General features: G+C 58.2%; 48 protein-coding genes and 3 tRNA genes (2 of these 51 only partly in view). 12 read left to right on the plus strand and 39 right to left on the minus strand.

All coding sequences use genetic code 11. The features are described 5' to 3' along the window. Positions 1 to 1,465, plus strand: the 3' portion of a protein-coding gene (locus CBW65_RS03080; RefSeq protein ID WP_087455541.1) for a protein adenylyltransferase SelO. Its footprint begins 2 nt before the window's first position; 1,465 of the gene's 1,467 nt are visible here — the last part of the coding sequence; only part of the start codon is in view: it crosses the left edge, with 1 base visible at position 1; it ends in the stop codon at positions 1,463 to 1,465. A 92-nt stretch (positions 1,466 to 1,557) separates the two neighbouring features. Here CBW65_RS03080 and CBW65_RS03085 read toward each other — a convergent pair whose 3' ends face one another. Further along, positions 1,558 to 3,906: a sensor domain-containing protein gene (locus CBW65_RS03085; protein ID WP_087455542.1), complete on the minus strand. Its 2,349-nt coding sequence runs from the start codon at positions 3,904 to 3,906 to the stop codon at positions 1,558 to 1,560. Between the two features lie 246 nt (positions 3,907 to 4,152). On the opposite strand from CBW65_RS03085, the gene CBW65_RS03090 reads away from it, so the two are divergent. Together CBW65_RS03090 and CBW65_RS03095 are read left to right on the plus strand one after the other, a co-directional pair. After that, complete coding sequence (locus CBW65_RS03090) at positions 4,153 to 5,688, plus strand: methyl-accepting chemotaxis protein (RefSeq protein WP_087455543.1); 1,536 nt, start codon at positions 4,153 to 4,155, stop codon at positions 5,686 to 5,688. A gap of 73 nt (positions 5,689 to 5,761) precedes the next feature. After that, positions 5,762 to 6,565, plus strand: a complete 804-nt coding sequence (locus tag CBW65_RS03095) for an ion transporter (RefSeq protein ID WP_087455544.1) — start codon at positions 5,762 to 5,764, stop codon at positions 6,563 to 6,565. Positions 6,566 to 6,637: 72 nt separating this feature from the next. Here CBW65_RS03095 and CBW65_RS03100 read toward each other — a convergent pair whose 3' ends face one another. From CBW65_RS03100 to CBW65_RS03115, 4 genes are all read right to left on the minus strand, one after another. Continuing rightward, positions 6,638 to 7,273 carry an FMN-dependent NADH-azoreductase gene (locus CBW65_RS03100; RefSeq protein ID WP_087455545.1) on the minus strand — a complete coding sequence of 212 codons (636 nt, stop codon included), beginning with the start codon at positions 7,271 to 7,273 and terminating at the stop codon, positions 6,638 to 6,640. Between the two features lie 178 nt (positions 7,274 to 7,451). Further along, on the minus strand, positions 7,452 to 8,531 hold the full coding sequence (locus CBW65_RS03105; protein WP_087455546.1) for an NAD(P)H-dependent flavin oxidoreductase: 1,080 nt from the start codon (positions 8,529 to 8,531) through the stop codon (positions 7,452 to 7,454). A 202-nt stretch (positions 8,532 to 8,733) separates the two neighbouring features. Then, on the minus strand, positions 8,734 to 9,048 hold the full coding sequence (locus CBW65_RS03110) for a YbjQ family protein (RefSeq protein WP_087455547.1): 315 nt from the start codon (positions 9,046 to 9,048) through the stop codon (positions 8,734 to 8,736). A gap of 131 nt (positions 9,049 to 9,179) precedes the next feature. Next, positions 9,180 to 10,169 (minus strand): MraY family glycosyltransferase, encoded by a 990-nt coding sequence (locus CBW65_RS03115; protein ID WP_232463434.1) that lies wholly within the window; start codon positions 10,167 to 10,169, stop codon positions 9,180 to 9,182. Positions 10,170 to 10,513: 344 nt separating this feature from the next. Here CBW65_RS03115 and CBW65_RS24045 point away from each other — a divergent pair, with 344 nt between their 5' ends. Beyond that, complete coding sequence (locus CBW65_RS24045; RefSeq protein ID WP_157721745.1) at positions 10,514 to 10,654, plus strand: hypothetical protein; 141 nt, start codon at positions 10,514 to 10,516, stop codon at positions 10,652 to 10,654. Positions 10,655 to 10,711: 57 nt separating this feature from the next. On the opposite strand, the gene CBW65_RS03120 is transcribed toward CBW65_RS24045, so the two are convergent. From CBW65_RS03120 to CBW65_RS03150, 7 genes are all read right to left on the minus strand, one after another. Continuing rightward, a complete protein-coding gene (locus CBW65_RS03120; RefSeq protein ID WP_087455549.1) occupies positions 10,712 to 10,969 on the minus strand; it encodes an IreB family regulatory phosphoprotein in 258 nt (85 codons plus the stop codon). Between the two features lie 38 nt (positions 10,970 to 11,007). Next, on the minus strand, positions 11,008 to 12,288 hold the full coding sequence (gene murA / locus CBW65_RS03125) for a UDP-N-acetylglucosamine 1-carboxyvinyltransferase (RefSeq protein ID WP_087455550.1): 1,281 nt from the start codon (positions 12,286 to 12,288) through the stop codon (positions 11,008 to 11,010). Between the two features lie 84 nt (positions 12,289 to 12,372). After that, complete coding sequence (locus tag CBW65_RS03130) at positions 12,373 to 12,885, minus strand: TlpA family protein disulfide reductase (RefSeq protein ID WP_087455551.1); 513 nt, start codon at positions 12,883 to 12,885, stop codon at positions 12,373 to 12,375. After that, positions 12,882 to 14,927, minus strand: a complete 2,046-nt coding sequence (ligA, locus tag CBW65_RS03135) for an NAD-dependent DNA ligase LigA (RefSeq protein ID WP_232463435.1) — start codon at positions 14,925 to 14,927, stop codon at positions 12,882 to 12,884. Before ligA ends, CBW65_RS03130 begins: the two co-directional genes overlap by 4 nt. Before the next feature lie 12 nt (positions 14,928 to 14,939). Next, a complete protein-coding gene (locus CBW65_RS03140) occupies positions 14,940 to 16,139 on the minus strand; it encodes a bifunctional 3,4-dihydroxy-2-butanone-4-phosphate synthase/GTP cyclohydrolase II (RefSeq protein WP_087455552.1) in 1,200 nt (399 codons plus the stop codon). Between the two features lie 25 nt (positions 16,140 to 16,164). Then, the gene (gene pcrA / locus CBW65_RS03145) at positions 16,165 to 18,402 is read right to left on the minus strand and encodes a DNA helicase PcrA (RefSeq protein WP_087455553.1); all 2,238 of its coding nucleotides are present in this window, start codon (positions 18,400 to 18,402) and stop codon (positions 16,165 to 16,167) included. Between the two features lie 154 nt (positions 18,403 to 18,556). Continuing rightward, a complete protein-coding gene (locus CBW65_RS03150) occupies positions 18,557 to 19,699 on the minus strand; it encodes an ATP-binding protein (protein WP_087455554.1) in 1,143 nt (380 codons plus the stop codon). A gap of 166 nt (positions 19,700 to 19,865) precedes the next feature. Between CBW65_RS03150 and rseP the strand changes: the two genes are divergently transcribed. The 4 genes from rseP (at position 19,866) to CBW65_RS03170 (ending at position 21,341) form a co-directional block, all read left to right on the plus strand. Further along, positions 19,866 to 20,903 carry an RIP metalloprotease RseP gene (gene rseP / locus CBW65_RS03155; RefSeq protein ID WP_087455555.1) on the plus strand — a complete coding sequence of 346 codons (1,038 nt, stop codon included), beginning with the start codon at positions 19,866 to 19,868 and terminating at the stop codon, positions 20,901 to 20,903. 142 nt (positions 20,904 to 21,045) lie between these two features. Then, a tRNA-Pro gene (locus CBW65_RS03160) sits at positions 21,046 to 21,122 on the plus strand. A gap of 24 nt (positions 21,123 to 21,146) precedes the next feature. Continuing rightward, a tRNA-Pro gene (locus tag CBW65_RS03165) sits at positions 21,147 to 21,223 on the plus strand. A 41-nt stretch (positions 21,224 to 21,264) separates the two neighbouring features. Beyond that, a tRNA-Pro gene (locus tag CBW65_RS03170) sits at positions 21,265 to 21,341 on the plus strand. 36 nt (positions 21,342 to 21,377) lie between these two features. Here CBW65_RS03170 and CBW65_RS03175 read toward each other — a convergent pair. The 10 genes from CBW65_RS03175 to CBW65_RS03220 all read right to left on the minus strand — a co-directional run bounded on the left by CBW65_RS03175 (position 21,378) and on the right by CBW65_RS03220 (position 34,509). Further along, the gene (locus CBW65_RS03175; protein WP_087455556.1) at positions 21,378 to 22,091 is read right to left on the minus strand and encodes a geranylgeranylglyceryl/heptaprenylglyceryl phosphate synthase; all 714 of its coding nucleotides are present in this window, start codon (positions 22,089 to 22,091) and stop codon (positions 21,378 to 21,380) included. A 67-nt stretch (positions 22,092 to 22,158) separates the two neighbouring features. Beyond that, positions 22,159 to 22,452: a YerC/YecD family TrpR-related protein gene (locus CBW65_RS03180; RefSeq protein ID WP_087455557.1), complete on the minus strand. Its 294-nt coding sequence runs from the start codon at positions 22,450 to 22,452 to the stop codon at positions 22,159 to 22,161. Between the two features lie 167 nt (positions 22,453 to 22,619). Then, on the minus strand, positions 22,620 to 23,492 hold the full coding sequence (locus CBW65_RS03185; protein ID WP_087455558.1) for a DMT family transporter: 873 nt from the start codon (positions 23,490 to 23,492) through the stop codon (positions 22,620 to 22,622). Continuing rightward, on the minus strand, positions 23,462 to 25,651 hold the full coding sequence (locus CBW65_RS03190) for a DEAD/DEAH box helicase (RefSeq protein ID WP_087455559.1): 2,190 nt from the start codon (positions 25,649 to 25,651) through the stop codon (positions 23,462 to 23,464). The genes CBW65_RS03185 and CBW65_RS03190 overlap by 31 nt, the downstream gene beginning before the upstream one ends. Before the next feature lie 98 nt (positions 25,652 to 25,749). Next, a complete protein-coding gene (locus tag CBW65_RS03195; RefSeq protein WP_087455560.1) occupies positions 25,750 to 27,054 on the minus strand; it encodes an amidohydrolase in 1,305 nt (434 codons plus the stop codon). 155 nt (positions 27,055 to 27,209) lie between these two features. Beyond that, the gene (locus CBW65_RS03200) at positions 27,210 to 28,280 is read right to left on the minus strand and encodes a methyltransferase domain-containing protein (RefSeq protein WP_332457832.1); all 1,071 of its coding nucleotides are present in this window, start codon (positions 28,278 to 28,280) and stop codon (positions 27,210 to 27,212) included. An 82-nt stretch (positions 28,281 to 28,362) separates the two neighbouring features. After that, entirely contained in the window at positions 28,363 to 29,106 is a 744-nt protein-coding gene (gene pyrH, locus CBW65_RS03205; RefSeq protein WP_087455561.1) for a UMP kinase, read from the minus strand. A gap of 128 nt (positions 29,107 to 29,234) precedes the next feature. Next, positions 29,235 to 30,572 (minus strand): ATP-binding protein, encoded by a 1,338-nt coding sequence (locus CBW65_RS03210; RefSeq protein WP_087455562.1) that lies wholly within the window; start codon positions 30,570 to 30,572, stop codon positions 29,235 to 29,237. Further along, positions 30,565 to 31,938, minus strand: a complete 1,374-nt coding sequence (locus CBW65_RS03215; RefSeq protein WP_087455563.1) for a TerB N-terminal domain-containing protein — start codon at positions 31,936 to 31,938, stop codon at positions 30,565 to 30,567. Before CBW65_RS03215 ends, CBW65_RS03210 begins: the two co-directional genes overlap by 8 nt. 288 nt (positions 31,939 to 32,226) lie before the next feature. Further along, positions 32,227 to 34,509: a M20/M25/M40 family metallo-hydrolase gene (locus CBW65_RS03220; RefSeq protein WP_087455564.1), complete on the minus strand. Its 2,283-nt coding sequence runs from the start codon at positions 34,507 to 34,509 to the stop codon at positions 32,227 to 32,229. A 187-nt stretch (positions 34,510 to 34,696) separates the two neighbouring features. Here CBW65_RS03220 and CBW65_RS03225 point away from each other — a divergent pair, with 187 nt between their 5' ends. Next, positions 34,697 to 36,820 (plus strand): HelD family protein, encoded by a 2,124-nt coding sequence (locus CBW65_RS03225; protein ID WP_087455565.1) that lies wholly within the window; start codon positions 34,697 to 34,699, stop codon positions 36,818 to 36,820. A 48-nt stretch (positions 36,821 to 36,868) separates the two neighbouring features. On the opposite strand, the gene CBW65_RS03230 is transcribed toward CBW65_RS03225, so the two are convergent. The 7 genes from CBW65_RS03230 to CBW65_RS03260 all read right to left on the minus strand — a co-directional run bounded on the left by CBW65_RS03230 (position 36,869) and on the right by CBW65_RS03260 (position 41,678). Next, positions 36,869 to 37,684: a DUF2785 domain-containing protein gene (locus CBW65_RS03230; RefSeq protein WP_087455566.1), complete on the minus strand. Its 816-nt coding sequence runs from the start codon at positions 37,682 to 37,684 to the stop codon at positions 36,869 to 36,871. An 81-nt stretch (positions 37,685 to 37,765) separates the two neighbouring features. Continuing rightward, on the minus strand, positions 37,766 to 38,107 hold the full coding sequence (locus CBW65_RS03235; RefSeq protein ID WP_087455567.1) for a hypothetical protein: 342 nt from the start codon (positions 38,105 to 38,107) through the stop codon (positions 37,766 to 37,768). Between the two features lie 56 nt (positions 38,108 to 38,163). Beyond that, a complete protein-coding gene (locus CBW65_RS03240) occupies positions 38,164 to 38,646 on the minus strand; it encodes an SAM-dependent methyltransferase (RefSeq protein ID WP_087455568.1) in 483 nt (160 codons plus the stop codon). A 1-nt stretch (position 38,647) separates the two neighbouring features. Beyond that, a complete protein-coding gene (locus tag CBW65_RS03245; RefSeq protein WP_087455569.1) occupies positions 38,648 to 39,310 on the minus strand; it encodes an MOSC domain-containing protein in 663 nt (220 codons plus the stop codon). Beyond that, positions 39,307 to 39,687, minus strand: a complete 381-nt coding sequence (locus CBW65_RS03250) for a VOC family protein (RefSeq protein ID WP_087455570.1) — start codon at positions 39,685 to 39,687, stop codon at positions 39,307 to 39,309. Before CBW65_RS03250 ends, CBW65_RS03245 begins: the two co-directional genes overlap by 4 nt. A gap of 94 nt (positions 39,688 to 39,781) precedes the next feature. Then, positions 39,782 to 41,014, minus strand: coding sequence for an MFS transporter (locus tag CBW65_RS03255; protein WP_232463436.1), 1,233 nt, complete (start codon positions 41,012 to 41,014; stop codon positions 39,782 to 39,784). 76 nt (positions 41,015 to 41,090) lie between these two features. Continuing rightward, a complete protein-coding gene (locus tag CBW65_RS03260) occupies positions 41,091 to 41,678 on the minus strand; it encodes a GerMN domain-containing protein (RefSeq protein WP_087455571.1) in 588 nt (195 codons plus the stop codon). A gap of 114 nt (positions 41,679 to 41,792) precedes the next feature. On the opposite strand from CBW65_RS03260, the gene CBW65_RS03265 reads away from it, so the two are divergent. After that, positions 41,793 to 42,941 (plus strand): glycerate kinase, encoded by a 1,149-nt coding sequence (locus CBW65_RS03265; RefSeq protein WP_087455572.1) that lies wholly within the window; start codon positions 41,793 to 41,795, stop codon positions 42,939 to 42,941. On the opposite strand, the gene CBW65_RS03270 is transcribed toward CBW65_RS03265, so the two are convergent. Beyond that, a complete protein-coding gene (locus CBW65_RS03270) occupies positions 42,926 to 43,201 on the minus strand; it encodes a DUF1294 domain-containing protein (protein ID WP_087455573.1) in 276 nt (91 codons plus the stop codon). The genes CBW65_RS03265 and CBW65_RS03270 overlap by 16 nt on opposite strands. Before the next feature lie 86 nt (positions 43,202 to 43,287). On the opposite strand from CBW65_RS03270, the gene CBW65_RS03275 reads away from it, so the two are divergent. Next, positions 43,288 to 44,157: an SDR family oxidoreductase gene (locus CBW65_RS03275; RefSeq protein WP_087455574.1), complete on the plus strand. Its 870-nt coding sequence runs from the start codon at positions 43,288 to 43,290 to the stop codon at positions 44,155 to 44,157. Positions 44,158 to 44,292: 135 nt separating this feature from the next. Further along, positions 44,293 to 44,838, plus strand: coding sequence for a hypothetical protein (locus tag CBW65_RS24515; protein ID WP_198299740.1), 546 nt, complete (start codon positions 44,293 to 44,295; stop codon positions 44,836 to 44,838). Between the two features lie 91 nt (positions 44,839 to 44,929). On the opposite strand, the gene CBW65_RS03285 is transcribed toward CBW65_RS24515, so the two are convergent. The 9 genes from CBW65_RS03285 to CBW65_RS03320 all read right to left on the minus strand — a co-directional run. Further along, positions 44,930 to 46,165, minus strand: coding sequence for a nickel pincer cofactor-dependent isomerase, group 22 (locus CBW65_RS03285; protein ID WP_087459102.1), 1,236 nt, complete (start codon positions 46,163 to 46,165; stop codon positions 44,930 to 44,932). Positions 46,166 to 46,256: 91 nt separating this feature from the next. Further along, positions 46,257 to 47,417 (minus strand): ABC transporter permease, encoded by a 1,161-nt coding sequence (locus CBW65_RS03290; RefSeq protein ID WP_087455575.1) that lies wholly within the window; start codon positions 47,415 to 47,417, stop codon positions 46,257 to 46,259. 12 nt (positions 47,418 to 47,429) lie between these two features. Then, the gene (locus tag CBW65_RS03295) at positions 47,430 to 48,653 is read right to left on the minus strand and encodes an ABC transporter permease (RefSeq protein ID WP_087455576.1); all 1,224 of its coding nucleotides are present in this window, start codon (positions 48,651 to 48,653) and stop codon (positions 47,430 to 47,432) included. 12 nt (positions 48,654 to 48,665) lie between these two features. After that, a complete protein-coding gene (locus tag CBW65_RS03300; protein WP_087455577.1) occupies positions 48,666 to 49,595 on the minus strand; it encodes an ABC transporter ATP-binding protein in 930 nt (309 codons plus the stop codon). 151 nt (positions 49,596 to 49,746) lie between these two features. Continuing rightward, a complete protein-coding gene (locus tag CBW65_RS03305) occupies positions 49,747 to 50,427 on the minus strand; it encodes a response regulator (protein WP_087455578.1) in 681 nt (226 codons plus the stop codon). Further along, on the minus strand, positions 50,424 to 51,656 hold the full coding sequence (locus CBW65_RS03310; RefSeq protein ID WP_157721747.1) for a sensor histidine kinase: 1,233 nt from the start codon (positions 51,654 to 51,656) through the stop codon (positions 50,424 to 50,426). Before CBW65_RS03310 ends, CBW65_RS03305 begins: the two co-directional genes overlap by 4 nt. 100 nt (positions 51,657 to 51,756) lie before the next feature. Next, the gene (locus CBW65_RS03315; RefSeq protein WP_087455580.1) at positions 51,757 to 55,155 is read right to left on the minus strand and encodes a lantibiotic dehydratase; all 3,399 of its coding nucleotides are present in this window, start codon (positions 55,153 to 55,155) and stop codon (positions 51,757 to 51,759) included. A gap of 81 nt (positions 55,156 to 55,236) precedes the next feature. Then, complete coding sequence (locus tag CBW65_RS24050) at positions 55,237 to 55,401, minus strand: hypothetical protein (RefSeq protein WP_157721748.1); 165 nt, start codon at positions 55,399 to 55,401, stop codon at positions 55,237 to 55,239. Positions 55,402 to 55,536: 135 nt separating this feature from the next. Next, positions 55,537 to 57,671, minus strand: partial view of a DUF6359 domain-containing protein gene (locus CBW65_RS03320; protein WP_087455581.1) — the 3' portion only. Its footprint extends 1,699 nt past the window's final position; 2,135 of the gene's 3,834 nt are visible here — the last part of the coding sequence; its start codon lies off the right edge, out of view; the stop codon is at positions 55,537 to 55,539.

Below are 57,671 nucleotides of genomic sequence, written 5' to 3' on the forward strand. Positions count from 1 at the left end.
GGGCAATCCAAGCACACCAACAGGCTGGAACTTAGAGAACAGTTACGCAAGTCTGCCTGACGTGTTTTACACCAGCCAGCGACCCAACCCGGTACCTTCACCGAAGCTGGTGATTTTAAATCAAACATTAGCCGCCTCCCTCGGGCTGAACGCAGAGGCCCTGCAAAGCGAAGACGGGGTCAAAGTGCTGGCCGGCAACGAGGTTCCGGAAGGCGCCGCGCCGCTGGCACAAGCGTACGCCGGGCATCAGTTTGGGCACTTCACGCGGCTTGGCGACGGACGGGCGGTGCTGATTGGCGAACAGATCACGCCGGACGGGGAACGATTGGACATTCAGCTCAAAGGTCCGGGCCGAACCCCTTACTCCCGTGGCGGCGACGGGCGGGCAGCATTGGGGCCGATGCTGCGCGAATATATCATCAGTGAAGCGATGCAGGGTCTGGGCATTCCGACCACGCGCAGCCTCGCGGTCGTGGCGACCGGCGAGACGGTCTACCGCGAAACTCCCTTGCCCGGCGCGATTTTAACCCGGGTGGCGGCTAGTCACTTGCGCGTTGGCACCTTCCAATACGCGGCACAATGGGGCACGCCGGAAGATCTGCGCGCGCTGGCCGATTATGCGATCCAACGCCACTACCCGGATGCGGCCAACGCGGAGAACCCCTACCTTTCCCTGCTGCAAAAGGTGATCGGGCGTCAGGCGAGCCTGATCGCCAAATGGATGCTGGCAGGCTTCATTCACGGCGTGATGAACACCGACAACATGACGATCAGCGGGGAAACGATCGACTACGGCCCGTGCGCTTTTATGGATACATATAAACTGGCGACCGTGTTCAGCTCGATCGACGTCCAAGGCCGCTACGCTTATGGCAACCAGCCGTATATCGGCGGGTGGAACCTGGCGCGTTTCGCGGAAACGTTGATCCCGCTGCTTCATGAAAATGAAGAGCAGGCACTCCAACTTGCACAGGATGCCATCTCAGGATATACCGAAACCTATCGTTCGCACTGGCTGGCGGGCATGCGGGCGAAATTGGGCTTGTTCAACGAAGAAGCAGAAGACAAAGATCTGGTCGAAATCTTGCTCAGCCTGATGGAGCATCATCAAGCCGACTACACCAACACGTTCCGCGCCTTGACGTTTGATAAACTCGAGGAGTCGGAGCTGTTTGGCGTCACGGAATTTGCCGAGTGGATCAAACAATGGAATGCACGACGCGGCCGCCAGCAACAGTCGCAAGAAGCATCCCATCAACTGATGCGCCAAAGCAACCCGGCGGTCATCCCCCGCAACCACCGTGTGGAAGCAGCGTTGGAATTTGCAAACAAAGGCGACTTCAGCGTGCTGGAACGGCTGCTGGTCGTCTTGGCCGATCCGTACGCACACACCGCCGAACAAGCAGAATACGCCGCAGCGCCTTCCGCTTCGGCCGCTCCCTACCGGACTTTCTGCGGCACCTGATGCCATAAAATATAAAAGAGACAGTCATCCCCATGGATGCTGTCTCTTTTTCTCTATTTGTTCTCTCTATATGGCACGATGGCCTCCCCTATTTATAAAGCAAACGTCTTACCGCTCTGAAAAAGCGCCTCGATCTCCTGCGCCGGCAACGGGCGGCTAAAATGATAGCCTTGCATTTCCACACAGCCCCGCGCTGCGAGATAGCGCAGGTGCTCTTCCGTTTCCACGCCTTCCGCCACAACCTGCAGATTCAAGCTGTGCGCCAAGGCGATGACCGACGTGGCGATCGCGGCGTCGTCCGCATCGGTGGTGATGTCGCGGACGAAAGACTGGTCGATCTTCAGCGTATGGATCGGGAAATGCTTGAGATAGCTCAAAGACGAATATCCCGTGCCGAAGTCGTCCAGCGAAATGCGAATGCCCAGGTTTTTCAATTCATTTAAGATCACGATCGCCCGCTCCACGTTGTGCATGGTGACGCTCTCGGTGATCTCCAGTTCCAAGAACCGGGGTTCGACGCTCGTCTCTTCCAGCACGCGCTGGACCATCTCCACGAGGTCTTCCTGCTGGAACTGCCGGGCCGACAAGTTCACCGCGACCGTCAGATGCCCGTACCCGGCCGCATGCCAGCTTTTGATCTGCTCACAGGCGGTCCTCAGCACCCATTCGCCGATCGGCACGATCAGGCCGGTCTCTTCGGCGAGCGGAATGAACGAGGCCGGCGACACCATGCCAAGCGTCGGATGCTTCCAGCGCAGCAATGCTTCGACGCCAAAAATCTCGCCGCTTTGCACGTTGACTTGCGGCTGGTAGAACAGGACGAACTCGTCCAAGCCCAGCGCCTTGCGCAAGTAACGCTCCAACGACAGCTTCTGCATCGCATCTTCGTTCATCGAGGTGGTGTAGAGCTGATAGTTGTTCCGCCCGCGCTCTTTGGCGCGGTACATCGCCGACTCTGCATTTTTCATCAGCGTCGACAGGTCAGCACCGTCATCCGGGAAGAACGAGATCCCGATGCTGCACGTCGCAAACAGCTCGTTTTGCTCGATCACAAACGGCGCGGTCATGCGCTGCAGGATCATCCGCGCCACCGACACCGCATCTTGCGGCGACCTCAGGTCGGGCAGGATCAGCGTAAATTCGTCCCCGCCGATGCGCGACACCGTATCCCCTTCGCGCACGCAGGTCTGGAGCCGCTCGGCGACAGCGCGGATCAGTTCATCCCCGACCGCATGGCCCAGCGTGTCGTTGATGTATTTGAAGCGGTCGAGGTCGAGCAGCAACACAGCCAGCGTCTGCGATTGACGCCGCGAACGCGCCATCTCCAGGCTCAGGCGGTCTTCGAACAGCGTGCGGTTGGGCATGCTGGTCAGCACATCGAAGTACGCGATGTGCTGCAGGCGCTCCTCCGCCAGCTTGCGTGCGGTGATGTCGACCATGATGCCCCGGCAGCCGGTGACGACACCGTTTTCCTGCACCACCGTGACAAAGTCTTTGAGCCAGACGGTGCGCCCGTCCGCAGCGATCATCCGATATTCGATCGTATGGCTGCGTCCGGCGGCCACCTCTTGCTTGCAATAGGACATCATCATCTCGAAGTCATCCGGATGCACTTTGCTTTGCCAAAAGGCGTGATCGCTGATCAACTGCTCCGGCGTGTACCCGAGAATCCGCCTCGACTGCGGGGAAATGAACAGGTACTCAAACGTCTCGGGATTGCCTTCCCACACGACCGCCTCAATCGTTTCCAGCAGATCCTGATACTTTTGCGTGGTTAAGACCCGCTCGTGCTCCGCCGCCTTTTGCTCGGTGATATTTTTCGCGATGCCATAGATGCCAACCACGACCCCGTCCGCGTAGATCGGGACGTTGGTCACCTGCAGCGCCAACCGACGCCCGTCTTTGTGATAAACCAGCAGTTCATAAGTCTGAGGGTTGCCATTCACCGCTGCGGAAAAGTGCGTGCGGGCCTTCTCCAACTCCTCTTCCACGACAACTTCAAACACGGTGCGGTTCTTAAAATCATGCCCCTCATAGCCCAAGATGCTCAGGCAAGCCGGATTGGAGGCCAGCAAACGGCCTTCGAGGTCCAGCGTATACACAGCGTCCGGATTGTGCTCATAAAGCGACTTGAACGCCTGCTCTTCTTTGAACAGCCGGCTTCGCGTCATCCGATGCTCCGTCACGGCGCCGCCCAAAAAGATGAACGCCAAAAGCATCGTGCCGCTCGCAGCCAGCCAGTAGAAGTCGCCGCTTCCGTTTTCCAACACCCAGTCTGATGACCAGGCTCCAAACAGCGGAAATACCTGGATCCCCAAGATGACCGTCAGCATGATCGTGAGCAGTCCGATTCTCCAGTCCCTGATCCGCCTCAGCAGATTGACGGCCCATGCCAGAGTGAAAAGTCGCAGGATGATAGATAAAATGTAGGTCAAACTCATGCGAATCTCCCCTCAGCAGAGGTTTTTTTATGATCGGTTACGTCATTATTCGACACGATTCGTCACATTCCTGTTCGACAGTTTGGAATCGCATGGAGAATCGGAGAAGTTCTTGTCGAGAAACAGCGGAACTCGCTTCTTGAGAGATTTCGGGCTGGAACTTATAATGTGAAAGGGGTTCAATCAGAATCAAAACGGCAAGTAAATTCAGACAAAAGAAGATATGGGGACAGGGGTGCTTCATCGATGACAGGTATGAAAAATCGGCTGATGATCTTGCTGGCAGCAGGTGCGGCAGGACTGATGGTCCTGACGCATTTGCTCGGGCGCGTATGGCACGTGTTTGATCATCAAGCGATGGCAGGCGCGCATGGCGGCGACCCGGCGGCGATCCTTTCCGGGTTTAGCGTCACTCTCAATCTCTTATTGGCGGTGCCGCTTTTTTTACTCCTTTTTACTTTAGCGCTTTATCGAATGAAAAAGGACCACGAGGCGATTCCCTGGCTGGTGATGCTGGCGCTGGCGTTCTCCTCGATGTCGATCATCGCCGGTGGCGGCGGAACGGTCGAACTGCATTTCTCGATCTTTATGGTGGTCGCGGTGACGGCGTACTATGAAAATGTGCGCTTGCTGGCGGCGATGACCGGGCTGTTCGCAGCGCAGCATGTGCTTGGCTTCTTCCTGCTGCCGGAGCTGGTGTTTGGCGTACATAGCTACTCGTTTACCATGCTGGTCATGCATGCGCTGTTCCTGATTCTCACCTCAGGCGCCACGACCTTGCAGATCCGCTCCAAGCAAAAATTCACCTCGGCGCTGGAAGCGGCGAAAGCGCAGAAGCAAGCCGAACTGCTCGCCCTAGTCAGCAGCGTCAAAGGCTTGTCCGGCGAACTGGAACAGATGTCGAACGTAGTGTCCGCGAAATCGGACACGATCAACCGCTCCAATGAAGAAATGCTCGTCGCCTTTAAGGAAGCGTCCTTCGGTCTGGAAGACCAGAGCCACTCGGTGACGAAGATCGAGCAAGACCTCAGCGGCATCAACAAGATGATCGAGCAGACCGCTTCCGCCTCCACCCAGATCGAGGAGCAAGCGGTGTACACCGAGCAGATCATCCACGGCACGATCGGCAACGTTCACTCTTTGTATGATCAGATCGTGTTGGTCTCGCAGACGATCGAAACGTCTGCCCTCGCAATCAACGAGTTGAACCGGTCGTCCCAGAAAGTGGACGGCATCATCAATACGATTCAAGATGTGGCCGAACAGACCAACCTGCTGGCTTTAAACGCTTCGATCGAAGCGGCCAGAGCGGGTGAACACGGGCGCGGTTTTGCCGTGGTGGCACAGGAGATTCGCAAGCTGGCCGAGCAAAGCAAACGGGCGACCGATGAGATCAAGATGATCTTGACCAAGATCCTGCAGGATTCGGAAGCGTCCGTCCAGCAGATCGACACCGGCAAAAATGCGACCTCGCGCTCGGTGACCCAAGCCGAAAACTCGATGAACGGCCTGCAAAAGCTGACCGAAGTCACCACCTCCCTCGTGCAGGGCGTCAGCGCTTTAAACGGATCGATCCAGCAGATCGAAAAAGGTTCGCGCCAGATCAACCACGAGATGGGCAACATCTCGGCGGTGACGGAGCAGACGGTGGCTTCGCTGGAAGAGGTGTACGCGATCACCGAATCGCAAGTGTCGTCGAACCGCATGGTCAACACGGAGATTCACCGCTTGAAACAGCTGGCCGATTCGATCCAAGAGCAGTTCTCCTCAGAAAATAAATAGCGGTCCTAGCAAAAGGAGGGATGATATCCCTCCTTTTTTCATAGTATGCTAGTAGTATCTGAGGAGGGGTCTGATGTCTTTTTGGCGATTCTTTTATGAGATGATCATCCTGCTTGCGGTGATCACCTATGCAATTTTGATTTTTGCCGATCCGGCCGACCATCCCTATCTGACCGAAACATTGATCGCACGCGTAGATTTGGGTCTGATTCTCTTTTTTGGCATAGAGTATTTGATTCGGTTGTATCTGGCAAAGGAAAAGCAGAAGTTTGTGAAGGAGAACTGGTTTGACATCATCGCGATCATTCCGTTTGACCTCTTGTTCCCGCTGGCCCGCTTTATGCGGGTGCTCCGGGTCGTGCGGCTTTTGAAAGCCTCCCCCCTGTTGTGGAGCGTCTTGGGATCCAATCAGATGCGCAAGATCTTTGCGTTTCTGGCGGTGATTCTCGTGTGGAGTGCGTCGGCGGTGTATCTGCTGGAGAAAGGCAATAACGATTCGTTTCAAACGTGGGGCGATGCGCTGTGGTGGTCGGTGGTGACGACCACGACGGTCGGCTATGGGGACATTTCACCGGTCACAGAAGGCGGGCGGATCATCGCGGCGTTTCTGATGATTTCGGGGATCGGCTTGATCGGTACGTTTACGGCCAACCTCGCCAACCACTGGATGACGTTTTTTGAAACGCCGAGCGAAGAGGACAGCATGCTTGATCTGATCGAGGAAGAGCTGCTGCACGAAGACGACCGCCTGCAGCATCAGATGAAGCACAATGTGATGCAGTGGGTGCGCCGCATCGAGTCGCTGAGCGAAACGGAGTATCAGACGCTGCTGCGTACGCTGGAGATGCTGCGCGAGTATGACCGGCGTGATGATTGATGAGAAGCAGCACATGCAAAAAAGCGGCTTGGAGGCAGAACGCCTGCGAGCCGCTTTTGTTTTGCAGATGAATTAGAAGGATTTCGCGAGGTCTTTTGCTTTTGCGATCGCTTCTTCTTTGATGCGGTCCGCTTGATCCGGCTGTGCTGCATGGCCTTCGATCGCGAGGGTGTTCATATCGGTGATGCCGACAAAGCCCATGACGGTGCGCAGGAAACGGTCGCCCATTTCCACTTCTGCTGCCGGACCTTCGGAGTAGTTGCCGCCGCGCGCTTGGATGTGCAGCGCTTTTTTGCCGCCCAACAGGCCGACCGGGCCGTTCTCGGTGTACTTGAAGGTCTTGCCTGCCACGCAGATGGAGTCGATGTACGCTTTCATCAGCGGCGGGAAGGAGAAGTTCCACATCGGGGTTGCAAATACGTATTTGTCAGCCGCAACGAACTGGTCAACCAGTTCGCCCAGACGGCCTACTTTTGCTTGTTCATCTGCAGACAGCGCGTCAAATGCCGCGCCGGATTGCAGCTTGCCCCAGCCTGCAAATACATCCGGGTCGATGTGTGGGATGTTGGTTTTGTAGAGGTCGAGCTCGATCACTTCATCGTTCGGGTTCGCTTCGCGGTACGCGTTAACAAACGCGCGGCCAGCGGACAAGGAGAAAGACTGGTCTTCCGGTTTCGGGTTAACCGTGATGTACAGAACTGTTGCCATTCCTATCAATCCTCTCTGGTGTGTGATATCACAGAACTAGGGTGTGAAGCAAAGTGCGAAAACATGCGAGACGCTTGTTTTCTAATAGAGAACTTTGTTTTGTATTACGCTATTTTGAAGATACACCTCGCAGGAGGGCGCGTCAATCTTATTTTTTCACTTTGTAATCTAGGTCACTCTAAGGAATCCGCTTTACTTTATGAAGGGCGTTGTGGGTTTCTTCGATCAGGTTCGCCATCAGTTCAGCAGCCGTTTGCCTGCGGGTCAGTCGGGTGCCTTGTCCGGCCCAGAGCGACATGAAATCGGTGTTGTTCTGCCCGGCCGCCGCTTGGCGGATGTCGCGGGTGAGCGCGTTTTGGATCGGGTAGTCGGGAAGCTCTTGCTGGTGCGGCTCCATCTCGCGCAGGAAACGGTTTTGCAGTCCACGGGCGGGCTTGCCGGAGAAGGCGCTGGTCAGCGCGGTGCTCTCTTCGGTCGAACTGAGCAGCGCCGCTTGGTAATCCGGGTGAATCCCGCTCTCCGCGGTGGTCAGGAATGCTGTGCCAAGCTGCACCGCTTCCGCTCCGAGCATCAGGGAAGCGGCGATGCCGCGCCCGTCCATGATGCCTCCCGCTGCGATCACCGGGAGGGTCACATGGTCGACGATCTGCGGGACCAGCGCCATCGTGCCGACCAGCGCATCACCATGGCGGCCAAGAAATGTGCCGCGATGCCCGCCCGCTTCCCCGCCTTGCGCGTGGATCAGGTCGATGCCGCTCTGCTCCAGCAAGACCGCTTCCCGAACCGTCGTCGCCGTGCCGATCGTCTTGATGCCCTGCTCCCGCAACTGCTGCAGGATCTCCTCAGACGGGATGCCAAACGTAAAGGAGAAGACCGTCACCCGCTCTGCCAAAACCACTGCGATCTGCTCCGCAAACGGCTCGGCGTAGGCAGAAAGCTGCGGTTCGCCAGACAAACCCAACTCTTGACGATACGGCCGCAGCAGACGATGTGCCGCCGCCATGCGCTCCTCGTCTTCCTGCGGCGTTTCCGGGACAAACAGGTTCACCGCAAACGGGCGGTCGGTCAGCTCGCGGATGCGGCGAATCGCCCCGCGCATCGCGGCTGCAGACATGTACCCTGCACCAAGCGCTCCCAGCCCGCCCGCGTTCGAGACGGCGGCGACCAACTCGGGCGTCGTTGCCCCTCCCGCCATCGGCGCTTGCAGGATCGGGCAGCGGATGCCCAACAGACCCGTGACTCTGGTCTCAGTCCACACGACGATCAGCTCCTCTTTTTCCCGAATAAAAGATAAATACTATAAACAAAATGATACTTATCAACTATGTAAAATTAAACACTACTCCTGTATGATTAACACAGACAACTCTTAGTCCAGAATTTCTTTAGGAGAAGTCCCCCAGAATTGAAGGCCGCCTTCCGACACAAGGCGGCCTTTTTTATGTGGTGAAATCTAAGCTCTACTCAATGGTAACCGCGGTGCCGGAGACGGCAACCATCAGCATGCCTTCGCGGATGACTTCGTAGTCGATGTCGACACCAACGATCGCGTTGGCGCCTTGGCGCAGCGCCTGCTCTTTCATTTCGGCAAATGCGATTTCGCGGGCTTCTTTCAGCTTGGACTCATATGCGCCGCTGCGGCCGCCGACGATGTCGGTGATCGAAGCCAGAAAGTCGCGGACAACGTTGGCGCCCATGATCGCTTCGCCGGTGACGACCGAAAGGTATTTCGTAACTTCTTTGCCTTGCACAACTGCTGTGGTGGTGATAAGCATCTGTCTTTCGTCCTCCTCATAAGTACGTTCTGCTTAGTAGTACGCCAAACACTGGAAAAAGTTTCACTCAACAAAAAACTCCCTGCCCAAGGAAGCGGGCAAGGAGTTGGCCGTACAGATTCGTAACGTGTTTATTTGTAGTTGACGAGCAATACGACGATCGACAAGAGCGAGAAGCAAATACCAAGCAGATACATAACGGATACGGTCTGTACTTGGCTCATGCCGCTGCGCATCAAGCTGTGATGCGTGTGCGACTTGTCGGCTTGGTGCAGCGGACGGCGTTCTTTGATCCGCTTGAACAGAACGAACAAGGTATCGAAGATCGGTACGCCCAGCGCCAGCACCGGAACGATCAAGGAGACGAAGGTCGCCGATTTGAACGCGCCGTCGACCGCCAGAGCGGCCAGTGCAAAGCCAAGGAACGTCGCCCCCGCGTCGCCCATAAAGATGCGCGCCGGGTGGAAGTTGTGCTTGAGGAAGGCCAAGGATACGCCGATCAGCGCAACTGCGTAGAACGCGACCGGGCCGTTGCCGGAGAGGATCGCGATGAACAACAGGGTGATCGCCGAGATCGACGAGATGCCTGCTGCCAGGCCGTCCACGCCGTCCAGGAAGTTCAGCATGTTGGTCAGCGCCACCACCCAGAGCACGGTCGCCACGATCGACACCCAGCCCATCTGATGGTCGGCGAAGGAATAGTACGGCAGATCCAGCCACGGGATCGTGACCGCTTCAACCTTGACATCGAAGCCGACCAGCACAAACGCCGCTGCAATATGCGTCAACAGTTTCGGCCAAGCCGGGAAGTCCTTGCCGCGCGTCTTATAGTAGTCATCAAGTACGCCGATGACGAACAAGAGCAGGCCGCCGAGCGCGATGCCGTAAAACGTGTTGTCCACTTTTCCAAAAATCAACTGGATCAATAAGGTCGAGACGATAAATCCGAAATAAATCGCCGCCCCGCCGAGTACCGGAATCGGCTCCTTGTGCAGTTTCCGAGGGTTCGGCATGTCTACGAACCCTGTCTTCAATGCCACCTTGCGCAGGTACGGCACCATCATGTACACGAGCGCAAACGAGACAATCAAAGTCAAGGTCAGCATTTGTGGGGATTGCATCTTTGTTCGTAAGCCTCCCTCTGCGCCACATTTTGTTGCAGGTAGTGTGCGCAAAATTCCACTTTTATTTCCAAAAAGGTTGGATACTGTGCCAGAAGTTTCGAGCGCTGCTAGACAGGCGCCCGTGAAACGTACTTATTATACCAGAGATGTCCGCTAAAACGAAAGTTCTTATGATTTATTTCACAAACTCGTTAGATATGACGTGCAAGAAAGGCAAAATGTTACATCCGTGGGGACTGTTATAAAAAGTCGGGCGCTGCACTTTGTTTCTGTCCGTAGTTCTACTTGTCCCCTTCCGCTCATAGAATCTAGCAAAACGAACCATAGGAGGTAGTTGAAACATGAGCGGAATCTTGCTGTTCCATATCGTTGCAATCCCGGTGGTGTTCATGCTCGGGAGAATGTCCAACCGCATCGCATTCGTCCGCGTCAAGGCGGAGAACCGTTCCAGCGTGCCGGACTTCCTGCGCGGCAAAGAATAAGCCGGTTAGCAAAATAAGCAAAAGCGTCCCTCCGGTCGGAGGAACGCTTTTTTACGCTTACAGGCCTTTCAGCTTGAAATAGTCGTTGAGGATCTGTTCCACCGCCAGCAGACGGTCCGTCTTGGCCATCGTCGCCCGCGCGTTGTTCGCCGAGGTGATGTAGTTGCTCTCCCCCGTCACGATAAAGCCAGCCAGTTGGCGGGCTGCATCATAACCTTGTTCGCGCAGTGCAGGCACCACGCTGGTGATGATTTCGTCGAGCAGTTCTGATTCCTGGTCAGGTCGGAAAATCATGGTCTTGTCGAGGTTGGACACGGTCAAGCCCCTCCTGTTCTTGGTCAAGACTGTAGTCTCTACGCGCCGGTGTTGACGCGTTCGATCTGCGCTCCGATGGAAACAAGTTTTTCGACCGGGTTCTCATAACCGCGGTCCAGATACTGCAGCCCTTCGATCGTGGACATGCCGTCTGCGGCGAGCCCGCCGAGGATCATCGCGCCTGCCGCACGCAGGTCGGCGGCGATGACGCGCGCTCCGCTCAGGCTCTGCACGCCGCTGACGATCGCCGTATCGCCGGAGATCTTGATGTCGGCGCCCATGCGGGTCAGCTCCTGGGTAAAGCCAAAGCGTGCGTCAAAGACGGTCTCTTTGACATACGAAATGCCTTTTGCCGTCGTGAGCAGGGTCAGCATCGCCGGCTGCAGGTCGGTGGCAAAGCCCGGGTAAGCAAAGGTGATGACGTGTGTCGCGCGCAGTTCGCGGTCGCGGGCGTCGACGGTGATCGAGTCGCCTTCAAGCGTGATGTCACAGCCCATGTCGAACAGCAGGGACGGAAGCCCGGCCAGCGACTGCGGCGGAATGCCTTTGACGGTGACTTTGCCGCGGGTGATCGCGCCTGCGCACAGATAGGTGCCCGACTCGATGCGGTCGGTCATGCAGGTGTAGCGCACACCTTTCAGACTCTCGACACCTTCGATGGTGATGATGTCGGTGCCGACGCCGCGAATCTTCGCGCCGGCCTTGTTCAGGAACATCACGAGGTCGACGATCTCCGGCTCGCGGGCCGCGTTGTAGATGATCGTCGTGCCTTCCGCCAATGCTCCGGCCATGATCGCCGCGTTGGTGCCGCCGACGGTCGAGCCAAAGCGCGTGCCGAGGAACATCGCAGCACCCTTGAGGCGGCCGCCCTGGCCTTCCGCGTAGACGCTGCCGTCGAGCATCTTGATCTCAGCGCCCAGCGCGCTCATCGCTTTCAAATGCTGGTCGACCGGACGCGCCCCGATCACGCAGCCGCCCGGAAGCGGAATCTGCGCCTTGCCGGCTTTGGCCAGCAGCGGGCCGAAAATCGAGAAGGACGCGCGCATCTTGCGCACGAGATCTTCCGACACGGTCCAGGCGGTCAACCCGTTGTTGACGAAGCGCAAGGTGTTCGGTGCGATCCATTCCCCTTGCACGCCTGTCTCTTCCAAAATTTCCATCAACGTATTTACATCGCTCAAGTTCGGAACGTTTTCCAAAATCGTCTCGCCGTCACAGAGCAGAACGGCACACATGATTGCCAGGACGGAGTTCTTTGCCCCCGATGCCTGAATTTCGCCCATCAGCGGAGTTCCGCCTTTTACGCGAAGCACTTCCATTCGTTGTACACCCCATCCGTTAATACTGGCTGATAGACACATTTTACCACAGATACTGGGAACGTCAAAAGAAAGAAAAAGCCCTCACAAGAGGGCTTGAAACATGTGCTCCATCTGTTCTTGGGTCAGTTGGCCGAGGCGGTATTCGACGATCTTCCCCTGCTCGTCGATCGTGACGGAGATCGGGACGGTGATCGCGTTGTACGCCTTCTGCACCTTGCCTTCTCGGTCGAGCAACTGCGGGAAGGTCAGCTTCTGTTCGAGGATAAACATCTCTGCCCGCTCCAGCGTGTCATCTCCCGTGATGTTCACGCCGTAGAGCTTGACTTTGTCCTCGTATTTGCGGGACATCGCCTGCAGATCGGGCATCTCTTCTTTGCACGGCGGGCACCACGAAGCCCAGAAGTTCAGGAACACTTTCTGCCCGCGCAGGTCGGAGAGCTTGACGGTCTGCCCGCTCATCGTCTCCAGCGTAAAATCGGGCGCAGGCGTGCCTTTCGTCAGCGGCACCGCTTTCGGTTCGTCTGCAGTGCCGCACGCGGAGACGAACAAAGCCAGGGTCAGGACGAGCAGGAGCGAACGCCAGAATCTGCTCATGCTTCCCCGATCAGCGCGATGAACTCCTGCTCGGTCAGCACGGTGACGCCGAGGTCTTGCGCTTTGGTCAGTTTGGAGCCCGCTTCTTCGCCTGCGACCACGAAGTCGGTCTTCTTGGAGACGGAGCCGGTGACTTTTGCGCCAAACGCTTCCAGCTTGGCTTTCGCGTCATTGCGGCCCATCGTGGTCAGCGTGCCGGTCAGGACGACCGTCTTGCCGAAAAACGGGCTTTCTGCTGCCGCTTCTACGATCTGCGGCGCTTCGTGCGTTGGGGTGACGCCCGCATCCAGCATCCGCTGAATGCTCTGCTGGATGCGCTCCTGTCCAAAGAACGTCGTGATGCTCTCCGCGACGATGTCGCCAAATCCGGGGATGGCAACCAGCTCTTCAAACGCGGCGCTTTGCACGCGCTCCAGCGTTCCAAACGTCTCGGCCAGATCGCGGGCCATCCGCGCGCCGGTGTTCGGGATGCCTAGAGCGTTCAGGAAGGAAGTCAGGTCTTTGCTTTTGCTCTTCTCGATCGCTGCGAGCAGGTTTTGCGCTTTCTTCTCGCCAAAGCGCGGCAGAGAAAGCAACTTGTCCATGCTCAAGCTGTCATAGAGGTCGGCCGGGTCGCTAACGCCCAGTTCGTCAAAAAGCTGCTCGGCCGTCTTGATCGAAAATGTCTCGATGTCCATGCCGCCGCGGCTGGCGAAGTGGGAGATGCGGTTGACGACCTGTGTGCGGCAGCCGTCCGTGTTCTGGCAGAAGAGGTGTGCGCCTTTCTCGACCAGCTCGGAGCCGCAGCTCGGGCAGTGCTCCGGCTTGTCGATCGGCGTGGTCTGCAGTTCGTCATCTTCGAGCGCAAACAACACTTCCGGGATGACGTCATTGGAGCGGCGAATGGCGATGCGCGAACCGACCTGCACGCCTTTGCGCTGGATGTCACCCCAGTTGTTTAACGTCGCCCGCTGCACGGTGACGCCGCCGATGTCGACCGGCTCAAGCAGCGCGGTCGGCGTGATCTTGCCGGTGCGTCCGACGTCCCAGACCACACTTTGCAAGATCGTCGAGTACTCTTCCGCTTCGAACTTGAACGCGACCGCCCAGCGCGGGAACTTATCGGTAAAGCCCAGAGCAACACGCGTCGCAAGGTCGTTGATCTTGATGACCATCCCGTCGATCAGGTAGTCGAGGTGCGGGTGGTCTTCCTGGTCAAAGCGGGCGATCTCCTCGATCACCGCTTCGATGTCCGCATACACTTTCGAGTAGGACGAGGTCTTGATGCGGTTCTCGCGCAAGAAATCGAGGATCTGCTCATGCGTGTCAAAATCGATGCCTTCAAAATAGCCGATCCCGTAGAGATACGCGTCCAAGTTGCGCTTGGCGGTGCTCTCGACATTTTTCTGGCGCAGCGCGCCCGACGCGGCGTTGCGGGCGTTTTTCAAGAGCTCGGCGCCCGTCTCGGTCGCCTGTTCGTTGTATTTGGCCAGCACCGATAAAGGCATGATCGCTTCGCCTTGCACTTCGATCAGGCCGTCCCGGAACGGAATGCTCAACGGCACCGACTTGATCGTCTTCACCTGCGGCAGGATCGACTCGCCAACCACGCCGCGCCCGCGCGTTGCCGCTTGGACAAGCACGCCGTTTTCGTATGTCAGATTAATGGTCAGACCATCGAATTTCTGTTCCAGCACATACTGCGGTTCGGGAAGCGGCTGCCCGTCCGGGTTTTTCGTATTGTGATCGAGGATCAGTTTGCGGACGCGCTTGTCCCATTCGCGGAGCTCGTCGGCGCTTTGCGCCTTGTCGAGGCTCCACAGGCGGGCGAGATGCTTGTGCTCCGGGAACGTGTCGACGAGAATCCCGCTGCCGACGCGGTGGGTCGGCGAATTGGGCAGCGTGATGCCCGTCTCCGCCTCCAAACGCACGAGTTCGTCATACAGCCGGTCCCAGTCGGCATCGGTCACCTTCGGCTTGTCCAGCGTGTAGTAATGGTAGTCGTATTCGGTGATCAGCTCGATCAGTTCGCGGATGCGCTGCTCTTTGTCCTGTACCGTCACGGGAAGCCCCTCCTAAAACTTCAGCATGTGGCCGAGTTTGGCTTGTTTCGTTTTCAAATAGCTTTCGTTGTTTTCGTTGTGCTCCATCTGCAGCGCGACGCGCTCGACCACTTCGAGCCCGTGGCCGGACAAGCCTCTGATCTTGCGCGGGTTGTTGGTGAGCAGACGGATCTTCTGCACGCCGAGGTCGCGCAGGATCTGAGCGCCGATGCCGTATTCGCGCAGGTCAGCTTTGAAGCCGAGCTGTTCGTTCGCTTCCACGGTGTCGTAGCCTTTGTCTTGCAGTTGGTACGCTTTCAGCTTGTTGATCAGGCCGATGCCGCGCCCTTCTTGGCGCATATAGAGCAGGACGCCTTTGCCCGCTTCGTTGATCTGGCGCAGGGCCGCTTCCTTTTGCGGGCCGCAGTCGCAGCGGAAGGAATGGAAGATGTCGCCGGTCAGACACTCGGAGTGCACGCGCACCAGCACCGGTTCGTCGGGCGAAATGTCGCCTTTGACCATCGCAACATGCTCTTTGTCGTCGATCGAGTTGGTGTACGCGACCATCTGGAAGTCGCCAAACTCGGTCGGCATCCGCACTTCGGCCGCACGGTTGATCAGGATCTCGCTTTGCTTGCGGTAAGCGATCAGGTCGGCGATGGTGATCATCTTCAGATCATGGCGCTCGGCGATCTTCTCAAGGTCGGGAACGCGGGCCATCGTGCCGTCGGCGTTCAGGACTTCACAGATCACGCCCGACGGATATGATCCGGCGAGGCGGGCGAGGTCGATCGCCGCTTCGGTATGTCCGGCGCGGCGCAAGGTGCCCCCGTCTTTGGCGATCAACGGGAAGATGTGGCCCGGCTTTTTAAATTCATCCGGCTTGGTGCCGTCGGCGATCAAAGCGCGAATCGTCTCGGCGCGCTCGAAGGCGGAGATGCCCGTCGTGGTGTTTTTGCCGTCGACGGAAACGGTGAACGCCGTGCCGTGCGAATCGGTGTTGTCATCGACCATCGTGGTCAGGCCCAACTGCCGCGCCCGTTCTTCGGTGATCGGAACGCAGACGAGTCCGCGCCCTTCGGTGATCATGAAGTTGATCACTTCCGGCGTCGCATGCTCGGACAAGGCGATAAAATCCCCTTCGTTCTCCCGGTCTTCATCGTCGACGACGATAATTGCTTTGCCTTGGCGCAGGTCTTCCAGCGCTTCTTCTATCTTATGAAAGTGTGCCATCCGGCTTCTCTCCCTCCAAAAAACTCTAGTCTTCCGTTTTCACGATCGGCGCAAAGCGGGCGAGCAGCTTTTTCATGCCGATCGCGAGGTCTTCAAACTGGATGTACAGCTCCAGATTGTCGCCTGCCCCTTCGGTCTTGACGATTTCGCCAAGGCCCCATTTGCGGTGCGACACCCATTCGCCAACTTCCCAGGTCAGGTTGGGATCGGCGCCGAAATTGCTCGGCACGCGCGCGCCGTTTTGCATGCCCGGAATCTCACTGCGCACACGGTCTTGCGTCGGCTGGCGGCGGATGATGCCGACCTCGTCGATCAGGTTCGGCGGAATCTCGCGAATGAAGCGCGACTGCGCATTTGCTTTGATCTGGCCGTACATCATGCGCGACCCGGCATGCGACAGGAACAGCTTCTCTTCGGCGCGGGTGATCCCGACATACATCAGGCGGCGCTCTTCTTCCACGTCGCGCTCGTCCCCGCCAAGCAGCGTCCGGTTGCTCGGGAACATGCCTTCTTCGAGGCCGACGAGGAAGACGACCGGAAACTCCAGCCCTTTTGCGGCATGCAAGGTCATCAGCTTGATCGACTCCGGCCCCTCTTCTCCGTCCGTCTGTTCGCTGTCGGCGATCAGGGCAACTTCGGAGAGGAACTCGACGAGGCGGTTCTCTTCGCTCAGGTCATGCTTGTTGTCAAATTCAGCGGTGACCGACAGGAATTCGTCCAAGTTCTCCAGGCGCGCATCCGCTTCCAGCGTCTTCTCCAGTTCCAGCTCTTTGCGGTAGCCGGTCAGCTTCAGCACTTCGGAGGTCAAGTCGGTGACGGTCAGGTACGGCATCTGCGAGGCGAAGTTGCGCATGAGCAGCACAAACTCTTTGATCGCGCCGTTTGCTTTGCCGCGAATGCCGACGCTTTCGATCTCCATCAGGGCTTGGAACGCCGAGATCTCATGGATCGCCGCATAGTCGAGAACTTTGCCGACGGTGGTGTCGCCGACGCCGCGCTTTGGCACGTTGATCACGCGGGTCAGGGAGAGATCGTCGTTTAAGTTGGCGATCAGGCGCAGGTAGGCGATGATGTCCTTGATCTCTTTGCGCTCGTAGAACTTGATGCCGCCGTAGATCGTATACGGGACGGTCGATTTCAGCAGCGCTTCCTCGATCACGCGGGACTGGGCGTTGGTGCGGTAGAGCACAGCGATGTCGGAGTGCTTGCCCCCGCTCTTGATATGTTCGAGCGACTGCTGGATCACAAACTGCGCTTCGGAGTGCTCGTCATACGCTTTGTAGAGCTTGACGAGCTCGCCTTCCGGTTTCGTCGACCAGAGATTTTTCGCTTTGCGCTCGGCGTTGTTCTCGATGACTTTGTTCGCCGCCTGCAGGATGAGGCCGGTGGAGCGGTAGTTCTGCTCCAACTTGATCACGGTCGTCTCCGGGTAGTCTTTTTCAAAGTTGAGAATGTTGGTGATGTCAGCCCCGCGCCACGCGTAGATCGACTGGTCGGAATCGCCGACAACGCAGATGTTGCGCTTTTTCTGAGCGAGCAGTTGCACCAGTTTGTACTGCGCTTTGTTGGTGTCCTGGTACTCGTCGACGTGGATGTAGTGCAGACGGTTCTGGTAGAGGGACAACACGTCCTCGTGGTGCTGGAACAGGTAGACCGTCTTCATGATCAGGTCGTCAAAGTCCATCGCGTTGTTCGCTTTGAGTTTCTTTTGATAGGCGATGTAGACGTCTGCTGCGACCTTGCCAAACACATCGCCTTCGCGGACGGTATCGGCGAAACGCTCAGGGGTGAGCAGGTCGTTTTTCGCATTGGAGATCGAAGCTAACAGACCACGCGGGTCGAATTTTTTCGGGTCGATGTTGAGCTCTTTTAAGCATTGCTTGACGGCGGTCAGCTGGTCGCCCGCGTCAAGGATGGTGAACGAGTTGGTATAGCCGAGCTTGTCCGCATCGCGGCGCAGGACGCGCACGCACATCGAGTGGAACGTGGAAATCCAGATGTCCAGCGCGGTCGGGCCGATGATGTTCTCGACGCGTTCGCGCATTTCTTTGGCTGCTTTATTGGTAAAGGTGATCGCGAGGATCTGCCACGGCGCGACGCGGCGCTCGTTGATCAGGTACGCGATGCGCCGGGTCAGGACGCTCGTCTTGCCTGAGCCCGCCCCGGCGATGATCAAAAGCGGGCCTTGGCTATGCAGCACCGCTTCTTTTTGCTGCGGATTGAGACCTTCGAGCATCTTCTCTCCGCCTTGTATGGAAAACATGTGCAACACCTCATGTCTAGTACTCAATTCATATTGAAGCTAATTATAGCAAACATAAGTTCTCATATCTATTCTTACCGTCTAAAAGACATCTCAAGACAATAAAAACAGACGCAGCGGAAAAAGTCTATGAGCTGCGTCATCATTTTCAAGATTATTTGCCCCGCGTGTCGGCCAGCCGCACCATCATCAGCTCGGCGGCGTACGAACCGGTTTTGTCATAGAATTTGCGGATCTCGGAGAGCGAGGCCTCTTCAATCCCGCGCGGCATCAGCATGTGGAACTGGATCAGCGTCGCGACATGCAGCGCAAAATCGTGATCGTAGCCAAAGCGCGTCAAAATGCGGTACGACAACTGTGCCCCGAGGTTCTCATGGTCGTAAAAGTGACCGTTCAAGTTGGTCTGGATGTGCTCTTTGGGGATCTTCTCCCCCTGCACGACGTAAAATTCGCCCGAGTCGCGCCCGTCGCGGATGTCCGCCCCGTTTTCGATCTCCACGCGGTCTTTCGTTTTGAAGCGGCTGTACGGTGTTTTGACGACGCCGGTGAACTGCTTGATGCCGGGGTATGCTTTGCCGATGTCGTGGAGGAGCAGGGTCCAGACCATGTGCAGCGACGTGCCGGCGACCACTTCGGTGGCTTTGATGATGTGTTCAAAGACGGTGAAATGGTGGTGCGGGTTGTGCTGGTCGAGCGGGATAGCGCGGAACAGCTCGGGAAGCCATTTTTCTAAACGTCCGTCCGCTTCCAGTTCACGCACCACTTTCACAGGATGCTTGATGAACCGCGCTTCCTGCTCGTGGAAAAAATCGGCCGCTTCCCCATTCACTTTTTCGGTGGTGCGGACCTCGATGCGGTCAAACTCTTCCGCGTAGGTCGGAATCTGCAACAGCCGTTCATAGCGGCGGATCTGCGACTCGGAAACGGACGGTTCGCCTTCTGCCCGGCGCTTCTCGTTCATCGCGACCGCATCTTCGAGCGGAACGTTGAGAAAAATCGCCTCGGTCGTATAGCCGTGCTTGCGCGCCAGTTCAAGGTAAGGTCTTCTGTATTTCGGAACGCGGTGTTTGGCGTCGAGCACGATCCTTCGGCCCGCTTCCATCGCCTGGGTCAGGCGGTCTTTGACGGCTGCCAACACCGCGTCGTTGATGTCTTGGGTGATCGTCTGCTCGCCGAACAGCTCTTTTTTCACATCGTCGGCGTGAATCCAGACGCCTTGGTTCGCCGCGGTCAGTTCGCGCGCGACCGTCGTTTTGCCGCTGGCGGGGATGCCGACCAGCACCGTGAGGACAGACATTGGGAACGCTCCCTCCTTACATCACATTGCTTTTAGCATGCGCTGTTCTAGTGTTTCCTAATATATGTTATAATTGATGAATATTCGGTCTATCCGGCTCATAAGTATGTTCGGATGCTACTGCCTGCATATTAGAGAGTGAAATGAATGGGAGTGATGACTCGAAATGAACATCGTAATGGCCCTACTCGCACTTGGGTTCCTGATCTTCATCCACGAACTTGGGCATTTCTGGGCTGCGCGTGCCACCGGCGTCCGCGTTGATGAATTTGCCGTCGGTTTTGGCCCTTCGATCATCAAGCACCAGCGCAACGGTGTCTTGTATCGGTTGAACTGGATTCCGCTGGGCGGGTACGTGAAGATGTATGGAGAGGACAACCCGGAAGCGGCAGCCGCACCTGATAATTTTAACAATCGTCCTGTTGGCGCGCGAATTCTCGTCATCGTCGCAGGGGTGATCATGAACATCGTCGGCGCGTTCGTGATCTTGGCCTTGCTGTTTAATATGTACGGCGCTCCGACGGCGAACTTGTTCGTCGGCGAAGTTCAAGCTGACAAGCCGGGCGCAGCGGCAGGGTTCCTGTCCGGCGACCAGATCAAATGGGTCGAAGGCAAGGAAATGACGACTCCGCTCGAATTTAATGAAGCGGTGCAGAGCCACTCCGGCACGCCGCTCGACATCGGCGTTCTGCGCGACGGCAAGCGCGTCGATCTGACCGTCACCCCGCAGATGAACGCGGCAGAAGGCCGTCCGATGATCGGCATTGCCCTGCAGCAGCAGACAAGCTTCGTCAAAGCGGGCGGTTTTGGTGAGAACACCGCGCAGGCGCTGAAGAGCACCGGCCAGCTCACCGCGATGACGTTCGACGGATTTAAGCAATTGGTGACCGGCGCGGTCTCGTTCAAAGAGATCGGCGGCCCGGTAGAGATCATTCGCATCACCGGACAAGCGTCCGACAACGGTGTGCCGCATTACATGTACATCGTGGCCTTGCTGTCGGTCAACCTGGCTGTGCTGAACATCTTGCCGTTCCCGGCGCTCGACGGCGGACGACTGGTGTTCCTGCTCGTCGAATGGGTGCGTCGCGGCAAACGGATCTCCTTGGAACGGGAAGCGAGCATCAACTTTATCGGCATTCTGTTCCTGCTCACGCTGATGGTGGTCGTCACGTTTAAAGACGTCTTCAACATCTTCTCGAATTAGCCTGTGATCCCCTCTCCGGAGGGGATTTTTGTTTGACAATCTTTTTTTGAAAAAAACCATTGACTCTTCGAATCACCCTATGTTATTCTATATCTCGTTGACGGGTGAACAACTCCTCAACAACGACATGAATTTAATATGTCGGAATGTAGCGCAGCTTGGTAGCGCGCACGCTTCGGGAGCGTGAGGTCCAGGGTTCGAATCCCTGCATTCCGACCATCTTTGATCTTCTTTTTGTAGGATCGGAATGTAGCGCAGCTTGGTAGCGCGCACGCTTCGGGAGCGTGAGGTCCAGGGTTCGAATCCCTGCATTCCGACCATTTTTATTTTCTTCAGCTTTTCAGCTTTGGCAACTTCATATCGGAATGTAGCGCAGCTTGGTAGCGCGCTCGCCTTGGGAGCGAGAGGTCCAGGGTTCGAATCCCTGCATTCCGACCAACCGTAAAAACCACCGATCTTGGATCGGTGGTTTTTTTATTTCACAGCGCGGATGGTATCATGGAGCACCTGCTGCCAGTTGGCGGTGTAGAGGGCGTTGCCGATGATCAACGTATCGGCGTGCTGCGCCATCGTCGCTGCTTTTTCGTAGGAGTCGATGCCGCCGCCATAAAAGATATGAGCGCGGCGGGCGGTGCGGGCGACTTCGGCGAGCAGGGCCGGATCGCCAAACGTGCCGCTGTATTCGACGTAGAGCACAGGCATGGAAAAAAGCGCCTCGGCAGCGGCGGCGTACGAGGCGGCGGCCTGTGGAGTGAGCGCGGTGTTCGCTCCGGTCAGTTGGGCGACGGCGGCGTCCGGGTTGAGGACGAGGTAGCCTTCGACCAGCACTTTGCTCCAGTCGATCCACGGGCCGAATTTTTCGATCGCTTGGGCGTGTGCGCCGATCAGCCAGTGCGGGTCGGTGGTGTTGAGCACGATCGGGATGCAGTAGCCGTCCACTCCGTCGACGACGGCGTCGCTTGCGGAGACCTCCTGCCAGAGCGGAAGTTGCGGCGCATGGCGGCGCAGGCGGCCGAGCAGGGTGTTGGTGTTTTCGTAGGTGATGTCTTGCGTGCCGCCGAGGAAGACGGCGTCGGTGCCGGATGCGGCGATCGCTTGCACCACCTCGTCGGTGATCTGGCGGGCCGGGTCGAGTTTGACGACGTGCCGCCAGTGGCGCCAAGGTGGTGAGGTGTGGGCAGTCGTCAAGACATAGGCCTCCTCTCCGTTGTCATAACAAAACCCCTGCCGCTGGAGAAGCAAGGGTTTCTGTGCGCTATTTCTCTTCTAAGCGATCGAGCGCAACCTTGTAGCCGTCGGTGCCGTAGTTGAGGCAGCGTTTGACGCGGGAAATGGTCGCGGTACTCGCGCCGGTCTCCGCTTCGATCTGGTTGTACGTTTGACCTTTGCGCAGCATGCGGGCCACTTCGAGACGCTGGGCCAGTGATTGCACTTCGTTAACTGTGCATAAATCATCAAAAAACTTGTATGCTTCTTCGAGCGTGCGCAGTTGGAGGATCGCTTCGAAGAGCTGATCGACCGTTCTGTCACGGAGTTTATCCAGTTGCAAGGCTATCCCCTCCAAAACCCCCAAATATTTGCGGCGCACAGGCGGTACAGCAGTGACGCTTTAGTCCTGTGACGCTAACGTATTCGACAGTATAATTATGTATTCCTGCAAGTGCAGCATGGACTTGTTCTTACTCATTATTGACTATAAACGGCCACGATGCAAGGTTATCCCCAAATTCCAAGCAAAATCACTCCCGCCGTGATCAAAATGGAGGCGGCGATGCGCTTGGGCCCCTGTTCTTCCCGCAGCAGGAAGATGGCCAGAAACGTGCCAAACACGGTGCCGATCTCCCGCATCGGGGCCAGTTGCGAGACGGGCGCCATCCAGAGCGCGAACAAAAACAGGATGTAAGCGCCAGGGGCGAGCACCCCGCCGAGCAGGATGGTTTTCCAGTTTGCCTGCCATTCCTGTTTGATCATTCCGGAGCGTAAGGCGATGTAGGAAAGGGCGATCAGGTTGCCTACGTTGGTCGCTTCGTTGAGGGTAAGCGGCGGGACGTAGGCAAGCGTGATTTTGTCGTACACGGTGTAGGATGTGATGATGATGCCGACGGCGAGAGCGTAATAAACTGGCTTCTTCGAAGCCGCCTGAATACGCCATCCACCGAGGGATAGCACGCCTGCAACGATGAGAGCGACACCGAGCCAGCCGTAAAAAGTAAGCGATTCGCCTAGCAGCAGCACGCCCAACAACGGAACGAGCAACGGGCTCGTTCCACGCATGATGGGATAGACTTGGGACATGTCGCCAATGGTGTAGGTTTTGGCGAGCAGGATCACGTACAGGCCGTGCAGGGCCATCGTGCCGAGGAGCAGGAGATAGCCGGTCGGCTCAATGCTGTGGCTTTGCAGTTCGTAGATCACGGTAGGCAGATAGACGAGGATCGCCACCCACTGGGTCCACCAGAGGAAGACCGATTTGTTCAGGCTTAGTTTCGTAAACAGGTTCCAGACCGAATGGAACATGCCGGAGAGCAGCACGAGCGCGATTGGCAACAGGGTCTGGGTCATGAACTGCTGCCTCGAATTGATTTCCATTTCTGCTCCTGCACCCAGAAGCGCAGCCCTTCGACGTCGCGCTCGATCTCGTCTTCGATCCAGCGCTGGATGTTCAGGGGCAGGTATTCCGCAAACTTGGTGGGCGGCCCGCCTTCCGCTTCGGCGCTGCGGCCCATCATCAGGTATTTGAGTTCCGCTTTGCGGGTCAGGACTTCGACGAGGAAGGTGACCAGCTTTTTGGCAAATCCGTCCGGGATCTCCCCGCCCTCCAACGTGATCGAAAAGGCGGACTGCTTGACGGTCAGTCCCAGCTCCAACTCGCGCAGCCAACCGCGCAAAATCGTCGCCAAAGCATTTTGCCTCCGTGTTCCGGCAAAATCGTGCAAGGTCAAACTCCTCGCCCCTTCACGCAACACGCGCACGCCCGGTTCGAACCCTTGCTGTTTCGCCCCCATCCGGGCTTCCTGCAGGCGGTGCCAGGCGCGGGGGTGCAGGTAGTCGAAGTCTTCCGTTCCGGTATAGATCGCGTAAATCTTCTCGGCGATCTGCGGGTGCACCTGACGCCCGCCGGAGAGCCAGATCGGACGCTTGCCGTCAAAAGCCGGTGTGACATAGACGGTGGCGCGCTTGTCATCGATCTCGGTGATCTCCCACGTTGCCCCGCTGAGCAGCACCGTTTCACCCGGCATGACCAGCGGCGACGCTTCGATCGTGCCGACCAGACGGGTGCCGTGCATGACTTTGTACAGAGCGGGCGACTTGAAGACGGAGTAAAAATCCCGCGAGCGCACCAGACGCTCCCCTTGAATGCCGGGGATGCATTTGCCTTCGACCACTTCCAGCCAGTCCTCGCTGAACATCCACTCCAACAACTCACGAACGCGCGGCGAAGACAAACCCGCAAACGTCGGGTTGGCGGCGATTTCGTCGAGCAGTTCATCGCGGAAAACGCCTTGGCGTTCCGTGCAAAGGGCGAGGATCTGATGGAACAGCAGGTCGTACACATCGCGGCGCGGCTCGGGCGGCTCGATCCATTTGTCGAACAAGAGCTCCGTCACCGCCACCGCCTGCACCAAGTCCTCCTCTTCGGTCGCATACATCATCAGGTAGGAGTCGGCCCCTTCGCGGCGTCCTGAACGGCCGAGACGCTGCTTCAGCGATGAGACCGAATAGGTGGCGTCGAGCTGCACGACAAGGTCGAGCGAACCGATGTCGATGCCGAGCTCCAACGTGTTGGTGCTGACCACGGTGAGCGGCAGATGGGTCGAGCGCATCTGCCCTTCGATCCACTCGCGCTCCCCTTTGTCGATCGAGGAGTGGTGCGGGTAGTAGCGCTTGGTGTACAGGGGACCGCCGAGCTTGCTGCCCGTTTCATTCAGCTTGTGGGTCAATTCTTCGACCTGACCGCGCGAGTTGCAGAAGAGGATCGTTTTTTTGTCTTTGGTCAGGTCGTAGATGTCGCGCACCAAAGTTTGCGGGAGCGTAGCGTTTTCTTTGCCGAAGTAATCGGCTTGGAGGAAGATCTGGCGCTTGCCGTCGCCGGGATTAAGCACTTCGACCTCGTCCGGTGCATCGGCGTGCAGGTAGTGCTGGGCGATCTCCGGCGAGCCGATTGTGGCGGAGAGGCCAACCATGACCGGGGTCTGCTTTATATAGCGGCGCATGCGGTGCAGGAGCGACTGGACATGCAGGCCGCGGTCGCTTTCGAGGAAGGCGTGCAGTTCGTCGAGGATGATAAACTCCACGTCTTGGAGCAGTCGGGGCACTTTTTCCGTGTGGTTGACGAGCAAGGATTCGAGCGACTCCGGGGTGATCTGCAAGATGCCGCTCGGATTGTCGAGCCAGGTCATCTTTTTGCTGCGCGAGACGTCACTGTGCCATTTCAACAGCGGGATGTCGAGCGTGTCGGTCAGGCGTTCGATCCGTTCAAACTGGTCGTTGATCAAGGCGCGCAAGGGCGAGAGGTAGAGGACTTTCAGGCCCTGCAGCCCCCGTCCGGTCTGGCCGGCCTTTTCCAGTGCGCTCAAGATCGGCAAAAAAGCCGCCTCGGTCTTCCCCGAGGCGGTTCCTGCCATCAGCAGGCAGTGGCGCTTTTGCAAAAGCACCGGCACAGCCGCTTCCTGGATCGGCGTGAATTGCCGCCACTCCATGTCCCAGATTTTCTTTTGGATGGTCGGACTTAAAAGCTCAAAGGTCATCGAGGTTCCTCCCCCATGGCAAGACGGCCGTCTTCACTAGCAAGCTGTTCGTGTCACGTTCTTGTGTATCTTCTCATTCTATCCTTCTGCTCACGCTCTTAAATCCCTGCTGTGATCTGCTTTGCGCGTTCTTCGATTTCGGCGATCAGCGCTTGCTCGTCCAGTTTGGTCAACTTGCGGCCTTTCATCAGCACTTCGCCGTTGACGATGGTGGTGTGGACGTCTGCGCCGTTTGCGCTGTAAGCGAGCAGAGCGGTCAGGTCATGGTGCGGGCGGAGATGGGCGGCATGGGTGTCGACGAGGATCACGTCCGCCTTCTTGCCCGCTTCGAGGGTGCCGATCTGGCTGTCGAGGGCGAGGACTTTCGCGCCTTCGCGGGTCGCCATGTGCAGGACTTGCGACGCGTTCAGGGCGGTCGGGTCGAACGTCTGCACTTTTTGCAGCCACGCCGCCGCTTTGATCTCTTCGAACAGGTCGAGCGTCGTCGCTGAACCGGGGCCGTCGGTGCCAATGCCAACCGTGAGGCCGGCTTGCAGGTACGAGGTGACCGGCGCGATGCCGCAGCCGAGCTTGAGGTTGGAGACCGGGTTGTGCGCGATGCCGCCTCGGAGGTTGGCGCTGCGCAGGATCTCAATGTCCCCTGCCGTCAGATGCACGCTGTGCGCCAACACGACGTGGTGGTCGAACAGCCCGACCTCTTTTAAATACTCAGTCGGCGTCAGGCCGTACTCCCGGCGGATGATCTCCACTTCTTCGGTCGTCTCCGCCAAATGGATATGCAGCGGTGCGTTGAACTCTTCTGCCAGCTTGAAGATCTCTTGCAAAAAAGCGGGCGGGCAGGTATGCGGACCATGCGGGCCGGCCATGACGGAGATGCGCCCGTCTCCTGCCCCGTTCCATTTTTCAAAAAGCGCCCGGGCCTCGGCGAACCGCATCTCCTGTCCGTCCGGCGCGTCGATCATCCCCCGGGTCAGCGATGCGCGCATGCCGGAATCGATCACCGCCTGCGCCACGCTGTCGGTGAACACATACATATCGGCGAACGTCGTCGTGCCCGACTTGATCATCTCGGCCGCCGCCAGCAGCGTCCCGAGGTAGACGTCCTCTTGCGTCATCCGCGCTTCGGCCGGCCACATTTTCTGTGACAGCCACTCCATCAGGCGCAAGTCTTCCGAGAAGCCGCGCAGGATGCTCATCGCCGCGTGGTTGTGGCAGTTGACCAGACCGGGCAGTGCAGCCATCCCCTGCGCGTCGATCACTTCATCCGCCTGCGCTTTTTTCTCCGCAGGCACCTCGCCGACCGCTGTGATCAGATCCCCTTCGATCAGCAGATCCCCATGGATCGGCGTCACCGTCTCCCCTGTCATCGTCAAAATCATCGCGTTGGTAATCAAAAGGCTCATCTTCAAAAACCCCTTTCGGAAATTTGGTGATGAGCCCATCGTAAAGGCTGACGCTGCGTCAAGCGCAAGCCCTTTTTGCAAATGCACCGCGAAGGAATTTCCGGTAACCGTGACCGATTCCGGCAAGCTCAGAAACTGCGCAGTTCATCTTTTCTTTAGCGAATCGGCACAGCGAACAAGATATGCAGGAAGTCGTTGACCTGCTTGGCCTGAGCCACGTAACCTTTGTCTGCGAACCATTTCAGCAAAAGCGAGCGGTCGGCGTAATACTCGTCTGCGATCTGCTCCCAAAGGTCAGCTTTGCCTGCTGCCAGGAACTCGCCCTGCACCGCCGTGCGCTTCTCTTCATTTTCAAACATCAGGTCGGTGATGCAGATTCGCCCGTGCGGCTTGAGAACGCGGCGCATCTCTTCCAAGGCGAGCAGCTTCTGCTCGTCGGTCAAATGATGCAGCGCATACGATGTGACGACAAAATCAAACTGGTCATCCAGATACGGCACGGCGAGGAAATTCCCCAACTTCGTCTCAATCTGCGGGTATTTCGCGTGGCACTGGCGAAGCATTTCCCGCGACTGGTCGGTCCCGGCGATCTCAATGCCCTTCGCCAAAAAGCGCCCGGCCAAATTGCCTGTCCCGATGCCGATCTCCAAGCCTCGTTCGCCGACGCGGGGATTAACTAGCTGGCAGGTCAGGTCGAGCGCTTCGTTGTAGTTCTGGTGCGGGTTGAACTCCGGCTCGCGGAGCACCGCTTCGTCATACTGTGCCGCCTGGCGGTCAAATCCCCAGCGGTCATTCCACGTCTTGCGCAGGTCGCGGTAGCCTTTTGCGCTGTCGACGAGCTGGTGGATGTCCTCCCAGACCAGCTCTTGTTTTTCCTTGGCGTTGCCAATCATCCGATCCAACGTCTCAATCATTCCTTTCAGTTCAATCCACTGCGAAAACATCACGGCGCGCTGCAGTTCGAGGTAATACAGCACGTCCTGCTCATCTCCGGCGTCCAACTCGTCGAGCACCTGTTTGATCTCCGGGATGCCCATGCCAACTTCACGCAGCGAGATGATCGTCTGCAAGCGCCACGCCTCTTTTTCCGTAAACGAGCGATACCCGTTCTCTTCGTTTTTGTCCGGCGTGATCAGCCCCTTTTGCTCGTACCAGCGGATGGTGCGGGTCGTCACTTGCAGCTTGTCGGCGATCTCTTTGATCTGTACACGTCTCAGCGGTACCACCTCCTGACTTCGTTGCCTTTATTGTAAACGTTAACGTTACGTCAAGGTAAAGCACAAAAAAAAGCCCCTTTTTGCAAAGGGACTACTCCAGACTTCTTATGGTCGTGGGAGAGAGGTAGGTGCCGATGTTTTCGCCCAGGCAGATGCTGCGCATCGAATCGCGCTGGTCGAAGTCGAAGATATGCAGCGGGATGCCGAAGTCGCGGGCGAGGATCATCGCCGACTGGTCCATCACCTTGAGGTTCTCGCGCACCACATCATCATAGGAGATCGAGTTGTAGCGCTTCGCCTCGGGATCTTTTTTCGGATCGGCCGAGAAGATGCCGTTGACGCCGTTTTTCGCGACGAGGATCGCGTCACACTGCAGTTCCAGCGCACGCTGCACCGCCGGGTAGTCGGTGGTGACGTACGGCTGGCCTGTGCCGCCGGCGAGGATGACGATGTAGCCTTTGTCCAAGTGATGGGTCGCGCGCAGGCGAATGAACGGCTCCGCGATGAAGTTCATCTGATGCGCCGTCATGACGCGCACTTCGCGGTCGGAGCGCGCCTTCAGCACGCCGCGCAGCATCAGCGAGTTGATCACCGTGCCCAGCACGCCGATGTTGTCCGCCTCCGCCCGGTCGATGCCCCACGTTTCCGCCACGTTGCCGCGGAAGATGTTGCCGCCGCCGATGACGATCGCCACTTCGACGCCGAGGTCGATGACGGAAAGCACCTCGCGCGCAATATGCTCCAGCGAATCCGGGTCGAAGCCAAATTCGTCCTGGCCTGCCACCGCAGCTCCGCTCAATTTAATCAGCACTCGTTTGTATCTCGGTTCTGTCATCCAAGCTGTCCCTCCCCTTCAAGTTCCTGCAATATTATATCCAGAGCGCTCAGGATTTGCACGGTTTGGAAAACGGATGGCAACGCGTACCTACTGATTTTATTCAGCATGCTTGCCTTTTCTTCCACTTAGTCCAGCGTTCGTCCCACAAAGCGGCGCGATTCCTGGCCCGCCAGTTCGAGGCGTTCCATGAAAATGTCGCTTTTGCTCATCTCCGGATTCTGATGCAAGACGTTCAAGATCCCGATAAACTCGCGGATCAGTTCGCGCGGCGTGATAAACTGGACGCCGCCCGGGCGGGAGAGGGCTTTTTGCACGATCTCCAACATGTTGTTGTCGCTGACCAGCGCCGCGATGTTCTCCACCTGATACAAGGCAGCGTAGATATCGCGGATCTTCTGCAAGAGCACAAACAGCTCTTCGGCCGACAACGGCGCCAGTTTGATCACCGGCTGGCGCAGGTCGCGGTATTCGTGCGTCTCGTATTGGTTCGGCAACAGGCGCGACTTGAGCGCTTTGTAGGAAAAGAGGCCGCGGCGCTCGTCTTCCAGAAAATCGGTCGTGCCCATAAACAGCACCATCAGGTGTTCGGCGCGGCCTTGGGTGCATTCGTTGTAGAACTCCAGAATCCGCTCGTAGTTCTTGGAGCGCGCGCCGGCGTGGTCGATCTTGTACAGGTTGACCGCTTCGTCGAACAGGACGAGCAGGCCGCCGTAGCCGATCGACGCGATGAACTTGGTCATGACTTTCAGGTAGTCAAACCAATTGTCATCGTTGATCACATCGCGCACGCCAAGGTCCTTTTTCGCTTCCGTCTTGGTGCGGTATTCGCCGCGCAGCCACTTGATGCAGTGCTCCTGAATCGTTTCGTCGCCGCTGAGGTAGGCCTGGTAGTATTTCGTCAGCACGGTGGCAAAATCAAATCCACCGGACAGCTCCTGCACGTCGCGGACGACACCTTGCACCTCCTGGCTGACCAGCCGGGTGAAACGGGTGTCCGAAGCGTCAGGAATGCCGTCGAAGTCATGCTCGACGGCGACCTTTTGCTGCAGATCGGACAGCCAGCGCTCGATCAGGGAGCGCAGAGCGTTGCCGTTGGGCTTGGATTTGGTGGAGAGGTTCTGCATCAGGTCGGAGTAGGTCGCGACGCCTTTGCCGTCGTGGGCGTAGAGGCGGCGGTTGGCGGTCAGGTCGGTGTAGGCGACCACGAAGTTTTCCTTGTAGGCGATAAAGCGGGTCAGGGTGGCCATGAAGCTTTTGCCTGTGCCGTAGTCGCCGATGAGAAACTTCATGCCGGAGAGGCCGTCCGCCGCGCCGTGCAGATCTTCGACCAGCTGCCGGATCTCTTTGACGCGGCCGACCACGACGTGCTCAATGCCATCCTGCGGGACGACGCCGCCGCCCATCGATTGGACGATGGCGTTGGCCTGGCGCCGGGTCAGTTTGTTGTTAAGAGCTTCACTCATGGTTGCAAATCCTCCTCATGCCGTCTTCATACTCCGCCTCCAGCGCGACCGTCTCCCCGTCATCGAAGAGGATCGGTTCCAGCCCGGCGTCGATCGCTGCCTCGTTGATGCTCATCACCGCAGCGTCGAGGAACATCCGTCTGCTCTTCAGCCAGTCGGACAAGCTCCGCCGCGACGTTTCGCCGCTGCAGGTCAGATGGCGGAGGAAGTCCTGCTCGCCGGCGTTGAGCGACGCGAACAAGTCGTCCAGTTCGCCCGCTTCCGGGACGGAGAAAAGCGAAGTGAGCAAGTCGCCATCCGCCTTTTTCTCCTGTTTCTCTTCCTTAGGCGGGGCAAACAAAAGCTCCTCTTTCGCCCCTTCTTCCTGCATCATGTCCACCAGCCAGTCGGTCTCTTCGGAAAGAGCTCTCACCCGCGAAAAATCGAGCTCGATCGGCTGCTCGGGCAGGTCGTGCGCCATCAAGGGCGCCGGGATGTCGGGCGCTTTGTCGCGGACTGCTTTCGGCTTGGGCGGATAGGCTGACTCCAATTCGGCAAAATAGACGGCGACGCTGTCGTCGTATTTGAGCAGGGGCTTGCCTGCGGTGCGGCGGATGAGATTCTCGGCGCAGCGCAGCCCGTTTTTCACCCAATGCACAAACGTGCCGGCATACTCGTAGCGGCGGAACCCGTCGATGTAATACTTCTCGTGGATCGGCGTGTTCGAGAACAGGTAGATCACCGGCTCATCCGTCCAGCGCGCAAACTTGTCCAAAGGGTGCATGCCTTCGCGCTGCATAAACGCCCGGAACGCCGCATGCATCATCCCTTCGATCTCCGACTCGATCTCCGGCATCCGCTCCCGATAAAATCCGGTCTTGGTCATCCCCGCCACTTTCAGCAACATGGCCATCGGGATGTCCATCCCGCCGTAGCGGTACCAGGACAGTTTTTCATACAGGTCGCCTTGCGGGCCTTTGGTGTACCAATACAGCGCGTTGTCCAACTCGCCAAGCTTCAGGTACAGGTCGCCGATCCAACGCACCAGCGTCACGTCCAGCTTGGGCTGGATGCTGTGAAACTCTGCGTAAAATTTGGTCAGGCGCTCCACCGCCCGGGCCGGATCGTTGATATATTCAAGACTTAGCAGTTCGTAAATGTGAAGATTCATATAGGACAGGCTCGTCTTCTTCACAACTCCGTGTTCCCAAAGTCCGCGCCAGTACAAAAACCAGCGCAGCTGCGCCTTGTCCATGTGCTCGTGCTTGGGCCAATTGTGAAAGAACTCAACTTCTGGGGCTGGTGTTCCCGCTTCTTCTTTCCATCTCGCCACTAGGGCGCGGAATTCCTTTGCTTTCACTTCCCCGAGTTCCAGAGGCCTTGACACCTCCTTTATCCGATGTCCTACTCTTCATCGTACATCATTTGGGGAGAAATTGCATGTGCATAGAAAAAAGGCGGTCAGGTTCGACCGCCTCGCAGGTAATCTTGAATGCCCAGATAGAGATAAGCGGCTAACATCGAGCCGAAAAAATACGTTTTGACAAACAGAAACGCCGACACCCCGACCGGCACGGCCGACCCCAACCACCCATGAATTGCTCCAACGTTACCTGGATCATACAACCCACACCTCCAAAATAGAAAAACCCCTCCATATGGAGGGGTTCATCGCTTACAGGTCGTGCTTTTTGGTGATCAGGACGCGTTTCATCGCCATGATCGTGTCCGGGCTGTCGGTGTACGATTTGCCGGCAACGTTCGGGAACCCGTAGGAGGTGTCTTCCACGTTGAGGGTCACTTTGCCTGCCGGTTTGATCTGCAGGGTCAATTCGAGACCTCTTTCCGGAGCGGAGTCGTAGTTCAGGATGAACGGCAATCCTTCCGCTTCAAACGTTTTGCCCCAGACGCTGCCGCCGATGATCGGGCTGCCCGTCATGGCGCTGACCGAGATCTCGCGAGCGCCGCGCTGGGACGTGATCTTGAGGCTCAGCGTGCGCACGTCGCCGTCCGTCTTGTCAGACAGGACTTCCAGCTTCGGCGCTGCTTCTTTCACTTCCGGAGCATCTGCGTACATGTAGTTGCGCTGGAACAGCGGATGCAGCACTTCGCTCAGCGGGCCGGATTTGGGATCGGTGGTCAGGAACTGCTCCAGCCACGGATCGTCAAGCGGGGTCGCGGTGGCAAATACCGCTTTGCCGCTGTCGTCATTTTTGCCGTAGATGACGCTTGCGTACGTCGGGTTCTGCTCCGAGATATCCAGCGCAAAGCCGGAGACCAGGAAGATCACCAAGGCCGACGCGACCATCGCGGTCGGGAAGCGCCAGGTGCGAACCGACATCAAGGACAGCACGTGCGGCACCAGCAGACCCATCATGATCGCGAGGAGCGCAAAGACGACGCCTGCGAGCGACAGGGAGACGAGCACCAGCACGAGGTAGACGATCGGCGCAAACAACAGCACAGCCGGAACGGCGAGCAGTGTTTGGATCACCGCGTCTTTCAGCGTTTTGATCTCGCCGTCCGGCGACTTGATCAGGAGGTACCAGCCGATCAGCGAGAAGAACAGCGGCCAGGCGAACAGGTAGGAACCGCCCGGCAGCAGGAACGTCACCGCCAAGGTCAGGAGCCAGAACAGGATGATCGAGCCGCCCATCAGGTTGGCTGCGGTCGACCAGCGGCGAATCCAGATGTAGAGGCCGGAGAACACTGCGATCGAAAGCAGAGCAAAGCCCCAGGAGTAGACGTTGAAGAAATCCGGGTCGTTGACCAGGTTGTAGGTCATGTCCGGCTGCAAGGCGTTGACCAGCATCCACACACCCATCGCCACACCGCCGGTGACAGCGATGGCGAGCAGGAAGCCGAGGAAGCCTTTGAGCAGGCCGCCCGCACGCAGCACGCCGCTGCGCAGGCCGGTGATCAATACGAAGAGGAACATGATGGAGACCACAGCGGTAATCGGGATCACCCAGGTCTGCGAGTAGTCGACCAGCACGTGTTTGAACACATTAAAGTAGACTTGGTTTTGCCCGGTGCCCGTGTTGTCCAGGGAGTCGAGCATGCCGAAATGCTTGGTCAGAGAGAGCATGTACGAACCATGGTGCTGCAAGCTCTCCGGGTCCATCGTCTCCACGGTGTCGATGCGGTTGTGGTAAGCGTTCAGACCGATCGCATACGCGAAGTTCAAGCCGTTCATGTCCGCCCCTTTGAAGACGGTCAAGTCGGTGTCGTTCGGAAGCAATTTGTACATATCATAAAGCATGGAGTTGGCGACCGGATGCTCCGCCGCTTTGGTGAATTCGTTCATAATAAAGCTGTTGCCGTCGCTCGTTTCGAACATGAAGGACGGACCTTTGTAGCCGCGCGCTTCGAAGTTCAGCACGAGGCCGACGTCTTTCGCCCACGGGTGCTCTTTGACAAACGCGTTGGCGCCGAGCAGCCCCGCTTCTTCCCCGTCGGTGAAGAGGAAGATCACATCGTGTTTCAACTGCGGGCCTTCTTTCAACGCGCGCAAGGTTTCCAGCATCGCGCCGACGGCCGCGCCGTCATCGCTTGCGCCCGGAGCGGTCGCCACCGAATCGTAGTGGGCGGCGATCAGGACCGCCTTGCCGCCGTCTGCGGTGCCTTCGAGGCGGCCGATGACGTTTTGGATGTGGCCCGAATACACGCTGCCGTGCGTATAGCGGGCCGAGTCAGCTTCCTGCACCTGGCCTTCGATGCCAAGCGCCTTCAGCTCGTCGAGCAGATAGTCGCGCACTTTCGCGTTTTCCGGCGAACCGGTCGGATGCGGAACTGCGGCGATCTGCTCAACATGCTTCACAGCGCGCTCAGACGAAAACTGGTCAGCCGGACCATCGGCCGGCAGCACGTCCGGAGCGGACACCTGATTCAAGCCGAAGAAAACAGCTGCAGACAGAATCAGCAACACAAGGAGTGAACGTAAAATGTTGTTTTTCATCCCTTATTTCCTCTCTGTAACGTTTTATTTACCCTAATAATCTGAATGGAAAACGATTAATCTAATCTTACATAATGATAATCTGAATAGTAATGCTAGTCAAACGTTCTTGTGTCCGTTCAGGCGCTGTGATATATTGAAACATCTCGTCTGAATGGCGAAATTTCTCAAATGGAGGTAACTGATCTTGGAATCTGAGATTCAAAGTGCCTATCAAGAAGAACTGCAGCGGCTCGAACACACCGCTGCCGAGATTGACCGCCAGTTGCAGACACTCGAAACGGTCCCCCGTTATTACGGTGACGATTTGACCGAGCAAGCGCTGGACAACATTCGTGAATCAAGACGCCAAAACTTGAGCATCGCCGGGGTCGAGCCATATTTTGGCCGACTCGATTTTCAAGAAGCAGGCGTGGAAACGCCGCAGCCGCTGTATATCGGCAAAGTCGGCGTGGAGGATGAAGACACGGGCAAGCTGCTCGTCATCGACTGGCGCGCGCCGGTCGCCTCGATGTTTTACTCGTTCACCGGCGGGGATGAAAAAGCGGCGTACGATTCGCCGGAAGGGCTGATCGAAGGCCTGATCTATTTGAAGCGCAACCTCGTGATCCGCAAGCAGATCCTGCAGCGCGTCGTCGACGCTTACGTCAAAGGCGGCGACAACCTCGACGTGGCCGATGAATTCCTGCTCTACCGCTTGGGCGAAAACAAAGACAACCGCCTGCGCGACATCGTCTCGACGATTCAGGCCGAGCAGGACAAGATCATCCGCTCAGCGAAAAACACCGCCCTCGTCATCCAAGGGGTGGCCGGCAGCGGCAAGACGACCGTGGCGTTGCACCGCCTCGCCTACCTGCTCTACCAGTACCGGGAAAACATTCGGGCGGAGCGGATGATCATCTTTGCGCCCAACTCGATGTTCCTCGACTACATCTCAGGCGTGTTGCCGGAGCTTGGCGTCGGCGGGATTCAGCAGACGACGTTTACCGATTGGGCACTCGATCTGCTGGAGCAGGAAGTGCAGCTGTCCGACCCGTCGGAGCGGCTCGACACGTGGTTTGCGATCGGACCGAAACGTCCTGTGCTCGATGAACATGCGCCGGGGCGCTATAAAGGCTCGATGCATTTTTACCGCTATGTGGAAGCTTATTTGCAGGCGTTTGAGGAAGGATTCGTGCCGGAAGTGGCCTTTGAAGCGTGGGAAGGCAAGACGCTGGCGGCGGCGACCGTCAAGGAGTGGTTCTATACCGAGTATCAGCACTACCCGCTCGCCAAGCGCCGCGAGCGTGTCGTCGGCCGCATCAAGCGCTGGCTGGAGATGGAGCTGGAAAAGGTCTGGGACAGCATCAAGCGCAAAGATCTGAAGAAAAAGGCGAACGCCCGCCTGCGCACCTATTTAAAAGGCATGCCCGACCTGACGCCGTTTGGCTTGTATAAAAAAATGTTCGGGGACGCGGCCGACCTGCCGGAGAGCATCGTGAAAGCGTCTGTGAAGAAATTTAAGAAAAAGATCGTCGATCTGGAAGATCTCGCGCCGTTGCTGTTGATTCGCAACCGGCTGCACGGGATCGACAGCGCCAACATGTTCGACCATGTGGTGATCGACGAAGCGCAGGACTTCGCGCCGTTTCAAGTCGCCTTGCTCAAGGAGCAGACGCGGGGCAACTCGTTTTCCATCTTGGGCGACTTGTCGCAAGGGATTCACGCCTACCAAGGCGTGCATGCGTGGCAGGAGTTTCTGGAGCTGTTTACGGAGGAAGAGCAGGCGTACTTCCAGCTCGATCGCAGTTACCGCTCGACGACGGAGATCATCAACTTCGCCAACGTCGTGCTGGAGCGCTCCGGCGAAGCGCTGACCCTCGCCGTCCCAGTGTTCCGCAGCGGGGAAAAAGTGCGCGTGGCGCAGGTCGCCGAGCAGGATCGCCTGCAGACAATCGTCGATGCGGTGAAACGGCTGCAGAGCGGCACGCACACGACGGTCGCGGTGGTGGCGCGGACGGAAGAGGAGTCGCGCGACCTACATGCAGGGCTGCTGCAAGCCGGATTGGAAGCAACGCTGATCCACTCCAAGCAGCGCGAATACAAAGGCGGCCTGTCGGTGCTGCCCGTGTATCTCACCAAAGGCTTGGAGTTTGACGCCGTGCTGATCACCGATGTGGATGAAGAGCACTACGCGCATTCGCCGCAGGACGCCAAGCTGCTGTACGTCGGCTGTACTCGCGCCCTGCACGAACTGTGGCTGCTCTATGCCGGTACGCCTTCGCCGTTGATTGCCGATCTGGATGAGGAACTGTATACGTCTGAGCTGTAGGATCGTACAGAAAAAGCCTTCGCTGTTGTCAGCGAAGGCTTTTTGCTGTCATTCGTAGCGCGAGGCGAATTTTTTCAGGACGCCGAACAGCCTGTCTTCTTGGTCGCCGATCAGGTTTTTCACACGGAGACGATACTCCAGGCTGCGCACGAGGTGTTTCCAGTTGATGCGCAAGATAAAGCTCTTGTTGTAGTCCTCCCCGGCAAACTCCTCCGCTTCCAGCCACGCGCACAGCTTGGCGAGCGGGACTTTCCCTGCTTCCACCATGGCGATCAAGGCGTTGGTGATGCGCTCGTCCTCTTCCGCCCCATAGACGGCATCGGCGTTGCGGATCAAGGCGCACAGTCCCTGCCAGAGCGTTTCACACTCCACCTCGCCCACTGCCCGGTGTTTGACGCACTCATCGACCACGTCGGCCACATGCGCGGCTGCATGCGCCCAGCCGCCGTGCTCGACATAGCCGCGCAAGTCGCGCTCTTGTTGGCAGTATTCCACCGTCTGTGCGAGAATCGTCCGGAACTCCTCCTCCGTCAAAAACGGAGTCTTGTTGTCCCGCACCAGCACCAGCGCGACGACGAGGCTGGAAAAGCTGCGCAGAAACACGCTGTCCGTGTTCGTCTCGCCGATGCTCTGGAACCACATGGTTTGCACTCGCTGCAAAATCTCCCGCAACTGCTCCGGGCTGAACTGATCTCTTGTATAAATCCACTGCGCCAAGGTCATATAGCCCAAACTGTCGCGCAGATAGCTGTCGGTCGAACCGAGATGATCCAAAATCTCATGGGTCAGCTCGATGAGGTCCTGGCCGTCGGCGAGGCGATATTCGTTTTGTTTGATGATTTCGAGTTTTTGGGTCAGGGTCATACGTTTCTCCTCCAATGGTAAAAAGAGCCGGGAGATTGCCCGGCTCCTGCTCTAACTGCCTCGACTCAACCGGCACAACAGCTAGCTGTCTTGCCCGCCGCCTTCGTTCGGATCGATTCTGCCGTCCCCGCCTTCGACCTCCAACTCGAAGTCATCGAGTTCCTGCTGCAAGGCTTCGAGCACTTTGTCGCCATGCACATGGTCGGTGGCCGTCACGTCATGCATCGGGTGCATGAACATGCCGCTGTTGGCTTGAAGCGTCTCCATCGCGATCCTATTCTCGGTCGGCTCCGTCACATACTGACGGTTGTCGGTCGACATGTCGCCGGAAAGTTTGCTGGCGTCATAGTTGGGGTCATCGGTCAGTCTGAGCTGTTTCTGATTGTCAAATTGACGAAAGCTTTGCTTATCACCTTTGGTCACTGGAAGAAGCCCCCTTTGTACCCGTTCTTGTCATAGGGTTTCCAGCGCCGCTAAACTTATCCGAGAAAATACTCCTGCATCAGCACATGCGACCACTCCGGCTGCTTCACTTCACCGCGCGGGCCAAACTCGGCCATGTACGGCTTGAGATCGACCACCGGCGTGCCTTCGATCGCGTCCAGCCCGCGCACGGTGATGGAGAGCCCTTCGACTTTGACCAGTTGGCAGTTGGTCACGCCAAGGCGGTTCGGGCGGCCTTTGGCGCGTTGCGCGAAGATGCCGACTTGCGGCCACTCCGTGTTGCCACGCGGATGGCGTGCTGTCGTTTCGATCTTTTCCGGCTTGACGCGGTTCATGAAAAACACCACATCCACGTGCGAAAAATCGCTCAGGCCGGCCGCCACATCGGGGGTAAACTGCTCCGGGTCGAGCTCGATCACCGATTCCACGCTGCCCCAAAAGTCGTCGATCGCTTCATCCCGCGGCGACCGCACAACACCGATCGGCTGCACGGTGATCTCCTGTTTCCAGTCGCTCATGTTACGCTTCCCCCTTTTCCAACCGCTCCAAATTGCGCTTGAGCATCTCGCGCAGCGAGCCTGCCGTTTGCTCATCGGCGATGATTCGGCGCAGCGCCTCTCGGTTTTCATCATCATGGAAGATGACGTGGTTCACTTCGGCGATGGTCATGCCTTGGCTCTGCTCCAGCCGCTTGATCTCCGGGTTCGCGTCCACATAGCCTTCCTGCAGCACGCGCAGGTAGTAGCCGGTGTAGCCCGTATCTTTAAACATCTTCGCAAAATTCGGCACCCCGGTGCGCATCGTGATCTTGCCGCAGGGAATGCGCGGCTGGCAGACCTGCAGCACCGCTTCGCCGACTTGGAAGATGTCGCCGATGCGCACATCCCGCTCCGGCAGGCCGCGCAGGGTCAGGTTTTCGCCAAACGCGTTGTCGGGCAACTGCACCTGCAGCGTCTCTTCCCAATACGCGTAGTGTTCGTGCGGGTAGGCGCAGACCGCTTTGTCCGGGCCGCCGTGGTGCACGAGGTCGGCTTGCTCGTCGCCTGCAAAATTCACGTTGGACAGAAACACGCGCTCCGTCACTTTCTGCTTGGTGATTGCGCTGTCCAGGGTCTGTCCGTTATGCGACAGCGCCTGCGGACGGCCGACGCTCACGCTTACCACTTCCATCTGCGTCGTCATTGCTGCCCCGCCTCCATCTCCATAAACTCCAGTCGGTTACCCCACGGGTCTTCCATGAAAAAGCGTTTCCGGTCGCTCAGCGCTTCATCGAGCTGATAAGCAGCACCTTGCGCTTGCAAACGCTGCATCAGCGCATCGAGGTTGTGCACGACAAACGCCGGGTGCGCTTTTTTCGCCGGGGCGAAGTCCGCTTCCACTCCGATGTGAATCTGCTGCGCGCCGCAGATGAACCAGGCGCCGCCGCGCGACCGCAAGGGCTCGGGCTTCACCAGCTCCGGCATGCCCAGCAGTTCGGTGAAAAAGCGGCGCGCTTCCGCTTCGCAGCCTGTGGGCGCGGCCAGTTGAACATGATCGATTCCTGCAAAAGAGTAACTCATGCTGCTCCCCTCCCATTCCGTGTTCGTTTGACAACATTTTACACGATGTGGAAGAGTTTGCGTTATAGAAATTGAATAGGGGGTTATTCGTTGTTTAGATATGCCAGATCTGACGTCTGGTGAGTAGCACGGCGAGCGTGACGACGATGCAGCCCGCGCCCATCATCACCCCGGCCCACAGCGCCCCAAATGAAGTGGCGACCGTGCCGATCAGGATCGCTCCAAGCGGCATGAAGCCACGGTCCATCAAGGCGATGCTCATGATCCGTCCGCGCAGGTGGTCGGGCACTTGCATCTGCATCGTGATCCGGCTCATCGTGCGGTAGGTCTGCCCGGTCAAGCCGACGAAAAACATCATCACCGCTGCCAGCCAGAAGTTGCCCGCAAACATAAACAGGAGCAGGGAACTGCCAAAGCCCAGCACAGATGTGATCAGCCAGCGCCCGGCATGCTGTTGCCCTTTGCGCAGGGACAGCCAGACCGAGCCGAGGACCGCACCTGCCGCCGAGACGGACAACAGCGCGCCAAAGCCGCCCGGACCCAAGTTCATCAGCTGATCAACAAAGACGGGCAGCATCGAGGTGTACGGGAAGCCAAACACCATCGGCACCACCGCTAAGAGCAGCAGGGACTGCACGGTGCGCTTGGTTTTAATGAAAGCAAACGCTTCGCCGACGTCATCTCGCAACGGCCCTTTGCTGGAGATCCCCTGCTCTTTGACCGGGCGCAGCAGGTATAAAGCGATCAGTTCGATCACCAGTCCGCCGGCACCTAGCCAGATCACTTCGTGCGTCTCAAGCGTGGCGAGCAGGACGCCGGCGATGGCCGGGCCGATGATGCGCGACAGATTGAGCGCCATCGTGTTCATCGCGATCGCGCGCCCGATAAAATCGTCGGGGACGAGGTTGGGAATCATCGAGTTGCGGATCGGCGGGTCCATCGTCTGGAACACGGCGCGCACGCAGACGGCCGCCGCAAACAGCCAGAATGGGCTGTCGAGGAAAAACAGCAGGCCGATCAACAGAGTGAGCAGCGTGGTCGAAGCCTGCAGCAGGAGCAACAGTCTGCGCCGGTCAAAGCGGTCGGCTAAAATCCCCGCCGGGATGCTGAGCAGGAACACGGGGATCAGGCGGCAGGCGTTGATGATCGCCAGGTGCACCGGCGACCCGGTCATCGCCAGCACCGCCCAGTTCAAAGCGACCATGTCCAGCCATTCGCCGCACGCCGCGATGAAGTTGCCGCCGAGATACAATTGGAAAGACCGCATCCCTTTGGAGATGCGGTTCTGTGCAGTCAGATTGGATGTGTTGCTTGCAGGTTGTCTCATGTGGAATGCCTCTTTCAGTCAGGTTACAAGCACAATGTTACTCCTTACCTGCAAAATGTGCAAAGTCATCTGACCGTTACTGCATAAATTCATACTGGGCCGCATCGTCCGCCCGCAGCGGCTGATCAAACGTAACGTGTCCGGCGATCGTCTCAACCGGCTTGCCCTCGACGAGCACCGTCACTTCCTGATAACCGTATTGAGCGAGCACCAGCGGCAGCCCTTTGGCAAACATGCTTTCCAGTGTAGAGCCGAAATTGACGTTGATCAGATCGTTGGAAAATGAAACTTCGCAGCGGCCGCCGCCGAGGTCTTTGACCGATTGGACCTGGACGGACGCGGGCAGCAGCGGCGCGAGTTTGTCATGTTTGGGGCCGGCGATCCACTGCTGAAGCGCCTGTTTGGGCAAATCGGCGGTGGCGGTCGTGGTGAAGGTGCGGTTTTCTTTGTAGAGTTTCATCAGCTGTGCATCGGGATAGTAAAGGACGACCGTCTCCGTTTTCGGCTCCGGCGTTTGGGCCGGGGGATTTTTCACGGCGGGCGGCGGAGTGACGGGCTGTTCCGCTTGTGGCGGGTCAGTTTTTGGCTGATCCGCTTGGTTGCTTGGCGCACAGGCCGGCAGCAGAAGCAGGCTGGCGGCGAGCAGCAAGGTGAATTTTTTCATGAGATGGGTCGCTCCTTTCTACCGTTAAGATATGTACCGATTAACTTGGCTTGTGAGCCCCGTTTTGATACGTGGTAAGATGTGGGTATTGAGTAGTGGACGGAGGTTGCCGGGATGAGAGTGGTCGTAGCGGTCGATTCATTTAAAGGGAGTTTGGATGCAAAAGGGGTCTGTGCGGCAGTGCGTGACGGTGTGCGGCGCGTGTTTGCCGATGCGGAAGTTGTGGAGATTCCGTTGGCGGACGGCGGTGAAGGCACGGCGGAGCAGTTGGTGTATGCGACCGGCGGCTTTGTCGTGGAAGAAAAAGTGACCGGGCCGCTGGGGACGCCCGTTTCGGCCGCATATGGCGTGCTTGGCGACGGGCAGACGGCGGTGATCGAGATGGCGCAGGCGTCGGGATTGACCTTGGTGGCTGATGTGGCACGCAATCCGCTGGTGACGACAAGCTATGGGACGGGCGAGTTGATCGTGAAGGCGCTGGATCGCGGGTACAGGAAGTTTGTGATCGGGCTTGGCGGCAGCGCGACCAATGACGGCGGCGCGGGGATGCTGTCGGCGCTGGGGATGCGTTTTTTGGATGCGGAAGGTCGGGAGCTGGAAGCGGGCGGCGCGGCGCTGGGACAACTGTCGCGGATTGAGGTGGCCGGATTGGACAGGCGGCTCGTCGAGGCGACTTTTGTCGTGGCCAGCGATGTGCAGAATCCGCTGGTCGGGCCAGCCGGGGCGTCGGCGGTGTTTGGTCCGCAAAAGGGAGCAACTGCTGAGATGGTGCAGGTGTTGGATGCGGCATTGGATCGGCTGGGCGAAGTGGTGTTGGCACAAAGGGGCATCGAGATTCGCCATCTGCCGGGCGGCGGTGCGGCTGGCGGAATGGGGGCGGCGCTGGCCGCTTTTTTGCAAGCGGAGGTGCGTTCGGGCATTGCGGTGATGATCGAGGCTGTCGGGTTGGAGGGGCGTCTGGCGGGGGCGGATCTGGTGATCACCGGAGAAGGCCGGCTGGATGAGCAGACCTTGTCGGGCAAAGTGATCGCGGGCGTCGCACAGGCTGCAGCAAGCCAAGGGGTGCCGGTGGTGGCGCTGTGCGGCGGGCTGGCGCTGTCCGGTGCGGAGTTGGCCCGGCTGGGCGTGGCTGCCGGGTTCTCGATCGTGCCGGGGCCGTGCACGCTGGATATGGCGATGGCGCGAACGGCCGAGTGGACGGCCGATGCGGCGGAGCGGGCGATGCGATTGTGGAAGACGGCTGCCGGTTACAAGAGCCAGTAGAGGATGCCTGCGTAGAGGACGATGTTCCAAAGTGCGGCGAGCGGTAGCAGGATGCGGAAGGATGTGTGTTTGGTTTTGTGGCGGAAGTGCTTCATGCCTTGGTAGACGCCGAGCCCGCCGCCGAGGAAAGCGGTGAGGAACAGCGTTTTTTCCGGGATGCGCGCGCCTTGGCGCTTCGCTTGTTTTTTGTCGCGGCGCATCAAGTTGTAGCCGTACAGGTTGAGCAGCAGGATGACGCTGAGCAAGATACCGATGGTCATGGTTCCGGTCTCCCCTTTCGTGTTTATTTTAACAGGTTTGGGAATAGATATTGGATGAAAATCTTTTTCGACAGGAGCGCGGTGCCATGAACGGCAAGAAAGAATATCCCACATCGTTTCCGCCACAGACGCAGGATCACCAGCCAGGGATCGAAATGGAGATGAATCCGCGACCGGTGTCGGAAAGCCCGACCTATCAGGCGGCCGGCAAGCTGCAAGGCAAAGTCGCCCTGATCACCGGCGGCGACAGCGGAATCGGGCGCGCGGTGGCTTATGCGTATGCGAAGGAAGGCGCCGATGTGGTGGTTGTGTATTTGAACGAGCATCAGGATGCGGAAGAGACCAAGCAGCGCGTGGAAGCGATCGGGCGGCGGTGCCTGAACATCGCGGCGGACGTCGGCGATGCGGACGCTTGTCAAAAAGTGGTCGAGCAAGCGCTGGCGGCGTTTGGGCGGCTCGATGTGCTGGTGAACAATGCGGCGGAGCAGCATCCGCAGAAAAGCTTGCTGGACATCTCGCAGGAGCAGTTGCTGCGGACGTTTCAGACGAATATTTTTGCGATGTTTTATTTGACGCAGGCGGCGCTGCCGCATCTGCAGGCGGGCAGTTCGATCATCAATACGGCGTCGATCACGGCGTATCACGGACATAAAGAGCTGATCGACTATTCGGCGACCAAAGGGGCGATCGTGACGTTTACGCGCTCCCTTTCGCTCAATCTGGCGCAGCAGGGCATCCGCGTCAACGCCGTGGCGCCGGGGCCGATCTGGACGCCGCTGATCCCTTCGACGTTCACCGCCGATCAAGTCGCCAAATTCGGCGCCGACACCCCGATGGGCCGCGCCGGGCAACCGGAAGAGCTGGCCGGGGCGTATGTGTATCTGGCGTCCGACGATGCGTCCTACGTGTCGGGGCAAACCTTGCATGTGAACGGCGGCGAGATCGTAAACGGATAAGGCAAATTGTCGCAAAAAAGGCTGTTCGCTGTAGAGGCGAACGGCCTTTTTGTTTAAGGAAATTGGAGCAGAAAAAAAGTTTGCTACTCCCGCATTCCCTCTGCTACATTGGTTGTGCGAAAGGAGGTGACAGACATGGACGAAACGCAAAAATTGCTCCAGGCGATTTTGGAAAGCAACCGGCAGACGAATGCTGCGGTGGCTGCGCTTACCAACCGTATGGATCGATTCGAAGCGAATTATTCGGATTTTATAGAAAACAGATTCAATCGCTTAGAAAACATCGTTGACGAAATTGTAAGAACGATGGCAACGAAAGAAGATCTCGTCGGGTTTGCGACTAAAGAAGATCTCGCCGGGTTTGCAACTAAAGAAGATCTCGCCGGGTTTGCAACTAAAGAAGATCTGGAAAGGTTTGCAACTAAAGAGGATCTCGCCGGGTTTGCAACGAAAGAAGATCTGGAAAAGTTTGCGACGAAAGAGGATCTCGCCGTGTTGACAAACAAAATCGCTGGCTTGGCGACGAAAGAGGATGTGGCGATGATGACGGAGACTTGCGCATCGAGGGAACAAGTACAGGTGCTCGAGAACAAGTTCAACGAAACGGACAAGCTGCATCATTTGAAACACGCCTATCAAGACCGAGAGATCATGATCATCAAAGAAGTGCTCTCTTTATAGCGCAACACCCCGCTGTTACACCTCTCTTGTTGGAAATCCCACTGAAAAAGAGCCTCTGCACGCCTCAAGCGTCAGGGGCTCAATTTTTTGTTCAGGCTAAGTCGGTCAAGTTCCCCTGCTCGTCGAAGGGAAACTCCTGCGGTTCACCGATGATCTCGATCTCGTCCTGCCGCTCTGCGTCTGAGAGCATGCTTTCTGAAATCCAGATCTCCCCGAGATGCAACGTATCTTGAATCCGCACCATCCGGCAGGTGGTGTAGTCCAGAATGTTGCAGGTCTTCACCGCCGCTTTTAAAGCATCGCGGTCTGTTTCCAGCACGGTCGCCATCTTGGTCGGCGCGACGACGGTCGAGGTCAGGCCGTTGGCGTAGGTGACCGGCCAGTTCGTTTTGTCGACGAGCCGCCGCGTGGTGAAATCGGCCGTGCCTACCCCGTTAGCGTTGCCTTGCGTCTCGTGGGTCAGGTCGAGCACCACCATCTTGTTCACGTCCGGCCCGCCGTGCGCATACGGCGTCGGGTAGCGACCTGTCACGTTTGGGTCGGCGCCGTCGCCGGAGATATTTTTGCCGATATAGTCGATCACGAGAACATCGATCTGCTCAAAAAGGATTTTCGGCAGGCGATTTTTCGCTTCCACAAGCAGCTCTTCTTCACGTGCTTCGAGGATGTCGGGCGGCAGAACTTCAATTTTGCAGCTCTGATCATAAGCGTTTTCGACGATGCCGACGCCAAAGGAGATCGGGAGTTTTTGCATCAGGATGCGCGCCATCTCAGGGACGTTTTCCGCCATGTACTTGAAGCCGAGAAGGTGGCAGGCCTCCGCTCCTTTTTGCTTGCCGAGGCCGATCGCGATCATTTTCATCAGACCGCTTTCGATCTTGCCGCGAAAGGCGGTGTGCGGCTTGATGCGGTTGATCACGACGATGGCGTCCGCTTCGGTGGCGGCGATTTTGTCGGCGTAGACGGGCAGACCGTTTTCTAGGCGGTCGATTTCGACCACTTCCATCGACGAGCGCACCGGGCAGCCTATGCTGCTTTCGTCGATGCCGAGATGGCGCAGCACTTCCACCTGCCCCTCAGCGGTCGCCCCGCCGTGACTGCCCATGCACGGCACCAGAAAAGGCTCCGCGCCGATGCGCTGCAACTCCTCCACCACCGTCCGCGTCAGTTCGGCGATGCCGGAAATGCCGCGCGAGCCGACAGCGACGGCCACTTTTTGACCGGGCAGGATGCTGTCCAAACGCCCTGGTTTCGCCAGTTCGCCACGAAGCACCCCCAGCGGGTCTTCCAGTTTCCTATCGTCAAACCGCTGCCTGATCTGCACCATCTTCGGCAGCGGAATACCTTCTAATAAAGGTCGCAAAATGTCGCTCACCAAGTCAGCCCCCTTTTTGGGATCTGACCCTATCTTTCCCAACCTACTCGTACTTCACGCGAGTCACTCCGGCCAGCAGGAACACGGCGGCAAACGCCAGCAGGACACCGACTTGCGGCCCGATATCGGCAAGTGTTCCGCCGCCGGCGAGCAGTCGGGCAAACCCTTCCATCGCCCACTTCTGCGGCACAAAGTTGGCGATCTGCTGCATTGTGTCCGACACGATGTCGAGCGGCCAATACACGCCGCCCAGCATGCAGGTGGAGATGATGACGATCGTGCCGATCGCGCCTTGCTGCTCCTGCGTTTTGACAAGCCCGGCGATGAACAGGCCCAGGCCGACCACGCAGAGCAGCAGCGCAGAGACGAGAACGATCTGGCCAAGCCAGTCTCCCCAGACCACGCCAAACAGCAGCGAGGAGAGTTCCATCAGCACGGCAAACTGAATCCAGCCGATCAGGAAAAAGGCGAGCAGGTAGCCGGTCAGAATCTGCAGTTTTGATGCAGGCGCAGCGAGCAGGCGATACCAGACGCCCGTCTTGCGCGCTTCCAGCATCGTGCCGGTGACGGAGAGCAGGGAGATCATCACAAACATGATCGTAAAGCCGATCGAGCGCTCGCTTTTGTTGTCGAGGCGTTTGACGAAGCCGCTTGGCGTGACCGTTTTTTCCTCAACGGTGATCCGTTGCGAGGATGCCTGTGCCACGGCCAGTTCGTCAAAGCGCTCTTCCCACGCCGCCCCGCCGCCAAGCCGGTTCCAGGTCTGGGCGGCCTGCACCTGCACAGCAGCCCTTGCCGACACGTCTTCCGCCGTCAGTTGGATCACTTTCGCGATGGCAAGGTCGGGGCCGTGGCGGAAGGTGAGGTCTGCCTGCGCACCCGAAGCGAGTGCGGCACCGTAGCCTGACGGGAACTGCAAGATGCCGGCGATCCGCTTCTTACGCAAAGCTTCGAGTGCGGCCTCCTCCCCCATCGGTTGCAGGTCGAGCGTCTCATCGGCCTTCAGCTCTTGAGTCACCCAGCTCGACAGCTGAGAGCGATCGAGGTCGACGACCGCCAGCGGTACCTTGGACGTGCCGCCAGAAGCCAGACCGCCAAAGATCATCGTGAACAGCACCGGCATCAAAAACATCACCAGCCACGAACGCCGGTTCTTGAACACACGCCTGATTTCATGCAAACAAAGGGTTATGATCTGAATCATTGCGTATCCCTCCTATCGCGCCGCCAAGCGCCAAGTTCCAAAGCACAGCGCCGCAGCGCCAATCGCGAGCAGTACCCCGATCGGCAGGAACAGCGCCTGCCAGGCAGCTCCGGTCATGATGTCGGTGAAGCTGCTCAGCGCCCAGGCGTTCGGGGTGATCAGGGCGACTTTTTGCAGCAGTTCGGGGAACTGGGACAGCGGCAGCATCGAGCCGCCAAGCACCGAGCAGATCTGCACGCCCACACCGGAAACGATGTCGGCCGCTCCTTCCGATTTTAAAACGGCGGCGAGCGCCATCGACAAACCGGAGACGGCCACCGCGTAGCTGCCAGCCACGGCCAGCGTCTGACCAAGCTGATCGCCCCACTCGACGTCAAACAGGAAGCGTGTGGCAAGGTACAGCACGCCGAACTGCAGCAGGGCGAAGCACAGCGTTCCGGCAAATTTGCCGATCAGGATCTGAGCCTTTCCGGTCGGCGTGCTGAGCAGGCGGGACAAAGTTTCCGTAGAGCGTTCGTTGAGGATCGACTTCGCGCCGATCGTCGCGTTAAACAGCAGGAACATCGCCGCCATCGCCGCTGCGTAATACTGCTTGGCCGAGACTTCCCGCTCCCCGACCGGCTTTTCCAGCACGACCGCATTTGGAGTTTCCGCTGCGCGAGTCAGTTCGCCGATCACTTCTTGCGCGATCTGCCCGATGTTCGGCGCAGCACCACCTGTGGACACGGCGGCACTTTGCGCCACATCTGCAACGATTGCTGCTTGTGCGGCGCTGACCGCCGCGACCCGTTCGGTGTAGGAGGTGACGATGCTGGTCAGGATCAGCCCTGTCTGTGCTTTGCCCGGATCTTGCAGGACTTCGAGTTTACCCGGCTCGCCCTCGGTCACTTGCTTGGTGAAGCCTGTTGGAATCACCAGTCCAACATCCGTTTTGCCTTCCTGCACGCTTTGCTCGACGGCCGCCTCCGAATCGAGCGGCACGACGGTGACCGTCTTTTTCATCTCATCGCTTTGCAGGATGTTTTCGACGAGCGCTTGACCCACATTTCCCTCATCGCCTTGATAGACCGCCACTTCAAACGCAGGCAGCGTGCCCGCCTCCTGATTAAACACCCCGCCAAGCGCCGCGCCCAAGATCATCGTCAAGAGCAGCGGCATCAACAGCGCCGACAACAGCCCTTTGCGGTCGCGCAGGCGAATCCGCACATCTTTCCATGCGATTTCCCAGAGTTTCATGCCCGTCTCCTCCTAATCCCGCAGCGTGCGTCCCGTAAGCTGCAGGAACACCGTCTCCAGATTCGGCTCCTGCACATCGACCGCCAGGATCTTCTCACCAGCTGCCAGCGCAGCCGACACCACCTCGCCAAGCATCTGCCCGGCCGCATTGGCGTAGACCAGCACCGACTGCTCTTCAACAGCCGTCTGCTCCACACCGGACAAGCGGCGCAACCTCTCCGCAAGTTCGGAAGGCTCGCCTTCCACGGTCAGTTTGATCACCGCTCCATTGGTCAGCCGGTTGCAGAGGTCCTGCTTGGTGCCGGTCGCGATCACCTGCCCGTGGTCGATGATCGCCAGGCGCTCGCAAAGGTACTCGACCTCTTCCATGTAGTGCGACGTGTAGATCACCGTCATCCCTTGGCGGTTTAGCTCTTTGACCGTCTCGAGAATGTGATTGCGCGACTGCGGGTCGATCCCCACGGTCGGCTCATCCATGATCAACAGCTCCGGCCGGTGCATCAGCGCCGCGCCGATGTTGATGCGCCGCTTCATGCCGCCGGAAAATTGGCCAACCGCGTCTTTGGCGCGGTCGGTGAGCCCGACGATCGCCAGCACTTCCATCGCGCGGCGTTTGACCTCCGCGCCTTTCAAGCCGTACATGCGCCCCCAGAACACGAGGTTCTCATAGGCGGACATCGTCGGATACAAGGCGATATCCTGCGGCACGACCCCGATCTTCTGCTTCACTTCCTGCGGGTTCTTCCGCACCGACTTGCCGCCGACGACCACGTCGCCGCCATCTGCGGTCAACAGCCCGCAGATCATCGCAATCGTCGTCGACTTCCCGGCGCCGTTTGGCCCGAGCAGTCCGAACGACTCCCCTTTGTTCACCGCAAATGAAACGCCGCGCACCACATGGCGGCTCCCGAAGCTTTTGGTCAGCTCTTGCACTTGGATCATGTTTTTGCATCTCCTCTCGCTTTGCTTGCTGATCTCATTGTACGACAGGCGGAAAATTTCCCCATCCCTCGCAAGATAGAACTTGAGGCATGAAAAAAAGCGGCCCGCAGGCCGCTTCCTATGCCAAAAGTCATGTAGGTCATGCCAATCATCATGAAAAGGAAGCGATGCCATGGCGCACCGCGTAGATCGCCGCCTGTGTCCGGTCGCGCAGGCGGAGTTTGGCGATGATGTTCGAGACGTGGTTTTTCACCGTGCCTTCTGTGATGACCAGCGTTTCGCCGATCTCTTTGTTGTTCATGCCCTGCCCGAGCAGTTGCAGCACGTCATGCTCGCGCTCGGTCAATGCTTCCAGATACGGCGGCGCAGCGCTGACCAGTTGATCCCGCCCCTCCTGCACCGCATGTTCCCGGGCCCGCTTCCACTCCGCCACCACTTGCGCCGTGCTTTCCGGCGGCAGCACGATGCCCCCGGCGCAGACCGTCATGATCGCCTGGACGATCACTTCGGTCGGCATGTCTTTCAGCAGGTACCCGCTTGCGCCTTCCTCCAGCGCGTCGAGAATCAGTTCGCTGTCGTTAAACGTGGTCAGCATCAGCACTTTTGTTTCCGGCAACTGCTCCCGGATCAGGCGTGCACCTTGCACGCCATCGACGCCCGGCATGCGAATGTCCATCAGCACGAGGTCTGGTCTCGTCGCCTGCGCCACTTCCAGCGCCTGTGCGCCGTCGGCCGCCGTGCCCACGACTTCGATGTTGTCTTCCAATCCTAATATCGTCTTCAACCCGTCGCGCATCAGCTTCTGGTCGTCGACGACGATCACACGAATCATGCTTCTCGCCCTCCAAACTTCCACGTCTGCTCCTGCAGCGGAAAACAGACCTCCGTACGAAACCCGCTCCCCTGCTGACTGGCGAACAGCACCGTTCCGCCGAGCTCCATCACCCGTTCGCGCAGATTGATCAGCCCAAATCCGGGCACAACTTCGGCCGTCCCTGTGCCGTTGTCGGAGATCGTCAGCCGCACGTCCCGCTCCGTCCCTCTTACTGTGACCACAGCCGATGTCGCGTCTCCGTGACGTTTGGCATTGGTCAGCGATTCCTGCACGACGCGGTAGATCGTCGGCTTTAACGTCTCCGGCACGCTGTTCAAGTGTCCTTGCACCTGCAATTGCGCCTCCAGCCCGGTCAGCTTGGAAAAGTCGCCGAGCAGTTGGCGCATCGAGTCGAGCAGGGAAGCTGGCTGCGCTTCCTCTTCGCGGATCGCCTGCACCGACAGGCGCACCTGCTGCAAGGCCGAGCGCGCCACTTCCTCACAATTGATGAGCAGGGCGCGGCTTTGCACCAGATCCCGCTCCTGCATCTTGCGTGCCGCCTGCAGTTGCACGAGCAGCGCGGTCATCGAGTGTCCTACCGTGTCGTGAATTTCGCGGGCGATATGGTTGCGCTCGCGAACGGCGGTCAGCATCTCCACCTGCTTGGCATATTCGCGCAAGGCGCGGTGCGACTCTTCCAGCTCTTCATAAAGCACGCCGATTTTCTCCCGCGACCGCATGTAAAAGCGGATCAGCGATCCGACGACACAGGAGAAGACGACAAACCCAAAGTTCATCGCCGTATCCAGTCCGTGCACCACGTCCATCAGGATGTACTCGGCGAGCAAGATGCCGCCCCACACAGCAGCCAGCATCACGGCGGCCGTCACCAGCACTCGTTTGCTGTCGGTAAACAGCAGCAGCGTGACGCCGATGATGCCGAAAAACAGCTCATACGGATACCCCTGCCCCAGAAACACCACAGCAAATCCACAGGCCAGCAGGAAATCAAGCCCGATCTGCCAGAGCGCAAAACGCTGGCTGAATCTTGGAAAAGCAAAATGATTGATCAAAAACAGACAGCTGGCGAAGAGGATATACCCCTTCTGCCACCCCGCCGCATTCTGGCTGTAGTTGTAGTACGTCCCGCAGAGCAGGAGAATCATCAAAATTCGCGTCAAAGTAAGCAGTCGAAAAGCAAAAGGGATGCGCTGATGCTCCGTTTCTTTTCGCACGACCCCGATCATGGAGATCACCTCACCGTCAAATAAAGGCATCGCTTTTCAAAAGTTTACCACATGACATTATCATTTCCCGAGAAATATTTTGTCGGAATTCGAAGAAAAATTATTGCTGGTCGTGCAGGTAGCGCAGATTTTGCAGGGCATGACGGGCCAGCGCCATCACTTTGCGCTCCAGCAGGGCGTCGACGCCGAGCAGCCGGTTGAGGTGCAGATGGATCACGCTGCCGAGGATCTGCCCGAGCGGGGCGGTCAGTTCGCCGCGCGTTTCTGCTGCCCGCAGCGCTTGTGTGTAGCGGGCGAGGGCGGGACGGCGCTGTTGCATCATGGCATAGATGTCTTCGCCGCCCGGCACGCTGCGCAGGCCGGCCCAGTCGCCCTCCGAATTGGCGACTTGGAGATACAGGCGGCGTGCCTCGCGAAACGGCTGGATGTGCTCTTTGCGGTTCACCCCGGCATCGAGCCAGGCGAACTGTTCAGCAAACGTCAGGCCGAAGTTTTCCATGATGTCGATCACGCTGACGACGCCGGTCGTTTCCAGATCCAGACCCAGCTGGCCGGAGCGCCGCAGTCCGATCCAGTGCATCACCGCCAGGCTGTCGGCGGCAAAGACCTCTTCGGCCAGCTTCATCGCTGCTGCGCCGCCGTAGCGTTCCTGCTCGGGATCGTAGGTGTCGACGACGAAGCGGGACAGGAGCCCTTCCCCTTGCAATTGGCGGGCAAAACGGTGCACCGCAGGCAGCGCCTCACCGGTCAGCCGTTCCGGTTCTCCGTGCAAGCGCAAGCGCACGTGCAGCTCCGGGTCGCCGTAGCGCATGAAGAAGCTTTTCCGCACCAGACCCGATTCCGCCAGCTGTTTACAGAAAGTCTGCAAATGCCACCCGATCAGTTCCTCCTCGCGGGCAGAAGCTCCGTACAGTTTCAAAAACAGCCACTCGCTGCCAGGCAGATAGACCCTTTCGGTCTGAGACAGCCCTTTCGAAGAGCTCACAGATACAGCAACTTCGTTGCTTTTCGCTTCAAGTGCTTCAGCCGATGGGACTGTCTGAATTCCACATGCTTGTACGAGCGCAACCCCAGCACTTGGCACAGCACTTGGCACAGCACTTGGCACAGCACTTGGCACAGCACTTGCCACATCACTTGCCACATCACTTGCCACATCACTTGCCACATCACTTGCCACATCACTTGCCACAGCACTTGCCACATCACTTGCCACATCACTTGGCACAGCACTTGCCGCTGCTGTTTCTCGTGTTGCCGCATTCACCTCTCGGGTCGCCTCACCTGCCGCCCCGCGCCGGATTAACGGGAACACGCACTCCATCAAAAATCGGCCTTGCCCGCCGGACGCCACGGTCTTTTCCAGGTCGCCTTCTGCTTCGATCAGGATCAGCCCGCTGTCTCCTTGCAGTTTGCGAAACTCGCGCTGCAGCTCTTGCAGGCACAGCTCCTTCTCCAGATCGAGCAAAATCCGGTTGTCAGACGCCGCCAAATAGACCATGCGCGGCACCTGCCACTCGGCACGCCACGCAGTGACGGCCGCCTGCCACTCCTCAGCAGACCTGTCCCCTGCCTCAGCCGCCAGCACCGACTTGCACAAACGCCAGCGTGCGGACGCCAGCACCGCCTTTCCGTAACGGACACGCGGCAGCTTCGGCGCGGTCTCCAGCGTCCCCCAGGTGAACGGCATCCAGTTGCGCGTGCCTTCCATCGCCAGTTCGCGCAGGAAGCGATACAGATTTGGCGTGTTCATCGTATTCATCATGTGCGTCGTCACCGGCACCACTTCACAGCCGAGGCGCTTCGATTTCAAATAAAAGCGCTCCCCCTGCATCCCCACCACGAGATCTTCCGGCCTGATCGTCTGCTCCTGCTGCTTCGACGAGTTCGTGCCCAGCACCAGCTCATAATCCCGCGCATTCACCGACAAAAGCACATTCGACGCCCGCCCCGCCACCGGCAGATAGACCAGCTCCGCAAACACCACATCCGGGCGCATCGCCTGCTCCCGCCGTGCCGCTTCACGCAGCCCGTCCTGCACCCGCTCGCCCAGCAGGTTGGCAAACCGCCCAAACATCTGCCCCGCAGCATTCGATCCATGATTAGGCCCAAGCACCATCCGATACTCGCCGCGCTCCAGCGCTTGCTGCGACTTGGCATGCAGCGAGAAATACAGCTCCATCGAACGCGGCGCACCCGACTCTGCCGTCTCCACCGGCTGCAGCTCCCGAATCATCGCCGGGGTCAGCTCAATCTCCTCTGCCCCCCGCTGCTGTGCCTGCATCATCCAGCGCAAGAGCAGCTTGTCCCGGCGCTTCCCGTAGTCGTTCGGCTTGGCATTCAACTTGCGCCGCCCGACCGGAAACTCATAGGTGGCCGGCGCGCCCAGCCCTTCATCCTCATCGAGCAGTTCCATCAAAGGCACCTCGCGATGACGCCCGTACTTTTCCAAAAACGCCTGTCGATACGACTCCAGATTGGCATACCCTGCCGCTTCCGGCGCCATCCGCCACAACGCTTCCGCCGCCTTTGCAGCCTCTTCCGCCACCGCGCGCGCCACGACCAGTTGCTCACCCTGCAGCGCCAGATCGACCTGCAGCGGTGTCTTCACATCGGCCAGCTCCCGCATCTTGGCCGCCAAGTCGCAAAAAGCCCGCTCGCCCGCTCCGACCGGCAATGCATCATAAGCGGCAATCCCGCGCTCAATCGCTTGCAGTTCCGCAAACAGCTCCCCGATCCCCTGCACCCGCTCCAACTTGCCCAGCAGCTCGCCAAACGGTGACGCCGCCAGCAGCGACGGACGCAGTTCGCTGATCAAAAATTCTTTCTGAAACAACTGCCACAAAAATTGGCTGATTTTCTCCTGCGGCGTATCCGGGTAGGCACACTGCACGCGCTCCTGCAGCTCTGCAAACGGCACCTGCGCCTGCGCTTCCCGCAAGACCAGTTCCACAACCGGGGTCAGGCGGACGGACGACTCCTCCATCCTGCCCCGGCCTGCGACGTCGCGCCCATAGTGCGTCGAGTAGGCCAGCTTCACCCGCGACCCGCTCACCCGCACCAGCGAATTGACCTGCACCGCCAACTGCCCGACCGTCTCCAGCCGGCTCTCCACCTGCTGGACCACCTTCAAGAGCCACTCCATGTCCGGCCGCGTCTGCTTGCGATGCTCGGACAGCTGCCCGAGCTGCAGCTCTGTGCGCTCGCCAAGCTCCCCGCACGCCACACCAGAAAATAAGCCAAACGGCGTCGACCGCGTCGACATCCGATTTAAATACCGCAACAAGCCCCGCTCCGCCTGCTCGCGTTTGCGCGCCGGCGCATCATGCGCCAACTGAGGCAGTGTTTGCAACAGCGACAGCGACCCGACGGCGATCGCTTCACGGACCACACCGTCCTGCGCCCAGACCGCCGAATCCTGTCCCTCATACACCTGTGCATACCAATCGACCGGCAGCAGCGGCGTGCGCACCATCACAAAATCAAGCGGTTCAAACATGTCGACCTGCCTCCTTCCGAAAATAAGGATACACCAAAGGTCAGACCTTTGGTGTATCCGACTGCCTGCACCGTCAAGCGTTTACACGCATTCCGGGCCGTCGTTTGCGCCTGCCACATACGTTCTGTAGGTGTAGCAGTAGGAAGACGTGCACTCACCATCCGAGCACAGTTCGGTAACAGAATCGGTACCAACCGTACCTACTTCTTTCACTTGGAAATCCAGATCAAACATATCTTTTGCCATGACTGTCAACCCCTTTCTAATTTGTATGATGATTGGTAATACTTGTCTAGAATATAACAAACTGAGAATTTATAATCAATAGTCAATTTTAAAATAAAAAAGAGAGGCGATGAGTATCGCCTCTCAAGTAACTTACTATTTTCCTTTTTTCGCCGAACCAAAACCTGCGTTCGGGTTAAACACTTTCACATCGTTCAAGCTGCGCAGTTTCACGACATAGCTGCCGTTCACTTCGGACGCGATCCCGATCACATCGAGCGCCGCGCTGTTCTCGAAGTGGAGCGATGCAACGTTCGCGCCGATGCGGGAGTCGATCAAAACGGTGATCGACTGGCCGTCCAGGGTCGCGGTGAAGGAAGCGGAGCCAAACGTGTTGGTTTGGGTCAGATCGGAAACGATCACTTTCTTCAGCTTCACGATCTCGCCTTCCAGCGCTTCGTTCACAGTGCCCGGAGTGACGTTCACATGCTCCGGAACAACTGCTGTGCCAACCGTTTCGATCGCCGTTACGCCGATCAGACGGAACTCGCCGCCGTTTTCAGCGGTGATGCCGGTGACGCGCACAACGTCGCCAACCTCCAGGTCGGTGCGGTTTTGCAGCACGAACAGGCCGCCGGTCGCATCTTGCACGTAGAAGCGCTTTTCGCCAAAGATGCCCGTTTTCGAAGTGACGGTGCCTTGCACGGTCACCACTTTGCCGGTGCCTGCGAGGCGTGCGTCAGCGATCGACAGTTCGCCGATCGTGTTGGCAGCGATCTCGCGAACATCGGAGATGCGCGCATCCGCTTCATACGCAAACGGTGCGGTGGAGTTCTTCACGAATGCCACCAATGCTTCCAAGTCTTCCGGACCGGTCACCGGGTTTTTGCCCAGTTGGCCCATCGGCTTGTATTTTGCGGAAGTCGAAGTTGCCATGAAGTTGTTTACAGCCAAGGTGTAGGTCTTTGCCGGGTCGATCTTGGAACCGTCCGGCAGGAAGATGTCGACCGTCTTCACCGTTTCGGAATCATAGGTGTACGAGAAACCGCCAACGGAGAAGTCCGGGCCGTACTGCTTGGAAAGCTGAGCGTCGAGGATCTTGAACATGTCAGCGCCTGTGACTTCCAGCTTCATCAGCACGTTGTTGAACGGCAGGATGTTGTACAGCTCGCCCCACGTGATCGGACCTGCCTGCAGGTTGTCACGGATGCCGCCGCCGTTCATCAGCGCAAAGTCGCTGTCCATCGCAAACGACATCGAGTCGGCGATCAGGTTGCCCAGCGCGTTGTCGCCGATCAGACCTTTGACACCGTAGCCGCCGAGCATTTGCTGCTCTGCTTCGCCTACCACTTGGTTGATGATCGGCGCGATGCGGTTTTGGTACTTGTTGAGGATCTCAGTAACAGCCGGGTCCGGAGTTACGCCAGCTTGCGCAACCGGAACGATTTCGCCGCGTTTTGCCACGATGTCATGGGTGGCCGGGGAGATCTCCAGATCGACGTCTGCGATCGCCTTGCCGTATTCCCATGCTTGCACGATCAGCTTGTTGTCAACAACGCCGTTGACGATCAAGTGGTTGTGCGCTGCAAAAATCACGTCGACTTCATCGTCGACCTTGTTCGCGAGGTCAGCAGCCGGGCCGGTGACTTTGGTGCCGGATTGAACTGCATCCATGTGCGCCATCACCACGATTGCTTTGATGCCTTGCGCTTTCAGTTCTGCTACTGCTGCGTTGACAGCTGCGGTCTCATCGGTGAATTCGATGTCCTGGATGCCGGCCGGCATGACCATGCCTGCAGCCGATTTGGTGACAACGCCGATGAAGCCGATTTTTTCGCCGCCAACTTCTTTGATCACATACGGATCGAGCACATGCTCGCCGGTCGCTTTGTAAACGACGTTGGCTGCAACGTGCGGGAAGTTGATGCCGTCATAGTTTTCGGTGCCGTTCGGATGATCGCCGCCGTTTTGCAGGCGGAGCATCTCTGCGGTGCCTTCGTCGAGTTCGTGGTTGCCGATGGTGCCGGCGTCAAAACCGAGGTTTTCCAGAATCTCGATGGTCGGCTCGTCTTGGAACAGAGCGGAGACCGGGGAGGAGCCGCCCACCGCGTCGCCTGCGTGGATCAGCAGGGTGTTCGGGTTGGTTGCTTCACGGTTTTTCAGGTACGTGGCCACATAGTCCATGCGGCCAAACCAGCCGTCATTGACGCGGTCGCCGTTGAAGTCCGCTTCATAAGACTGGTCGATCTTGCCGTGCAGGTCGTTGATCGAAAGCAGCTGTACTTGCACGT

Origin of the sequence: Tumebacillus avium (genome assembly GCF_002162355.1) — a bacterium.
GTDB classification, from domain to species: Bacteria; Bacillota; Bacilli; order Tumebacillales; family Tumebacillaceae; genus Tumebacillus_A; species Tumebacillus_A avium.

Excerpts from the sequence above, each read along its gene's own strand:
- CBW65_RS03085 (WP_087455542.1), bottom strand. The coding sequence starts at position 3,906 with ATGAGTTTGACCTACATTTTATCTATCATCCTGCGACTTTTCACTCTG.
- CBW65_RS03090 (WP_087455543.1), top strand. The coding sequence starts at position 4,153 with ATGACAGGTATGAAAAATCGGCTGATGATCTTGCTGGCAGCAGGTGCG.
- CBW65_RS03095 (WP_087455544.1), top strand. The coding sequence starts at position 5,762 with ATGTCTTTTTGGCGATTCTTTTATGAGATGATCATCCTGCTTGCGGTG.
- CBW65_RS03100 (WP_087455545.1), bottom strand. The coding sequence starts at position 7,273 with ATGGCAACAGTTCTGTACATCACGGTTAACCCGAAACCGGAAGACCAG.
- CBW65_RS03110 (WP_087455547.1), bottom strand. The coding sequence starts at position 9,048 with ATGCTTATCACCACCACAGCAGTTGTGCAAGGCAAAGAAGTTACGAAA.
- CBW65_RS03115 (WP_232463434.1), bottom strand. The coding sequence starts at position 10,169 with ATGCAATCCCCACAAATGCTGACCTTGACTTTGATTGTCTCGTTTGCG.
- CBW65_RS24045 (WP_157721745.1), top strand. The coding sequence starts at position 10,514 with ATGAGCGGAATCTTGCTGTTCCATATCGTTGCAATCCCGGTGGTGTTC.
- murA (WP_087455550.1), bottom strand. The coding sequence starts at position 12,288 with ATGGAAGTGCTTCGCGTAAAAGGCGGAACTCCGCTGATGGGCGAAATT.
- CBW65_RS03130 (WP_087455551.1), bottom strand. The coding sequence starts at position 12,885 with ATGAGCAGATTCTGGCGTTCGCTCCTGCTCGTCCTGACCCTGGCTTTG.
- CBW65_RS03140 (WP_087455552.1), bottom strand. The coding sequence starts at position 16,139 with ATGGCACACTTTCATAAGATAGAAGAAGCGCTGGAAGACCTGCGCCAA.
- pcrA (WP_087455553.1), bottom strand. The coding sequence starts at position 18,402 with ATGTTTTCCATACAAGGCGGAGAGAAGATGCTCGAAGGTCTCAATCCG.
- CBW65_RS03150 (WP_087455554.1), bottom strand. The coding sequence starts at position 19,699 with ATGTCTGTCCTCACGGTGCTGGTCGGCATCCCCGCCAGCGGCAAAACG.
- rseP (WP_087455555.1), top strand. The coding sequence starts at position 19,866 with ATGAACATCGTAATGGCCCTACTCGCACTTGGGTTCCTGATCTTCATC.
- CBW65_RS03185 (WP_087455558.1), bottom strand. The coding sequence starts at position 23,492 with ATGGAAATCAATTCGAGGCAGCAGTTCATGACCCAGACCCTGTTGCCA.
- CBW65_RS03190 (WP_087455559.1), bottom strand. The coding sequence starts at position 25,651 with ATGACCTTTGAGCTTTTAAGTCCGACCATCCAAAAGAAAATCTGGGAC.
- CBW65_RS03195 (WP_087455560.1), bottom strand. The coding sequence starts at position 27,054 with ATGAGCCTTTTGATTACCAACGCGATGATTTTGACGATGACAGGGGAG.
- pyrH (WP_087455561.1), bottom strand. The coding sequence starts at position 29,106 with ATGACAGAACCGAGATACAAACGAGTGCTGATTAAATTGAGCGGAGCT.
- CBW65_RS03210 (WP_087455562.1), bottom strand. The coding sequence starts at position 30,572 with ATGAGTGAAGCTCTTAACAACAAACTGACCCGGCGCCAGGCCAACGCC.
- CBW65_RS03220 (WP_087455564.1), bottom strand. The coding sequence starts at position 34,509 with ATGAAAAACAACATTTTACGTTCACTCCTTGTGTTGCTGATTCTGTCT.
- CBW65_RS03230 (WP_087455566.1), bottom strand. The coding sequence starts at position 37,684 with ATGACCCTGACCCAAAAACTCGAAATCATCAAACAAAACGAATATCGC.
- CBW65_RS03240 (WP_087455568.1), bottom strand. The coding sequence starts at position 38,646 with ATGAGCGACTGGAAACAGGAGATCACCGTGCAGCCGATCGGTGTTGTG.
- CBW65_RS03245 (WP_087455569.1), bottom strand. The coding sequence starts at position 39,310 with ATGACGACGCAGATGGAAGTGGTAAGCGTGAGCGTCGGCCGTCCGCAG.
- CBW65_RS03250 (WP_087455570.1), bottom strand. The coding sequence starts at position 39,687 with ATGAGTTACTCTTTTGCAGGAATCGATCATGTTCAACTGGCCGCGCCC.
- CBW65_RS03255 (WP_232463436.1), bottom strand. The coding sequence starts at position 41,014 with ATGAGACAACCTGCAAGCAACACATCCAATCTGACTGCACAGAACCGC.
- CBW65_RS03260 (WP_087455571.1), bottom strand. The coding sequence starts at position 41,678 with ATGAAAAAATTCACCTTGCTGCTCGCCGCCAGCCTGCTTCTGCTGCCG.
- CBW65_RS03265 (WP_087455572.1), top strand. The coding sequence starts at position 41,793 with ATGAGAGTGGTCGTAGCGGTCGATTCATTTAAAGGGAGTTTGGATGCA.
- CBW65_RS03270 (WP_087455573.1), bottom strand. The coding sequence starts at position 43,201 with ATGACCATCGGTATCTTGCTCAGCGTCATCCTGCTGCTCAACCTGTAC.
- CBW65_RS03275 (WP_087455574.1), top strand. The coding sequence starts at position 43,288 with ATGAACGGCAAGAAAGAATATCCCACATCGTTTCCGCCACAGACGCAG.
- CBW65_RS24515 (WP_198299740.1), top strand. The coding sequence starts at position 44,293 with ATGGACGAAACGCAAAAATTGCTCCAGGCGATTTTGGAAAGCAACCGG.
- CBW65_RS03285 (WP_087459102.1), bottom strand. The coding sequence starts at position 46,165 with ATGGTGCAGATCAGGCAGCGGTTTGACGATAGGAAACTGGAAGACCCG.
- CBW65_RS03290 (WP_087455575.1), bottom strand. The coding sequence starts at position 47,417 with ATGATTCAGATCATAACCCTTTGTTTGCATGAAATCAGGCGTGTGTTC.
- CBW65_RS03295 (WP_087455576.1), bottom strand. The coding sequence starts at position 48,653 with ATGAAACTCTGGGAAATCGCATGGAAAGATGTGCGGATTCGCCTGCGC.
- CBW65_RS03300 (WP_087455577.1), bottom strand. The coding sequence starts at position 49,595 with ATGATCCAAGTGCAAGAGCTGACCAAAAGCTTCGGGAGCCGCCATGTG.
- CBW65_RS03305 (WP_087455578.1), bottom strand. The coding sequence starts at position 50,427 with ATGATTCGTGTGATCGTCGTCGACGACCAGAAGCTGATGCGCGACGGG.
- CBW65_RS03310 (WP_157721747.1), bottom strand. The coding sequence starts at position 51,656 with ATGATCGGGGTCGTGCGAAAAGAAACGGAGCATCAGCGCATCCCTTTT.
- CBW65_RS03315 (WP_087455580.1), bottom strand. The coding sequence starts at position 55,155 with ATGTTTGAACCGCTTGATTTTGTGATGGTGCGCACGCCGCTGCTGCCG.
- CBW65_RS24050 (WP_157721748.1), bottom strand. The coding sequence starts at position 55,401 with ATGGCAAAAGATATGTTTGATCTGGATTTCCAAGTGAAAGAAGTAGGT.